At 73.3% G+C, this 57,671-nt stretch carries 43 protein-coding genes (2 of these 43 only partly in view); 19 read left to right on the plus strand and 24 right to left on the minus strand.

The window, feature by feature from the left end; genetic code table 11:
• Nucleotides 1-70, minus strand: the 5' end (the start) of a protein-coding gene (locus AC3EVP_RS13345) for a 2-hydroxyacid dehydrogenase (protein ID WP_435129630.1). Its footprint begins 947 nt before the window's first position; only the first 70 of its 1,017 coding nucleotides appear in the window; its start codon is at nucleotides 68-70; the stop codon falls past the left edge of the window.
• Nucleotides 71-119: 49 nt separating this feature from the next.
• Nucleotides 120-911: a DeoR/GlpR family DNA-binding transcription regulator gene (locus AC3EVP_RS13350; RefSeq protein WP_435129633.1), complete on the minus strand. Its 792-nt coding sequence runs from the start codon at nucleotides 909-911 to the stop codon at nucleotides 120-122.
• Nucleotides 912-1,240: 329 nt separating this feature from the next.
• On the opposite strand from AC3EVP_RS13350, the gene AC3EVP_RS13355 reads away from it, so the two are divergent.
• Genes AC3EVP_RS13355 through AC3EVP_RS13365 form a run of 3 tightly spaced genes read left to right on the plus strand, consistent with a single transcriptional unit; the run spans nucleotide 1,241 to nucleotide 4,750 of the window.
• Complete coding sequence (locus tag AC3EVP_RS13355; protein ID WP_435129636.1) at nucleotides 1,241-2,767, plus strand: FGGY-family carbohydrate kinase; 1,527 nt, start codon at nucleotides 1,241-1,243, stop codon at nucleotides 2,765-2,767.
• Entirely contained in the window at nucleotides 2,764-3,414 is a 651-nt protein-coding gene (locus tag AC3EVP_RS13360; RefSeq protein WP_435129639.1) for a histidine phosphatase family protein, read from the plus strand. The genes AC3EVP_RS13355 and AC3EVP_RS13360 overlap by 4 nt, the downstream gene beginning before the upstream one ends.
• Nucleotides 3,415-3,460: 46 nt before the next feature.
• Nucleotides 3,461-4,750 (plus strand): hypothetical protein, encoded by a 1,290-nt coding sequence (locus tag AC3EVP_RS13365; RefSeq protein ID WP_435129642.1) that lies wholly within the window; start codon nucleotides 3,461-3,463, stop codon nucleotides 4,748-4,750.
• A 40-nt stretch (nucleotides 4,751-4,790) separates the two neighbouring features.
• Here the strand turns inward: AC3EVP_RS13365 and dapD are convergent, their stop codons facing one another.
• On the minus strand, nucleotides 4,791-5,768 hold the full coding sequence (dapD, locus tag AC3EVP_RS13370; RefSeq protein WP_435129645.1) for a 2,3,4,5-tetrahydropyridine-2,6-dicarboxylate N-succinyltransferase: 978 nt from the start codon (nucleotides 5,766-5,768) through the stop codon (nucleotides 4,791-4,793).
• A gap of 421 nt (nucleotides 5,769-6,189) precedes the next feature.
• On the opposite strand from dapD, the gene AC3EVP_RS13375 reads away from it, so the two are divergent.
• On the plus strand, nucleotides 6,190-8,367 hold the full coding sequence (locus AC3EVP_RS13375) for an alpha-L-rhamnosidase-related protein (protein ID WP_435129648.1): 2,178 nt from the start codon (nucleotides 6,190-6,192) through the stop codon (nucleotides 8,365-8,367).
• A 21-nt stretch (nucleotides 8,368-8,388) separates the two neighbouring features.
• On the opposite strand, the gene AC3EVP_RS13380 is transcribed toward AC3EVP_RS13375, so the two are convergent.
• Nucleotides 8,389-9,288 (minus strand): LysR family transcriptional regulator, encoded by a 900-nt coding sequence (locus tag AC3EVP_RS13380; RefSeq protein ID WP_435129651.1) that lies wholly within the window; start codon nucleotides 9,286-9,288, stop codon nucleotides 8,389-8,391.
• Between the two features lie 116 nt (nucleotides 9,289-9,404).
• Between AC3EVP_RS13380 and AC3EVP_RS13385 the strand changes: the two genes are divergently transcribed.
• On the plus strand, nucleotides 9,405-10,682 hold the full coding sequence (locus AC3EVP_RS13385) for an MFS transporter (protein WP_435129654.1): 1,278 nt from the start codon (nucleotides 9,405-9,407) through the stop codon (nucleotides 10,680-10,682).
• Nucleotides 10,683-10,760: 78 nt separating this feature from the next.
• Here AC3EVP_RS13385 and AC3EVP_RS13390 read toward each other — a convergent pair whose 3' ends face one another.
• On the minus strand, nucleotides 10,761-12,635 hold the full coding sequence (locus AC3EVP_RS13390) for a DUF2264 domain-containing protein (RefSeq protein ID WP_435129657.1): 1,875 nt from the start codon (nucleotides 12,633-12,635) through the stop codon (nucleotides 10,761-10,763).
• A gap of 138 nt (nucleotides 12,636-12,773) precedes the next feature.
• Nucleotides 12,774-14,783 carry a protein kinase domain-containing protein gene (locus tag AC3EVP_RS13395; protein WP_435129660.1) on the minus strand — a complete coding sequence of 670 codons (2,010 nt, stop codon included), beginning with the start codon at nucleotides 14,781-14,783 and terminating at the stop codon, nucleotides 12,774-12,776.
• Nucleotides 14,784-15,130: 347 nt separating this feature from the next.
• On the opposite strand from AC3EVP_RS13395, the gene AC3EVP_RS13400 reads away from it, so the two are divergent.
• The 3 genes from AC3EVP_RS13400 to AC3EVP_RS13410 all read left to right on the plus strand — a co-directional run bounded on the left by AC3EVP_RS13400 (nucleotide 15,131) and on the right by AC3EVP_RS13410 (nucleotide 22,707).
• A complete protein-coding gene (locus AC3EVP_RS13400) occupies nucleotides 15,131-16,822 on the plus strand; it encodes an MFS transporter (protein ID WP_435129663.1) in 1,692 nt (563 codons plus the stop codon).
• Between the two features lie 211 nt (nucleotides 16,823-17,033).
• Complete coding sequence (locus AC3EVP_RS13405) at nucleotides 17,034-18,068, plus strand: hypothetical protein (RefSeq protein WP_488179799.1); 1,035 nt, start codon at nucleotides 17,034-17,036, stop codon at nucleotides 18,066-18,068.
• A gap of 460 nt (nucleotides 18,069-18,528) precedes the next feature.
• Nucleotides 18,529-22,707: a carboxypeptidase regulatory-like domain-containing protein gene (locus AC3EVP_RS13410; protein ID WP_435129669.1), complete on the plus strand. Its 4,179-nt coding sequence runs from the start codon at nucleotides 18,529-18,531 to the stop codon at nucleotides 22,705-22,707.
• Between the two features lie 121 nt (nucleotides 22,708-22,828).
• Here AC3EVP_RS13410 and AC3EVP_RS13415 read toward each other — a convergent pair whose 3' ends face one another.
• The 11 genes from AC3EVP_RS13415 to AC3EVP_RS13465 all read right to left on the minus strand — a co-directional run bounded on the left by AC3EVP_RS13415 (nucleotide 22,829) and on the right by AC3EVP_RS13465 (nucleotide 33,944).
• Nucleotides 22,829-24,151 carry a ricin-type beta-trefoil lectin domain protein gene (locus AC3EVP_RS13415; RefSeq protein ID WP_335973430.1) on the minus strand — a complete coding sequence of 441 codons (1,323 nt, stop codon included), beginning with the start codon at nucleotides 24,149-24,151 and terminating at the stop codon, nucleotides 22,829-22,831.
• Nucleotides 24,152-24,289: 138 nt separating this feature from the next.
• The gene (locus AC3EVP_RS13420) at nucleotides 24,290-25,963 is read right to left on the minus strand and encodes an MGH1-like glycoside hydrolase domain-containing protein (protein WP_435129673.1); all 1,674 of its coding nucleotides are present in this window, start codon (nucleotides 25,961-25,963) and stop codon (nucleotides 24,290-24,292) included.
• A 188-nt stretch (nucleotides 25,964-26,151) separates the two neighbouring features.
• Nucleotides 26,152-26,883 (minus strand): DUF4232 domain-containing protein, encoded by a 732-nt coding sequence (locus AC3EVP_RS13425; RefSeq protein ID WP_435129676.1) that lies wholly within the window; start codon nucleotides 26,881-26,883, stop codon nucleotides 26,152-26,154.
• A 288-nt stretch (nucleotides 26,884-27,171) separates the two neighbouring features.
• Nucleotides 27,172-27,531, minus strand: a complete 360-nt coding sequence (locus AC3EVP_RS13430; RefSeq protein WP_335973444.1) for a metal-sulfur cluster assembly factor — start codon at nucleotides 27,529-27,531, stop codon at nucleotides 27,172-27,174.
• Complete coding sequence (gene sufU / locus AC3EVP_RS13435) at nucleotides 27,528-27,983, minus strand: Fe-S cluster assembly sulfur transfer protein SufU (protein ID WP_335973447.1); 456 nt, start codon at nucleotides 27,981-27,983, stop codon at nucleotides 27,528-27,530. Before sufU ends, AC3EVP_RS13430 begins: the two co-directional genes overlap by 4 nt.
• A 13-nt stretch (nucleotides 27,984-27,996) precedes the next feature.
• Nucleotides 27,997-29,247, minus strand: a complete 1,251-nt coding sequence (locus AC3EVP_RS13440; RefSeq protein ID WP_435129808.1) for a cysteine desulfurase — start codon at nucleotides 29,245-29,247, stop codon at nucleotides 27,997-27,999.
• Between the two features lie 23 nt (nucleotides 29,248-29,270).
• Nucleotides 29,271-30,035, minus strand: coding sequence for a Fe-S cluster assembly ATPase SufC (gene sufC / locus AC3EVP_RS13445; protein ID WP_335973450.1), 765 nt, complete (start codon nucleotides 30,033-30,035; stop codon nucleotides 29,271-29,273).
• Between the two features lie 7 nt (nucleotides 30,036-30,042).
• Nucleotides 30,043-30,360, minus strand: a complete 318-nt coding sequence (locus AC3EVP_RS13450) for a non-heme iron oxygenase ferredoxin subunit (protein ID WP_335974141.1) — start codon at nucleotides 30,358-30,360, stop codon at nucleotides 30,043-30,045.
• A gap of 8 nt (nucleotides 30,361-30,368) precedes the next feature.
• On the minus strand, nucleotides 30,369-31,550 hold the full coding sequence (gene sufD, locus AC3EVP_RS13455) for a Fe-S cluster assembly protein SufD (RefSeq protein ID WP_335973453.1): 1,182 nt from the start codon (nucleotides 31,548-31,550) through the stop codon (nucleotides 30,369-30,371).
• Between the two features lie 64 nt (nucleotides 31,551-31,614).
• Nucleotides 31,615-33,036 carry a Fe-S cluster assembly protein SufB gene (gene sufB / locus AC3EVP_RS13460; protein ID WP_335973457.1) on the minus strand — a complete coding sequence of 474 codons (1,422 nt, stop codon included), beginning with the start codon at nucleotides 33,034-33,036 and terminating at the stop codon, nucleotides 31,615-31,617.
• Entirely contained in the window at nucleotides 33,033-33,944 is a 912-nt protein-coding gene (locus tag AC3EVP_RS13465; protein ID WP_435129682.1) for a helix-turn-helix transcriptional regulator, read from the minus strand. The genes sufB and AC3EVP_RS13465 overlap by 4 nt, the downstream gene beginning before the upstream one ends.
• Before the next feature lie 157 nt (nucleotides 33,945-34,101).
• On the opposite strand from AC3EVP_RS13465, the gene AC3EVP_RS13470 reads away from it, so the two are divergent.
• From AC3EVP_RS13470 to AC3EVP_RS13485, 4 genes are all read left to right on the plus strand, one after another.
• Complete coding sequence (locus AC3EVP_RS13470) at nucleotides 34,102-35,028, plus strand: ABC transporter ATP-binding protein (RefSeq protein WP_335973465.1); 927 nt, start codon at nucleotides 34,102-34,104, stop codon at nucleotides 35,026-35,028.
• Nucleotides 35,029-35,041: 13 nt separating this feature from the next.
• Nucleotides 35,042-35,839, plus strand: a complete 798-nt coding sequence (locus AC3EVP_RS13475; RefSeq protein WP_335973467.1) for an ABC transporter permease — start codon at nucleotides 35,042-35,044, stop codon at nucleotides 35,837-35,839.
• Between the two features lie 40 nt (nucleotides 35,840-35,879).
• Nucleotides 35,880-37,592: an MFS transporter gene (locus tag AC3EVP_RS13480; RefSeq protein WP_435129687.1), complete on the plus strand. Its 1,713-nt coding sequence runs from the start codon at nucleotides 35,880-35,882 to the stop codon at nucleotides 37,590-37,592.
• Between the two features lie 98 nt (nucleotides 37,593-37,690).
• Nucleotides 37,691-38,476: a hypothetical protein gene (locus tag AC3EVP_RS13485; protein WP_435129690.1), complete on the plus strand. Its 786-nt coding sequence runs from the start codon at nucleotides 37,691-37,693 to the stop codon at nucleotides 38,474-38,476.
• Here the strand turns inward: AC3EVP_RS13485 and AC3EVP_RS13490 are convergent.
• Nucleotides 38,473-39,453 (minus strand): NADP-dependent oxidoreductase, encoded by a 981-nt coding sequence (locus tag AC3EVP_RS13490; RefSeq protein WP_435129693.1) that lies wholly within the window; start codon nucleotides 39,451-39,453, stop codon nucleotides 38,473-38,475. The two genes, AC3EVP_RS13485 and AC3EVP_RS13490, sit on opposite strands and share 4 nt — an antisense overlap.
• 108 nt (nucleotides 39,454-39,561) lie before the next feature.
• Here AC3EVP_RS13490 and AC3EVP_RS13495 point away from each other — a divergent pair, with 108 nt between their 5' ends.
• Nucleotides 39,562-40,143, plus strand: a complete 582-nt coding sequence (locus AC3EVP_RS13495; protein WP_435129696.1) for a TetR/AcrR family transcriptional regulator — start codon at nucleotides 39,562-39,564, stop codon at nucleotides 40,141-40,143.
• 97 nt (nucleotides 40,144-40,240) lie between these two features.
• Here the strand turns inward: AC3EVP_RS13495 and AC3EVP_RS13500 are convergent, their stop codons facing one another.
• Complete coding sequence (locus AC3EVP_RS13500; RefSeq protein WP_435129699.1) at nucleotides 40,241-41,545, minus strand: glycosyl hydrolase family 28-related protein; 1,305 nt, start codon at nucleotides 41,543-41,545, stop codon at nucleotides 40,241-40,243.
• Nucleotides 41,546-41,619: 74 nt separating this feature from the next.
• Here AC3EVP_RS13500 and AC3EVP_RS13505 point away from each other — a divergent pair, with 74 nt between their 5' ends.
• Nucleotides 41,620-42,693 carry a COX15/CtaA family protein gene (locus AC3EVP_RS13505; protein ID WP_435129702.1) on the plus strand — a complete coding sequence of 358 codons (1,074 nt, stop codon included), beginning with the start codon at nucleotides 41,620-41,622 and terminating at the stop codon, nucleotides 42,691-42,693.
• A gap of 95 nt (nucleotides 42,694-42,788) precedes the next feature.
• Here AC3EVP_RS13505 and AC3EVP_RS13510 read toward each other — a convergent pair whose 3' ends face one another.
• The 4 genes from AC3EVP_RS13510 to AC3EVP_RS13525 all read right to left on the minus strand — a co-directional run bounded on the left by AC3EVP_RS13510 (nucleotide 42,789) and on the right by AC3EVP_RS13525 (nucleotide 49,141).
• Nucleotides 42,789-43,856 carry an amidohydrolase gene (locus tag AC3EVP_RS13510; protein ID WP_435129811.1) on the minus strand — a complete coding sequence of 356 codons (1,068 nt, stop codon included), beginning with the start codon at nucleotides 43,854-43,856 and terminating at the stop codon, nucleotides 42,789-42,791.
• Between the two features lie 212 nt (nucleotides 43,857-44,068).
• Nucleotides 44,069-44,404, minus strand: a complete 336-nt coding sequence (locus AC3EVP_RS13515) for a hypothetical protein (protein ID WP_335973489.1) — start codon at nucleotides 44,402-44,404, stop codon at nucleotides 44,069-44,071.
• A 158-nt stretch (nucleotides 44,405-44,562) separates the two neighbouring features.
• Nucleotides 44,563-47,691: a GH92 family glycosyl hydrolase gene (locus AC3EVP_RS13520; RefSeq protein WP_435129705.1), complete on the minus strand. Its 3,129-nt coding sequence runs from the start codon at nucleotides 47,689-47,691 to the stop codon at nucleotides 44,563-44,565.
• Between the two features lie 490 nt (nucleotides 47,692-48,181).
• Complete coding sequence (locus tag AC3EVP_RS13525; RefSeq protein WP_335973494.1) at nucleotides 48,182-49,141, minus strand: heme o synthase; 960 nt, start codon at nucleotides 49,139-49,141, stop codon at nucleotides 48,182-48,184.
• A gap of 316 nt (nucleotides 49,142-49,457) precedes the next feature.
• On the opposite strand from AC3EVP_RS13525, the gene tkt reads away from it, so the two are divergent.
• The 5 genes from tkt to pgl are packed head-to-tail and all read left to right on the plus strand — an operon-like array spanning nucleotide 49,458 to nucleotide 56,091.
• Nucleotides 49,458-51,545 (plus strand): transketolase, encoded by a 2,088-nt coding sequence (gene tkt / locus AC3EVP_RS13530; RefSeq protein ID WP_335973498.1) that lies wholly within the window; start codon nucleotides 49,458-49,460, stop codon nucleotides 51,543-51,545.
• Nucleotides 51,546-51,580: 35 nt separating this feature from the next.
• Nucleotides 51,581-52,699 (plus strand): transaldolase, encoded by a 1,119-nt coding sequence (tal, locus tag AC3EVP_RS13535; protein WP_435129710.1) that lies wholly within the window; start codon nucleotides 51,581-51,583, stop codon nucleotides 52,697-52,699.
• A gap of 1 nt (nucleotide 52,700) precedes the next feature.
• A complete protein-coding gene (gene zwf, locus AC3EVP_RS13540; RefSeq protein WP_335973504.1) occupies nucleotides 52,701-54,242 on the plus strand; it encodes a glucose-6-phosphate dehydrogenase in 1,542 nt (513 codons plus the stop codon).
• On the plus strand, nucleotides 54,239-55,312 hold the full coding sequence (opcA, locus tag AC3EVP_RS13545; protein WP_435129713.1) for a glucose-6-phosphate dehydrogenase assembly protein OpcA: 1,074 nt from the start codon (nucleotides 54,239-54,241) through the stop codon (nucleotides 55,310-55,312). Before zwf ends, opcA begins: the two co-directional genes overlap by 4 nt.
• A gap of 38 nt (nucleotides 55,313-55,350) precedes the next feature.
• The gene (pgl, locus tag AC3EVP_RS13550; protein WP_435129814.1) at nucleotides 55,351-56,091 is read left to right on the plus strand and encodes a 6-phosphogluconolactonase; all 741 of its coding nucleotides are present in this window, start codon (nucleotides 55,351-55,353) and stop codon (nucleotides 56,089-56,091) included.
• Nucleotides 56,092-56,158: 67 nt separating this feature from the next.
• On the opposite strand, the gene pgi is transcribed toward pgl, so the two are convergent.
• Nucleotides 56,159-57,671 carry the 3' portion of a glucose-6-phosphate isomerase gene (gene pgi, locus AC3EVP_RS13555; protein WP_435129716.1) on the minus strand. Its footprint extends 146 nt past the window's final position, so only the last 1,513 of its 1,659 coding nucleotides appear in the window; its start codon lies off the right edge, out of view; its stop codon occupies nucleotides 56,159-56,161.

Consider the following 57,671-nt stretch of genomic DNA (forward strand, 5'->3'; position numbering starts at 1 on the left):
TCTCGGACGCCAGTTCCCGGGCGAACAGGTCGGGTGCGACGAAGTGGTCGCCCGCTGCGAGGATTCTCATGGCCGAGGTCTCCTTCATCGGTCGGTCGCGTGCTCGGGCCGGGGCGCTCTCACGTCCCGGTCGGAGCGGTCTCGTAGGGGACGCCGCTCTCGTCGAGGGAGCGCAGGACGTCGGGCGGGGTGCGGTCGTCGACGACGACGAGGTCGAAGGTGCTCAGCGGGGCCAGCCGGTGCAGCGCGGTGCGCCCCAGCTTGGAGTGGTCGATCATCAGGACGCTGCGGTCGGCGGCGCCGAGCATCGCCCGCTTGACCGCCACGATGCGCTGTTCCTGGTGGTAGGCGTAGGAGCCGTAGACCGACGAGGTGGACACGAAGCACAGGTCGACGCGGAGCGCCTCGACGGCCTCGACGCAGGGCACGCCGAGGAAGGAGTCGTGCAGCCTGTCGTAGTCGCCGCCCAGCGCCATCAGGTGCAGCCCGCGCTCGTCGGAGAGCAGGTTGAGCGCTTCGAGGAAGTTGGTGACCACGGTGAGCGGTTCCATGCCGGGCAGCAGCCGGGCCAGTTCCAGGGCGGTGGTGGAGTCGTCGATCATCACGGACATGCCGGGTTCGATCAGGGTGGCCGCCTTCGCGGCGACGGCCTCCTTCTCGGCGCGCATGGTCTTCTTGCGGAACGCCACGTTGCTCTCGAACACGCCGGAGGGCTGGACGGTGACGCCGCCGCGGAACTTGCGCAGGATGCCCTCGCGTTCCAGCTCGTCGATGTCGCGGTAGATCGTCATCAGGCTGACCCCGAACCGCTCGGCCAGGTCGGACGCGGAGACCGAGCCCTCGGCCAGCACGTGGTCCGACAGCTCGCGGCGGCGCTGCGACGGCCCCCGGCGGTTCTTGTCCTGTGGCATCCCTGCGGTTCCCGTTCCGATCCGGCGACCGACGACGGCGGTCCGCCGCGGTCGGTGCGCGCGGCGGCCTGCCCATAACAGTCTGCACTGTGGATATAACATTCAATCCTGAGGTAGCGTTCGGCAGTGTTCACCACACGCGGCGGCCCGGTCAAGGCGTCGGGCGGCCCGCGCCTCCGCCTCTGGGCAGGTGGGAGGCCGGATATCGGCGCTCGCGGGCCCGTTTGGACCGGCACCGGCCCGGCTGTGGTCGCGGTGTGAAAAGCCTCCCCGCGCCACCGGGCGGCGAACGGACGGCGAGCGGACGACGAACGAGAGGACCCGAGCCCGTGACGGACACGCCCGGCCAGGACCTGTGGGTGGGGATCGACCTCGGGACGCAGGGCGTACGCGCCCTGGTGGTCACGGGCGGCGGCCAGGTGCTCGGCCGCGGCTCCGCGCCGCTGACCGGCCACCGCGACGGCCACCGGCACGAGCAGCGCCCCTCCGACTGGTGGCAGGGCGTCACCTCCGCGGTGGCCGGGGCGCTGCGTACGGTGGCGCCCGCGCGGGTGCGCGGCCTGGCGGTCTGCGCCACCTCCGGGACGGTCCTGCTCACCGACCCGCACGGCGAGCCGCTGACCCCGGCGCTGATGTACGACGACGGGCGGGCGTCGGCCGAGGCGCGTTTCGCGCAGGAGACCGGCGCCGAGGTGTGGGACGCGCTCGGCTACCGCATCCAGCCGAGTTGGGGGCTGGCGAAGCTGCTGTGGCTGGCCGGGCACCAAGACCGCGGCGGCGCGGCCGCCTTGCGCGGGGCCCGGGTCTGCCACCAGGCGGACTTCGTCACCAGCCGGCTGGTCGGGCACCCGGTGGCGGCCGATTCCAGCCACGCCCTGAAGACCGGCTACGACCTGCGCCGCCGGGAGTGGCCGCACGCCCTGCACGAACAACTGGGCCTGGCCGAGCTGGAGTTCCCGCCGGTGGTGGCGCCCGGCAGTGTGCTCGGCACCGTGTGCGCGCAGGCCGCGGCCGCCACGGGCCTGACCGAGGGCACCCCGGTCGTGGCGGGCATGACGGACGGCTGCGCGGCCCAACTCGGCTCCGGCGCCTGGGACGTCGGGCAGTGGAACAGCGTGCTCGGCACCACGCTGGTGCTCAAGGGCGTCACCGCGCAGCCACTCACCGACCCGGCCGGCGTGCTCTACAACCACCGTGCCGCGGACGGCAACTGGCTGCCCGGCGGGGCCTCCAGCGTCGGCGCGGGCGCGCTGGCCCGGGCGTTCCCCGGCGCCGACCTGGCCCGGCTGGACCGGGCGGCCGCCGCCCACGAACCGGCGAGCGTGCTGTCCTACCCGCTCGTCTCGCGCGGCGAGCGCTTCCCCTTCCTCGCACCCGACGCCGAGCCCTTCACCCTGGGCACCCCGTCCGGCGACGCCGACCTGCACGCCTCGCTGCTCCAGGGCGTGGCGTACGTGGAGCGGCTGTGCCTGGCGTACGTGCGGCAGCTCGGCGCGCGGATCGAGGGGCCGGTCGCCTTCACCGGGGGCGCCACCGGCAGCGCCTACTGGAACCAGTTGCGGGCCGACGTGCTGGGCCGCCAGGCCGCGGTGCCCGAACACGCCGACTCCGCGCTGGGGATGGCGGTGCTGGCCGCCCACGGCGCCGGGCCGGACGGCGCGTCGGGGTCGGCGGGCGCGTCGGGGCCGGACGGCTGGTCGCGGCTGCGGCCGATGGTGAAGGTGCGGACGGTCCTCGATCCGCGGCCCGAGGCGAGCCGGCGGTTCGACGAGCCGTTCCGGGCGCTGCTGGACGCATGGGAGCACCGCGGCTGGCTCCCCGCGCAGACGGCCGCCTACGCACGGGAGCACGGATGACCGCCACCCCTCCGCCCGCGGACCCCGCGGCCCCCGCGGCCACGCTCTTCCTGGTCCGGCACGGCGAGACCGTCTGGCACGAGGAGAACCGCTACACCGGCATCAGCGACATCGCGCTGACCGCGCGCGGGCTGGACCAGGCCGAAGCGCTCGGCGCCTGGGCCGGCGGCGCCGGGCTCGACGCCATCGTCACCTCCCCGCTGTCCCGGGCCCGGCGCACGGCCGAACCCGCGGCGCGCGCCACCGGGCTCGTCCCCGCCGTCGAACCCGGCCTGGCCGAGGCCGACTTCGGGATCGCCGAGGGCCGCACCATGGCCGAACTGCGCGCCGCGCACCCCGAGGCGGCCGCCGCCTTCACCGCCGACCCGGCCGCGCACCCGTTCCCCGGCAGCGAGGACCCGCTCGCCGCCGCGGCCCGCGGCGCGGCGGCGCTGCGCCGGGTCGCGGCCGCCCACGGGGGCCGGCGCGTGCTCGTCGTCGCCCACAACACCCTGTTCCGGCTGGTCCTGTGCCAGTTGCTCGGCATCCCCGCGCAGCACTACCGCCGGGTCTTCCCCGCACTGCGCAACTGCGCCACCACCGAACTGCGGCTGTCCGCCACGACGGCGTCGCTCCTGACGCTCAACGTCCCCACCTGGCATCCATAAGGGCATCCGGTTGCGCGCCTTCGAGCGCGGGCGAGAGGGTGTGGGGGTGACTGAACCGGGGGGCCGGAACGAGGAGTTGACGCGCGCCTTCATGGCCGCGGAGGGCACCCGCCAGATCCTGGCGGTGCTGGTGCCGGTACGGATCGCGGCGGACCCGCCCTGGCCGAAGGGCCCGCTGCCGGTGGCCCACCCCGACGCGGCAGCCGAAGAGGCCGCGCGCCGCGGCCTGTTCACCGCCTCCGCCGGACGCGCCCTGTACGACCGGCGCTGGCACACCCGGCCGGACCCCGCCCCGCAGCAGGGGCCGATGCGGTTGGACGGGATGGAGCTGCTGCGCACCCCGACCAGCCGCTCACCCCGACAGGGCCTGGCCGTCCTGCACTTCACGGTCGCCGGGGCGCCGCTGCTGCCACTGCTGCGGGCCGTCAGCCGGCGCCGGCAGCCCATCGACCCGGACCCGCTGTCGGGCCCGTTCGCGCCCGCGGCGCTGCTCGCGGGCGCCGCCGACACCGCGACGCCGGCGGGGCCGTTCGCCCTCTCCCGCCCGTACACCGTCGCGTTCCTCACGCCCCCGGACCACCTGACCCGGGTGATGCGCGCCGGCGACACCGCCGATGTGCCGCTCGACGCCGACCTGCTGCTGCGCGCGCTGGCGTCGCGGGGCAGCCCGTCGGACCTGCCGCCGGCCCCGGAGGCGCTGGCCCGGATACGGTCGCAGGTGAGCCGGATCTCGGCGGACTGGAGCGCGCTGGTGCTCCGCCAGGGCGCCGCGTTCCTCGGGCACCGCCGCGACACCGGCCCCGGTGACTTCTACGACCGCGCCCTCGCCAACGCGCGCGGCACCTACCTCGACGCGCTGCTGCTGGGCACCGCGCAGCGCGACCACATCGACGAGCTGACCGACGACCTGTCCTCGGTCTTCGGCGCCACCGGTCTGGCCCGCCGCTCCGCCGACCTCGAACGCCGGATCGCGGTCTTCCGCAGCACCTACTGGCGCCAGCACCTCAGCGCCCACGGCCCGGCCAACAACCTGCTGCTGGACTTCCACGCCCGGCACCAGCTGCCCGCCCGCTTCGAGCAGATCCTCACCGAGGCGGCCGACTACGCGCGGCTGGCGCAGAACCAGGAGAGCCAGCAGATCGCCGGCGCCCTGGGGGTGCTGACCATCCTCGGCCTGCCCCTCTCCACGGCCCTGTCCGTCCTCCAGGTGCTCGGCGACACCAGCGCCACCGACCTCACGATCGCCCTGGCCGCCTCCCTGGCGGCCACCGCCGCCGCCCTCACCACCCGCTACGGCCGCCTGGTCCTGTCCTCCCTGCGCGGCGGCCCCCGCTGAGAGGGCCCGCGGACCAGGCGGGCGTAGGTCGGGCGGCGGGTCAGTTGTGGGCGTGCAGGGCCGCGTTCAAGCCGCCCCAGGAGCCGGTGCGCTGGAGGACCTCGACCTTGCCGGTGGTGGAGTTGCGGCGGAAGAGGAGGTTGTCGGCGCCGGACAGCTCGACCGCCTTGACGATCTCGCCGTCGGGGAGGGTGACCCGGGTGCCGGCGGTGACGTAGAGGCCCGCCTCCACCACGCAGTCGTCGCCCAGCGCGATGCCGAGCCCGGACTCCGCGCCGAGCAGGCAGCGCTCGCCGACCGAGACGCGCTGGGTGCCGCCGCCGGACAGGGTGCCCATGATCGACGCGCCGCCGCCGATGTCGGAGCCGTCGCCGATCACGACGCCCTGCGAGATGCGGCCCTCGACCATGGAGGTGCCCAGCGTCCCGGCGTTGAAGTTGCAGAAGCCCTCGTGCATGACGGTGGTGCCCGAAGCGAGGTGCGCGCCGAGCCGGACCCGCCCGGCGTCCGCGATGCGCACGCCCGCGGGCGCCACGTAGTCGGTCATCCGCGGGAACTTGTCCACGCCGAACACCGACAGGTGCGTGCCCTCCGCGCGCGCCGCGAGCCGGGTCTGCTCCAGATGCGCCACCGGCACCGGCCCGAGCGAGGTCCAGGCGACGTTGGCGAGCAGCCCGAAGACGCCCTCGAGGTTCAGCTCGTTCGGCCGGACCAGGCAGTGGCTGAGCAGGTGCAGCCGGAGGTAGACGTCATGGGTGTCCAGCGGCTTGTCGTCGAGCGAGCCGATCACCGTACGGACCGCGACGACCCGCACGCCCCGGCGCGGGTCGGGGCCCAGGGCCTTCGGCGCGGCCGTGCCCAGCAGCTCGGCGGCGCGCTCCTCGCTCAGGTGCTCGGTGCCCGAGGGCCCGGGCTGCCCGGCCAGTTCCGGAGCGGGGTACCAGGTGTCAAGGACGGTGCCGTCGTCGGCGACGGTGGCGAGGCCGGCGGCCGCGGCACCAGGGCGGATGTCAGTCATGCCCCTCAAGCTAGCCGGTCCCCGCGGGGCGGGGCGAACCCGCTCGCGGCGACGGACCGAGCGGTTCGGGAACCGGCCGGCCGCCGGGGGCGGAACCCATAACGTTTCAGGCCCGCCTCCCCGTCCTCCCATCAGGCCCGGCCCGGGCACGAGGGCGCGGACGCGCACCGGCCGTACCGGCCCACGCCGAAGCCGACCGGAAGCCGACCGTGAACAGCCGTTCCGCCCGCATACGACCGGTACCTTCGCCGCGCCCCGGCCGAAAACCGGTCCCCGCACGACGGTTGCCGCACCGGTGAGCCGTGGATAGCGTGTCCACCGGTCAGAGCTGAAACATTTCAATCCCCGCTGCGCCGAAGGCGGTTGCCGAGCGTGTCCGAGACCGCCGGCGCCACGCCGGCGCTTCGACAAGGAGCGAGCCATGTCGCACAGCACGGAACCGGGTCCAGGGCCGAAGCGGCGGAACGTCCTTCGGGCGGGGGCCGCCTCGGTGGTCGCCGCGGCGGCGCTGCGCGGGATACCGGCCCCGGCCGCGGCGCCCGCCCCGGCCGCCGCGCCGGCTCCCGAGGGCACCGCGCCCCTCGCGGCGGCATCCGGCGCGCGCCCCGCCCCGAGCGGGCGGTGGGACGCCTTCAACCTCTCCCCCGCCGGCCGCACCCTCATCCCCGTCGCCGTGTACGCCACCACGGGCAGCGTCAGCGGCGCCGGCGGTCTGCTGCGCAAGCGCGGTGCCGCCGCCCGGCTGCGCGGCGCGGGCGCGTCGGTCACCCTCGACTTCGGCAAGGAGGTCGGCGGCTACGTCACCCTCGCCGTGGGCGCCGGCACCGACGCGGGCCAGCAACTCGGCCTGACCTACAGCGAGTTGTCGACGTACGTCAGTACCGCGTCGAGCGACGGCTCCAACGGCGGCAGCAACGACGAGCCCCCGGTGGTCTATCCGGCCGCGCCGTCCGGCCGGATCAGCACCGCGACCGACATGCCCGTCGCCGGCACCGACGCGACCGACCCGGCGAGCCAGCTGCGCGGCGGCTTCCGCTACCTGACGGTCGTCAACCAGTCCGGCGGCACCGTCGAACTCACCGGCGTCCAGGTGGAGATCACCTTCGCGCCCAATGCGGCGGACCTGCGCGCCTACCCCAACTACTTCTCCTGCGACGACGACCTGCTGACCCGCGTGTGGTACGCGGGCGCCTACACGGTGCAGACCAACATCGTGGCCAACGACCAGGGCCGGGTCTGGGGACCGCCCGCCGTCGGCTGGAACAACGGCGCGCGGATCGGCGAGGCCGGGCAGACCGTGCTCGTGGACGGCGCCAAGCGCGACCGCACCGTGTGGCCCGGCGACCTCGGCATCTCGGTGCTCACCGACTACGTCTCCCTCGGCGACATGCGCACGGTCCGCGACTCCCTCCAGACGCTCTACAACCACCAGGCCGACAGCGGCGCCCTCCCCTACGCGGGCCCGGCCGTCGACTTCATCGGCAACTCCGACGCCTACCACCTGTGGACGCTGATCGGCACCGCCGCCTACCTCCAGTACACCGGTGACACCGCGTGGACCACCGGGATCTACCCCCGGTACAAGGCCGCGCTGGACTACATCACCGGCAAGATCGACAGCGACGGGCTGCTGGACGTCACGGCCGCCGCCGACTGGGCGCGCACCGACTCCGACGGCAAGAACATCGAGGCCAACGCCATCATGTACCGGGCGCTGGCCACCGCCGGTCCGCTCGCCCGCGCCGCGGGCGACACCGCGACCGCCGAGGACAGCGCCGCCCGCGCCGCCGCGCTCAAGTCCGCGGTGGAGGCGGCCGGTTACTGGGACGGCGGCGCCGGGCTCTACCGCGACAAGCCGGGCTCCGCCCTCCACCCGCAGGACGGGAACGCGCTGGCGGTGTGGTTCGGCCTGGTGCCGGACGCGGACCGGGCGGCCGCGGTGAGCACCGCGCTCGGCGCGCGCTGGACGCCGGTCGGGGCGCTCAGCCCGGAGAAGAGCGCCGAGGCGGTCCACCCGTTCCCCGGCGGCATGGAGGTGCACGCGCACTTCGCGGCGGGCCGCGCCGCCACCGCGCTGGACCTGATCCGCCGCGAGTGGGGCTACATGCTCGACGCGCCCCAGGGCACGGCCAGTACGTTCTGGGAGGGCTACCGCACCGACGGCAGCTCGGACTACTCCGGCTCCTACATGAGCGCCGCGCACGGCTGGTCGACCGGCCCGACCTCGGCGCTGACGTTCTGGCTGCTGGGCATCGCGCCCGCCGCGGACGGTTCGGCCGCCGGCTACCGGATCGCCCCGCACCCGGGCGGACTCGGCCGCGCGGAAGGGCAGTTGACCACCCCTGCCGGGGTGATCGCGGTGTCCTGGCACGACCGCGGCCACGGCGTCTTCGACCTCACCGTCTCCGCCCCGCGCCGCGCGGTCGCGGAGGTCGCCGTCCCCGTACCGGCCACCGGCGGGTACACCGTCAGGGTCGACGGCGCCACCGCGTGGGCCGACGGCCGGGCGCACGCCCACGCCGCCCGGGCGGAGGACGGCCGGGTCGTCCTCACCGGACTGCCCGCCGGCACCCGCGAGATCACCGTCCGCCCCGCCTGACCTCCTGCCGCGGCGCGCCCGTCACGGCGCGCCTTGCGGTCGGACGAAGTCGCGGGTCAGCGCGATCATCGCCCGGGCGGCGCCGCTGGGCGCCCGGTCGGTGGGGACGGCCAGCGACAGCGGCCAGCGCAGGTCCACCCCGGTGACGGTGAGCCGCGCCAGGCCCTCAGCGCGGCCGAGCACGAACCGCGGCAGGAAGGCGATGCCCAGGCCCTGGCGGACGTACGCCGCGCCGGTCGCGATGTCGGGGATCTCGATGGCGACCGTGCGCGGCACCGCGGCGGCGGTGAAGGCGGCGTCGGTGACGCTGCGGGTGCCGAAGCCGAGCGGCGAGTCGATGAAGTCCAGGCCGGCCAGTTCGGTGACGGCCACGCTGCCGCGGCCGGCCAGCGGGTGGTCGGCCGGCACCACCAGGTCCAGCACCGAGGAGGCCAGCCCGGTCAGTTCCACGTCGGCCGGGCGCGCGCCCGGCAGCGCCACGAAGGCCAGGTCGAGACGCCGCTCCCGCAGGGCGTCGACCAGCCCCCTCGACCCGGAGGTGGCGGCGCTGATCTGCAACAGCACCCCGGGGTGCCGGCGGTGGTACTCACCCAGCAGCGTCGGGAGGTCGATGAGCTCCACCGAGGTCATGGTGCCCAGCCGCAGGGTGCCGCGCAGCCCGCCGTGCACCTCGGCCACCGCGTCGGCGGCGTCGCGGGCGGAGTCCAGCACCACCCGGGCCCGGGGCAGCAGGGCCGCCCCGGCGTCGGTGAGCAGCACCCGCTTGGAGTTGCGGTCCAAAAGCTGCGCGCCCAGCTCGCGCTCCAGCGTCTTGATCGACGCCGAGACCGCGGACTGCACCACGTGCAGGCGCGCCGCCGCCCGCGTGTAGTTGCCCTCCTCGACGACCGCCACGAAGTACTCCAGCTGCCGCAGATCCATGGGCGCAACCATCTCTTCATTTGATCGTCGGTGTCAATAACTTTCGTTTGACGTGATGATCGGTGCGGACGGAATCTGGGGGTGCTTCCTTCCCCATCCAGAACGGACGCGCCGCCATGACCTCGCCGCTCCTCGGACGCACCCCGCGCACCGCCCTCGCGCCCGCCGACCCCGTCCTCCCTGCGGCCACCCACCGCCGCCGCCACGGCGCCGGGTTCTGGCTGATCGCGTTCGCGTTCCTCACCGGGATGGCGTTCTCCGCCCTGCCCACCCCGCTCTACCCCCTGTACGCGGCCCGCGACGGGTTCTCGACCTTCACAGTGACGGTCGTCTACGGCACGTTCGCCGTGGGCGTCGTGATCAGCCTGGTGCTGGCCGGGCACCTCTCGGACCGGGTCGGCCGCAAGAAGATCCTGCTGCCCGCGCTGGGCCTGGAGACCGCGGCCGCGCTGCTGTTCCTGTCCGGCTCGTCGCTGCCGCTGCTGCTGGCCGGGCGGCTGGTCACCGGGCTCGGTGTCGGCATGCTCACCGCCACGGCCACCGCGCACCTGCACGACCTGCACACCGCGCACCGCCCGGGCGCGTCGGGCCAGCGCTTCGAACTGGTCTCGACGGCCGCCAACATCGGCGGTCTCGGGGTCGGCCCGCTGGTGGGCGGCATCCTGGCGCAGTACGTGGGCGCGCCGCTGCGGGTGCCCTTCCTGGTCTTCGCCGTCCTCCTCGCGCTCAGCGCGGTCGGCGTCGCCCTCACCCCGGAGACCGTCGAGGCACAGCCGGTCCGTCCCGCCTACCGGCCGCAGCGGATCAGCGCCGACCACGGCGACCGGCCCTCCTACATCGCCGCGGCCGCCGCCGGGTTCGCCTCCTTCGCGGTCTTCGGCCTGTTCACCTCCATCGCGGCCAGCTTCGTCGCGGGCACGCTGCACCACCCCTCCCGGCTGCTGGCCGGGGCGATCGTGTTCGCCGTGTTCGGTGCCGCGGCCGTCGCGCAGACCCTCGCCGGTCCGCTGAGCACCGCCGCCAAGCGCCGCCTCGGCCTGGCCGCCGAGGCCGTCGGCCTAGTGGTGCTGCTGACCGGGATGCGCACCGCGAGCCTGCCGGGCTTCCTGGCCGGCGGCATCCTGTCCGGCATCGGCGCCGGTGTGCTCTTCAAGGCCGCGGTCGGGGCCGTCGCCGCCGCGGCCGCACCCGCCGAGCGCAGCGAGGCCCTGGCCGGGCTGTTCCTCATCTCCTACGTCGGGCTCAGCGTGCCCGCCCTCGGCGTCGGTGTCGCGACCCTCGACGTCAGCACCACCACGGCGATGACCTGGTTCACCGCGGTCCTGCTGCTCATGCTCGCCGCGGTGGCGCTGCTCGGCCGCCGCGCAGCGACCGGCGCCCCCGCCCGGCGGTGACACCCCCCGCGGGCGGGCCTTCCGGCGCCGCCCGCGTTCGGCGGTGTCCAGGGAACCGGGGCCGGTCGGTGGGTCGGTTCAGTGGGCCGGGTCCGGCGGGGTGTCCCAGGAAGCGGCGTCGGCGGGGGACGCGCCGAGCACCGCGCAGCGCAGCCAGTGCTCGCCCGGTGCCAGCCGGACGGTGAGGGTGGGCAGCGCGGTACGCCGGGCCAGCAGGTTGGTGCCGGGGAGCACATTCAGGACCTCACCCGTACGGGCGGCGCCGTTGCCGATGTCGCGCAGTCCGCTGAGGTCGCCGGCCGCGGAGACCGCGAGCGCGCTGCCCGGCGCGCCCTCGGACCGGGCCGGGCCGCCGTCGCGGTCGACGGCGAAGCCGCCCTCTGCGGTCAGCAGCGGCCGGGCGGTGCGGATGCGGTGGGTCCGCAGGTGCCAGGGCGCCGCCGCGGTCAGCCAGGTGGTGATCTCGACGTCGGGCCAGGGGTGCCAGGTGCTGCGCACGGTGCCGTCGGGCGTGGTGTGCGGGTCCTCGCTCACCTCGCGGACCCGGAAGTGCACGGGCTCCTCCTGCGGGCCGTCGTCGCTGACCGCGAGCACCGAGTCGTACGCGCCGTGCAGCAGGCCGCTCTCCCCGGCGGGGACGCTGAAGCCGAAGCGGGTGGAGTAGGCGAACTTGGCGTACTTCGCGACGCCGGCCCGTGCCCACCTGCCGTGCTGGAGCCCGCTGAGCGCGGTCACGTCGCCGCCGGAGCGCATCAGGACGACCCCGGCGTGCGGCTGCACGGACACGGTGCGGCCGGCCGGCTCCGGTACGGCGGAGGGCAGTTCGGCGACGGGTGCTTCGGGGTCGGGTGCTTCGGGGTCGGGCGTTTCCGTGGCGGGCCGTGCGGCCGGGTGCGGCTCCTCCTCCGCGGCCCAGAACGCGTGCCCGGCCGGCAGTGCCAGCGGCAGGAACGCCTTCATCGCCCAGTACGGCGACCCGGGCCCGTTGTACTGCTCGGCCATCAGCGGCTGCGGGTAGCCGTACCCGATCGACAGCACCCCGTCGGGCGCGATCTGCTCGTGCCGGGCCCGCCACCACCGCAGGTGCCGCAGCAGCAGGCCCCGTACCTCGCCGTAGGGCAGCGCGTCCACCCCGGCGTAGGGCAGCGCGCCCCAGAACGCGCCCTGCGCGAAGCGGTAGGTGAGGCTGCGGCCGAAGGGCAGCGCGGCGCCGTCGTCGGCGAACCAGTGCCGGAAGTCCGCGGCGAAGAGGGCCGCGCGCTCCCGGAAGCGCTCGGCCCTGGCCGGGTCCTCCGCCCCGGCGAGCGCCGCGTAGACCAGGCCGTAGAAGTGCATGGCCCAGGGGACGTAGTAGTCGCGCTGGGGGGTGTCGCCGTCGGCGTACCAGCCGTCGCCGAGGTCGTACGACTCCAGGGTGTCCAGCCGGGTGCGGCGCGCGTCGCGGTCGTGGGCGAAGCCGACCCGGTCCAGGCCGAGGCCGACCATGACCGGGAAGAAGTTCCAGTTGTTCGGCGGGGTGGAGCGGTGCAGGGAGGCGGCCAGCCAGCGGCCGACCCGGTCGCGTGCCTTGCCGTCGAGCGGGTCCCAGAAGCGCTCGGGGGCCAGCGCGAGGGCGAAGCCGATCGCGGCGGTCTCCACCTGGCGCTGGTCGAAGTGGCCGATGTCGCCCCAGTACTCGGGGTGTTCGGGGTCCGTGCCGGCGGCCAGCCCGCTGGCCCACAGCTCCCAGTGCGCGAAGTCGCCGCCGCCCGCGGCCAGCGGGGCCAGCCCCCACAGCGGCCGGGCGTACCCCTCCAGGTCCGCGGCCGCGTCGTCGTGGTGCGTGAGGTTGAGCCCCGGCCTGATCCGCGCCCCGTGCGGGCTCGCGTACGGCACGAGCGCCGCGGCCATCTCCCCGACGTACGCCTGAAGGTCCGCGCGAGCCCGCGCGCCGCCGCCGATCCCGGTGTTCATCGGGTCATGCCTCCCCGGAGAGTGAAGTTGCGATAATTTTCGCAACTGCGGTCGGCGCGCGTCAACGCCCGCGGCAGGCGGCCGCAGCGAGCGGGAGAGGGAACGGGCCGGTGGGAGGCCGGAGTTGCGCCGGGGCGCCTATCCTGCGTACTTCCACAGCTGCGCGGAGTTCCCGGCGTTGCACCCCGCCACCTTCGCCGAGCTGGCGGTGTCCAGCTCCACGCACTGGGAGTAGGTGGTGCTCTCCAGCGTGCTGCCGCCGGACACGGTGCTGCCGATCCGCCACACCTGGCCGGACTTCGAGCCGCACGTGTCCATGTTGGTCCAGCCGCTCTGCATGAAGGCGGTGAGGCAGGCGCCGCTGCCCTTGTTGACCACCTCGAAGGTGCTGCCCGAGACGGGCTTGAAGGTCCACTCGGCGTAGGCGTTCGACGAGGAGCAGGCGCCGCTCTTCGCGTAGGTGCTGGGGGCGCCGCTGCTGGTGTCCTGGACGAGGCAGGTGCCGTCGGACGCCTCCTTGACGCGGTACGTGCCCGCCGAGCCGATCTTGGTGCCCCCGCTCCCCCCGCTGGAGCCACCGGACGAGCCTCCGGAGGACGAACCGCCGGACGAGCCTCCGGACGACGAGCCGCCCGACGAGGACGAACCGCCGGAGGACGAACCGCCGTTGGAACCCCCGGAGGACGAACCGCCGCTCCCGCCCGACGAGCCGGACCCCGACCCCGATCCCCCCTTCGTGCCGCCCGAGCCCGACGCCTTGCCCTTGCCGGAGGAGTGCGTCGAGGGCGACCCGGACGGCGAGCGGCGGGGCGTCGTGGACGACGGCGAGGCGGAGGCGGACGTGGAGCCGGAGGTCAGGACGACCGAGGGCGGGTCGGACGACTTCCCGTCGGTGCTGGAGAAGACGTGCGGCAGCAGGCTGACGGCCGTCATGCCGCCCGCCGCAAGGACGATGGGCACCGCCAGCAGCAGCGTGCGCGAACGCCGCTTTTCCGGCGCGGACTTGGCTGCCGCCTCCGGGGAACGGCTGCCGACCGGCGCGACTTCGGCGGCAGGCGGTTCCCCGGCCGCGCCGCCCGCTCCGGCGGCGGCCACCGCACCGGCCGCACCCGCCGCGGCCCCCGCGTTCTCCGCACGCTCCGCGCTCTCCGCACCCGCGGACTTCAGGTCCACCGTGGCGGCGGTCAGTTCGTCGGGCGCGGGCACGTCCGCGGCGAACGCGGCCCGCCGCTCCAGCAGTTCGGCGATGGCCGCCGGCCAGGCCGGACCGGCGTCCTCCGGGCCCCGAGCGCAGCGCTCCAGCAGGTCCGCCGCGGACGGCCGGGTGGCCGGGGACTTGTCGAGGCAGTCGGCGACGATGCCGGCCAGGTCCGGATCGACCTCGCGCAGCGCGTCGAAGTCCGGTTCGTTGTGCACGATGCGGTAGAGCACCTCGAGGCCGGAGCCCCTGCCGAACGGCGTCTCGCCGGTGCCCGCGAAGTACAGCAGGCTGCCCAGCGCGAACACGTCCGCCGCGCCGGTCAACCCGCCCTTGCCCGCCGCCTGTTCAGGGGACATGTACTCGGGGGTGCCGATCACCATCCCGGTCCGCGTCAGCCGGCTCTGGTCGGCCGCGCGCGCGATACCGAAGTCGATCAGGAACAGCCCGTCGGCCGTGACCATCACGTTCGACGGCTTCACGTCCCGGTGCAGCATGTCCAGCGCGTGCAACGTCTTGAGCCGGGCGGCCAGTTCACGCAGCAGGTACCACAACGCCTCCCGGGGCAGCGGCCCTTCGTGCAGCCGTACCGCCTCCGTCAGCGTCAGGCCGGGGATGTAGGCGGTGGCGAACCACGGCGGGTTCTCGGTGCGCCCGGTCTCCAGCAGCGGCACGCTCACGCCCTCGGGCAGCCGCGCCAGGTTGTCCAGTTCGTGCCGGAAGTGCCGCAGGAAGTCCGCGTCCTGGGCCAGCACCGGCAGCACCCGCTTCACCGCGGCGTACCGCCCCTCCGCCACCCCCAGGTACACCCGGCCCATCCCGCCCACACCGAGCAGGCCCACCAGCGGGTACGGCCCGATCCGCCGCGGGTCCTCCGACGTCAGCGGAGCCGCACCGCTCCCGCCGAGATCCACGCCGCGCGGCTCACCCGTCCCCCCTTGCGCACCCATGCGCGCACGGTATCCGAGTCCGCCCGGCCCCCGCCATCAGCGCACCGCCGCCCACCGGGCTTGTGACGACACCCGCACAAACCCCGCACCGTCCCCGCCGCCACCGGCAACCTTCGCCTGCCACCGCGCACCCCCTAGGCATACCGACCGGTCGGTACTACCCTCACCGCAACCTCGGCCGCGACCCGCGACCCGCGACCCGCGGTCCATGCCGTGCCGTCCGCGACGCGCGACGCCCCGTGCGCCCTGCGCCACGCCCCGACATGCCCCGCCCCGCCCTGACGCACCGCCCGCACCGCCCGCCCCGCCCGCGCGTGCCCCGGTTCCAGCACCCCAGGAGGAGACGTATGTCCGCCACCCCGACCTCGTTCGACGCCGGCAGACCCGGCGCGCCGGGCGCGCCCGGCGCGCTCGCCCGGCTCTACCGGCGCGACCTGCCCGGCTACCCGCCCACGGCCCGCCGGCTCGGCTGCCTGGCGATCGTGGTGCTCACCACGGTCGTGCTCTACTACATGCTCTACGTGCAGTACGCCGTGGCCACCTCGATCATCACGCACTTCGGGATGACCTACCGCTACTTCGTGTGGGTCTCGGTGGTCGGCAACGCCGTCGGCGCGTTCGCGTCGCTGCTCGCCGGGCTCGCCGACCGCTGGGGCCGGGCGAACATGGTGGTCTACGGGCTGCTGGCCGCCTCGGCGCTGGTGTTCTTCGGGCTGCCGCACGCGGGCGGCAAGACCGCCTACCTGCTGCTCTTCGCGCTGGTCAGCCTGGTCGAGGGCGTCGTCCTGGTGGCCACGCCCGCGCTGATCAGGGACTTCTCCCCGCAGTTGGGGCGGGCGACGGCGATGGGGTCCTGGACGATGGGCCCGGTGGTCGGCAGCCTCGTGGTCACCATGGTCACCAGCCACACGCTGGACAGCTCGAGTTGGCAGGACGAGCTGCGCTACTCGGCGATCGCGGGCTTCGCGGTGTTCGCGGTCGCGCTGGTGGCCCTGCGCGAACTGGCCCCCGCCGTCCGGGACCAGGTGATGGTCAGCCTGCGGGACCGCGCGCTGGTGGAGGCGCGCGCGAAGGGCGTCGCACCGGCGGCCCGGCGCGGCGAGTGGCGGCGCGTGCTGCGGCCGGACGTCGCGGGCTCGGCGCTGGCCATCGCGCTGTTCCTGCTGCTGTACTACGCGGCCGTCGGCAACTTCGTGGTCTACTTCGCGACCACCTTCGGCTACGGCGAGCAGCGCGCCAACGCGCTGGCGAACTGGTACTGGGCGGCGAACGCGATCGCGCTGGTCGCCGTCGGGCTGCTGTCGGACCGGCTGCGGGTCCGCAAGCCGTTCATGGTGGCCGGCGCGCTCGGGTCGATCGTGTGCACCGCGCTCTTCGCCACCCGCGCCACCCACCCGGACACCGGATACTCCACCTTCGCCTGGCTGTTCGTGGGCATCGGCGTGTTCAGCGGCATCGCGTACGGGCCGTGGATGGCGGGCTTCACCGAGACCGTCGAGAAGCGCGACCCGGCGGCGACCGCGGCCGGCCTCGCGGTGTGGGGCTGGACGGTCCGGGTCGTGGTGGCGGTCTCCACGGCCTTCATCCCGGTGCTGGTCACGTCGGTGACGCCGCTGGTCGAGCACGGCCCGCAGGTCAGCGCGGCCTCCCGGTCCGCCGCGCCCGCGCTGGCGATCGTGCAGCGGCACCCGCGGCTCTTCGCCGAACTCGGCAGGTACCCCGCGGGCAAGGCGCCCGCGGCGCTGACCGCCCAAGCCGTCCAGGAGGTCGGACCGGCGGATCTGGCCGTGGTGGCGCGGGCGAAACCGCAGCTCGCGGTGCTCGACGCCTACGGCGCCCGGGTGAAGAAGGCGTCCGCCGACGGCCCCGGTCAGTGGCGCGACTGGTGGTGGATCTGCGTCGGCGGGCAGGTGCTGTTCCTGCCGTTCGTGTTCGTGATGACCGGGCGGTGGCGCCCGAAGCGGGCCCGCGAGGACGCCGAGGCGCACGAGCGGGCCGTGGCCCGGGAGTTGGCGGCGCTGGCGGCGGAACGGAGCTGAGTCGGCGGCCGCGGTGGGCCCGCACGCCCGCCGCGGCCCGGCGCCGGTCCGGCCCTGCGGACACCGTCCGCCGCCGCGGACACCGTCCGTCACCGGTGAACGGCCTTGCGTACGCGGCCTGGTGGGCCCCGCCGCAGGCTCGGGCGCGGCGGCCCGTTCCGATCGGCGGAACCGGGCGTTCCGCCGGTGAACGGGGCTACAGTTGATGATCATGGCCGAACGTCCGTTTGAAGCAATCGGATTGAGCGCGCCCGCGGACCGGGTCTATCCGCTGCTGGTGGCGACCAGGGGGATGGCGGTCGCCGAACTGGCCCGGCAGGCCGGGCTGTCGGCGGAGGCCGCGCGGGCCGCGTGCGGGGAGCTGGCGGTCCGCGGGCTGGCCCGGCTGGACCCGGACGGCCGCTGGTACCCGCGGCCGCCGCACGAGGGGCTGCTGCCGCTGCTGACCCGCGCGCAGGAGCAACTGCTGCGCGGCCGGGAGCTGTTCGACCGACTCACGGTGGAGTACCAGCAGGTGCACGAGGGCCACCACCGGGTGGAGGAGGCGGTCCAGGCCGTGCAGGGCGCCGAGGCGGTCCGCACCCGGCTGGACGCCGTACTGCGCGGCGCCCGGGCGGAGTTGCTGGTCTTCGCACCCGGCGGCGCGCAGCCGCCCGAGGTGGAGCCGCACGGGCGGCCGGGCCCAGCGGCGGGCCCGGCGGCGGGCCGGGCGCACTGGGCCGGCGGGGCGGGCTTCTTCCGCGCGGTCGGCTCCGGCGTCCCCGCCGTGCGGCGCCAGGTCGTCGTGGAGCGCGCGGTCGTGGCGCGGCAGCCGGACGGCGCGCCGGACGCGCTCGACGGGCTGCCGCCGGACGCGGAGGTCCGCGCCGCCGACCGGCTGCCGGTCCCGATGTGCCTCGCCGACCGCTCGGTGGCGCTGGTGCCGCTCGGGGCGGGCGCCGCGCCCGCCGAGCCGGTGATGCTGGTGGTCGGCGCGAGCGGGCTGCTCGACGCGCTGGTGGCGCTCTTCGAGGGCGTCTGGTCCGGTGCGGTGCCGCTCGCTCGGCCCGGCTCCGAGGGCGGCGGTCTCCAGCAGCGCATCCTCGCGATGCTCGTCATGGGCAGCACCGACGCGGCGATGGCCCGCTCGCTGGGCGTGGCGATCCGCACGGTGCAGCGGCGGATCGCGGCGATGCAGCGCGCCGCGGGCGTCGACAACCGCATCCAACTGGTCTGGCACGCGGCCCGCAACGGCTGGCTGGACTGAGCCGCGGCACCCGCCGGCACCGTAAGCGGAACCCGCGCTCCCGCGCTCGCGCCGCCCCCGCGCCCCGATCCGGCCGGAACTCGCCCGCGCATCCCGCCGCCGCCACGCGCCCCCGTGCGCCCCGCCCCCGGCCCGGCACACCGCCCCCGCCGGGCGCGAAGCGGAACCACCCAGCTCACCGCGCCGCCCCGCCCGCCCGACCTCCGTGAACTCCCCGCGTCAAGAGGCCGGTCGGTGTGAGTAACGTGATGATCCACCATGGTTGGGGTGAGGGTGCCGTGTGGGCCCGGTGCGCCGGATGGCGTGAATGCGACGCTCCGACGCATGGCAACGATGTCAGGTATCCGTCAACGCGTAAAGGATTCATAAGGGGTCGGTGAGGCACAGGTATACGCCAGCGGTCCGATCGGGCCGCAGCCGGGCAGGTCCCGGCACCAGGTCACGCCCAAGGAGATCCACCTTGCGCATACCGTCCCTCAGACGCGGCGCCCTCGCCGCGCTCACCACTGCCGCGCTCGCCGCGCTGGGGCTCCAAGTGCCCCTGGCGGCAACGGCATCGGCCGCGCCGACGGCCACCAAGTCCCACACCGACGTGGTCCACTCGTGCGGCACCGCGAAGCCCGGCGCGTTCTCCTGCTTCGCGCTGCGGCGCACCGACGTCTCCGCCAAGAAGGGCGTCCAGCCCTTCGCCACCACCCCGGCCGGCTTCGGCCCGGGCGACCTGCAAAGCGCCTACGCCCTGCCCGCCGACGGCGGCGCGGGCCAGACCGTCGCGATCGTCGACGCGTACGACGACCCGAACGCCGCGGCCGACTTGGCCGTCTACCGCGACCAGTTCGGGCTGCCGGCGTGCACCGTGGACAGCGGCTGCTTCACCAAGGTCAGCCAGCGCGGCAACACCGACGACCTGCCCTCCCCCGACTCGGGCTGGGCCGGCGAGATCTCCCTCGACATCGACATGGTCTCCGCTGTCGCGCCGAACGCCCACATCCTGCTCGTCGAGGCGGACTCGGCGAACTTCGAGGACCTGGGCGCCGCGGTGGACGAGGCGGTCGCCCTCGGCGCGAAGTACGTCTCCAACTCCTACGGCACCGGCTACGACTCCTCACCGGGCAGCGGTGAGGACCCGTCCGAGCTGACGTCGATGGACCCGTACTACAACCACCCGGGCGTGGCGGTCGTGGCCTCCTCCGGCGACGGCGACTACGGGGTGAGCTACCCCGCCGCCTCGCAGTACGTCACCTCCGTCGGCGGCACCGCGCTGGCCAAGGACACCGGCACCACCCGCGGCTGGTCCGAGTCGGTGTGGCACAACGCCTACGGCGGCCCGGGCTCGGGCTGCTCGGTCTACGAGCCCAAGCCCGCCTTCCAGACCGACACCGCGTGCGCCAACCGCACGGTCGCCGACGTCTCCGCGGTCGCCGACCCGGAGACCGGCGTCTCGGTCTACCAGACCTACGGCGGCGGCGGCTGGTCGGTGTACGGCGGCACCAGCGCGTCGTCCCCGATCATCGCGGGCGTCTACGCGTCGGCCGGTACCCCCGCGGCCGACACATACCCCAACGCCTACCCCTACGCCCAGACCGGCGCGCTCAACGACGTGACCAGCGGCAACAACGGCAGCTGCTCCCCGGCCGCGCTGTGCACCGCCGGCGCCGGCTACGACGGCCCGACCGGGCTCGGCACGCCCAACGGCCTGGATGCCTTCCGCAGCGGCCCGCACGGCGTGATCACCGGCAAGGTCACCGACCACGCCACCGGCGACCCGATCTCCGGCGCCACCGTCAAGGCCGGTGACCACAGCGCCACTTCCGGCGCGGACGGCACCTACAAGCTCGACATCCCGCCGGGCTCCTACGACCTGACGGCCGCCGCCTACGGCTACTCGACCGGCTCGGCGAGCAGCGTGCAGCTCGACGACGGGGGCACCGTCACCCAGTCCTTCGCGCTGGACGCGGTGCCGCAGCAGACCGTCTCCGGCAAGGTCACCGACGGCTCCGGCCACGGCTGGCCGCTCTACGCGAAGATCACCGCGGCCGGGGTGCCCGGCGGCCCGGTCTTCACCGACCCGACCACCGGCGACTTCTCGCTGACGCTGCCGCAGAACAGCAGCTACACCCTGCACATCACCGCGGACTACCCCGGCTACAAGGCCGTGGACAAGACGGTCACGGTGGGCACCTCCGACCTGACCGCGAACGTGTCGGTGCCGGTCGACCCCTCCTCCACCGACGCGCCGGGCTACTCCGTCTCGCTGAGCGGCTCGACCGAGCCCTTCACCTCGACCGACGGCCCGCCGGACGGCTGGACCGTCACCAAGGCCGACGGCACCGTGGGCGGCTGGTCGTTCGCCAACGAGGGCGGCCGCACCAACGCCACCGGCGGTGACGGCAACTTCGCCATCGTCGACAGCGACCACCTCGGCCAGGCCAACAGCCAGGACACCTCGCTGGTCTCGCCGCCCCAGGACTTCAGCACGGCCACCGGCCCGCTGCTGGCCTTCGACACCGACTACAAGTCGTACAGCAACTCCGTGGCCGACGTGGACGTCACCACCGACGGCGGCAGCACCTGGTCCAACGTGTGGCACAAGACCACCACCGCCGCCAACGGCCACATCGAGGTGTCCCTGGCCGACTACGCCGGCAAGAGCGGTGTCCAGGTGCGCTTCCACTACACCGGCAGCTGGGCCTACTGGTGGGAGCTGGACAACGTCTTCATCGGCCAGCGCAGCTACGACCCGGTGGCCGGCGGCATCGTGGTCGGCAACGTCACCGACGCCAACACCGGCAGCGGTGTCAACGGCGCCACCGTCACCAGCGGCGACGCCCCCGACGACCACACCACCACCGTGGCCACGCCGGACGACCCGAACGTCGGCGACGGCTTCTACTGGCTGTTCTCGCACAAGACCGGCAAGCACCCGCTGACGGCGGCCGCCTCGCACTACACCTCGGCCACCGCCACCGCCAACGTCCCCTCCAACGGCACGGTGGACCGCGATCTGACCCTCAAGGCCGGGCAGTTGAGCGTCACCCCGGCCTCGATCGCCAAGACCGCGGCGTGGGGCGCGAGCGCCACGCAGAAGGTCACCGTGAAGAACACCGGCAGCGCGCCGGCCACCGTCACGCTGGGCGAGACCCCGGGCGGCGCCACCGTGCAGGCCGCGGGCGCCCCGCTCAACCTGATCAAGGGCGACTACTCGCCGCTGGCGCTCGCGAAGCACTCCGGCTCCGCGGCCAAGCCCGGTGCGGACAAGGCCGGTTCGGGCAAGACGACCGACTCCGCCAAGGCGACCGCGGCGCAGGGTGCGGCCGGCGACGCCTGGCAGCCGGTCCCCGACCTCCCGGTGGCCACCGGCGACAACACCGTCGACGCCTGGCAGGGCACCGTCTACTCGGCGTTCGGCTTCACCGGCGCCGCCGACACCAGCGACCTGTACGCCTACAGCGCGGACAGCGGCGCGTGGACGAAGCTGGCCCCGGCCGCCGACACCCGCGAGTCGCCCGCGCACGGCATCATCGACGGCAAGCTCTACGCCGCCGGCGGCTGGGGCCCCACCGGCGACCCGGACACCAAGCTGGAGATCTACGACATCGCCTCCAACACCTGGTCCACCGGCGCCAACTCGCCCAAGCCGTACGCCGGTTCGGGCACGGCGGTGCTCGACGGCAAGCTGTACTCGGTCGGCGGCTGCACCGCCACCGCCTGCGGCGAGAGCGACGTGACCGTGTACGACCCGTCCAGCGACTCCTGGTCGACGGCCGCGTCCTACCCGATTCCGGTGTCCTGGGAGTCCTGCGGCGGCATCGCGGGCAAGCTGTACTGCTCCGGCGGCACCACCGACGCCGGCAGCATCAGCTCCGCCTACGTCTACGACCCGGCGACGGACTCCTGGTCGCCGATCGCCGACCAGCCCACCGACGCGTGGGGCTCCTCCTACGCGGCGGCCAACGGCCTGCTGCTGGTCGAGGGCGGCGCCGTCAACGACAGCGCGGCACTGACCAACCAGACCTGGGCGTACGACCCGAGCGCGGACTCCTGGACCGCGCTGCCCAACGCCAACTCCTCGCTCTACCGCGGCGGCGGCTCGGCCGGCTTCTACGCCGTCGGCGGCCTGGTCGGCAGCACCCCCGACGGCACCGCCGAGGTGCTGCCCGGGTACGACCAGACCGGCTCCTCGGACGTCACCTGGCTGTCGGAGAGCACCGACACCCTGACGGTGGCGCCGGGCGCGAGCGCGAACCTCACCGTCACGCTCGACGCGTCGGCACCGGAGATCACCCAACCCGGCGTCTACACCGCCTCGTTGAGCCTCACCACCGACACCCCCTACCGGCTCGCGCCGATCGGTGTCGCCTTCACCGTCAAGCCCCCGGCCACCTGGGGGAAGATCGCCGGCACCGTCACCGCCTCCGGCGGCGGCCCGCTGGCCGGGGCGACCGTCCAGATCGACACCTGGGCGACGCACTACACCCTGAAGACCGCCAAGGACGGGACGTACGCGCTCTGGCTCGACGTGCGCAACAACCCGCTCCAGCTGATCGTGGCCAAGGACGGCTACCAGCCGACCGTGACCACCGTGAAGATCAAGAAGGGCGCCACCACGACGGCGGACTTCGCGCTGCTGAAGGACTGAGCAGACCGCCGCTGATTCGGTAGAAGGCCGGGGGCGGGTGCCGCGAGTTCTCGCGGTACCCGCCCCCGGCCCCTTTCGTCGGCGGTGCACCGACATGAGTTGACGGAATGTCAGATCGACGTCAGCTCGGCAGGGTCCAGCTCTGCGCGGCCGTGCCGTTGCAGTCCCAGATCTGCAACTGGGTGCCGTCGGCCGTCGTGGCGTTCGGGTCGTCCAGGCAGCGCCCGGACTCCGGGTTGACCAGCGAGCCGTTCGCGCCGGGCAGCCAGCGCTGCGCGCCGGTGCCGTTGCACTGCCACAGCTGCACCAGTGTGCCGGCGGCGGTGCCGCTGCCGCTCACGTCCAGGCAGCCGCCGAGCGCGCGCAGCGTGCCGCCCGCGCCGGGCACGGCCGTCCACTTCTGCGCGCCGGTGCCGTTGCAGCCCCACAGCTGCACATGCGTGCCGTTGGCCGTACCGGAGTTGGCGACGTCCAGGCACTTGCCCGCGATGCCGGCGTCGACCGGGCCGGTGACGGTCTGGCCGGCGGCGGCGAGCGCGGACTCCACCAGCGCGGCCGCCCCGTTCATCCCGGCCTCGTTCGGGTGGTACTGCGAACGGCCGGCCGCGGGTGTGTACGTCTCCACCCACGGCACGGAGGCGCACGCGTCGTGGCCGTGGCTGGCGGCGGCCAGGTCCACCAGCGTGGCGCCGGTCGCCGAGGCGGCGGTCGCCGTCGCGGCGGCGAGCCGGGTCGCGATGCTGCGCTCGTAGGCGGCCTGGTCGGAGGTGAGCGGCACCCCGGTGCACACCCCGGAGTCCGGCAGGATGGTGAAGTAGTTGACGAAGAGCACCTTCGCCTGCGGCGCGGTGGCGTGGATGGCGGTGACCACGTTCTCCAGCCGCCCGGCCAGCACCCCGAAGGTCGAGTCGATGGACGCCTGGTCGACGCTGCCGCAGTTCGAACCGCCGCTGGTCTGGCAGGAGTAGGCGTCGATGCTGCCCAGGTAGTCCACGTCGTTGCCGCCGATGGTGACGGTGACGAGCTTGGTGGCGCTGGTGACCGCGTCGACCTGCGGCGGCTGCCCGGCCTGGTCGGTGGTGAGCACGTTCGCCGTGGTCGCCCCGCTGCACGAGACGTCGGTGAGGTTCGCGCCGATGTCCCGCGCCACCACGCTCGCGTAGTTGTTCTGCGACCGGGCGCAGGCCGACGCGCCGGTGCTGGTCTGGGTCGGCGGGATGCCCGGCCCCGCGGCGAACGAGCTGCCCATCGACACGTAGTCCAGTCCCGCGGTGCCCGCCGCCGCGGCCACCGCCCGGCCCGCCGACGGCGTCGCCGACGTGCCGGCGAACGCGGCGGGCGCGAGGAACACCGCCGTCGCCGCCAGGGCCGCGGCGATACCGGCGGGCATCCACACCCGCCGGTACCCGGCCGCCGCCCTTCCGTTCTCCTGAGAAGTTCCCATGCCACCTCCAACCGTGGGGAGCCGCGGTGCCGCGGCTCCGAGGACCTGCACGCTTGCGCGCTGTGCTGTGTGCGGCTGAACTCGCCGCGCACCGGGGCACGTCGGGCACCCGGTGCGCGGGAGAAGGGTGGGCGGCCGTCAGCCGCCGAGGGTGATCTCCACCGTGTGGTGCCCGGTGGCGCCGGCCGGCAGCAGCGGCGCGGCGCGGCGGCCGTCCACCGTGCAGGCGCGCACCCGGGCGCCGGCGCCCTTGAGCACCACGTCCACGGTCGCCGCGCGGTACGGCAGCCCGCGCAGCGTGGCCGGTCCCCAGCCGGCCGGCAGCGTCGGCGAAAGGCGCAGGCCCTGCTCGGTGCAGTCCACCCCGAACAGCCCGGCGAGGATCATCCGCAGGTAGCCGGTCGCCGACCACGCCTGGTCCGGCTGCGAGGTGAAGTGGCTCTGGGTGCCGTCCCCGCCGGTCTGCCAACCGCCGTCCACGGCACCGGAGTTCGAGTCGTACAGCTCGTAGAAGCTGTTGCCGCTGCCCTGCACGAGGGCGGCCAGTTCCCGCACGGCCCGGGCGAAGAGGTCCACCTGCCCGGCGACGGCGGCGGCGTGCCCGAACATCGAGTGGACCATCGGCCAGACGGTGACGTTGTGGCGGCCGGGTTTGGCATCGCTGAAGCGGTCGAAGTGCGGCCACACGTTCACGATGCCGTGCGGCTGCCAGTGCGCACCGGCCACCACCTGCGCCGCCCTGGCGGCGTCGGCCACCCCCAGCAGCACCGCGAACGCCAGGCCCGCGCCCTCCTGGGAGGTGTCCAGCCGGCCCGACAGCGCGTCCCCGCCGTGCACGAAGTACCCGTACGTGCCCGCGTCCGCGCGCCACAGGTGCGTGTCGATCGCGGCCCGTACGGCCCCTGCGGCAGCCCGGTGCGCGGCGGCCTCGGAGGGGTGCCCGAGCGCCTGCGCCATGTCGCCGGCCGCGCGGTGGGCGCCGTAGTAGAGGCAGTTGGTGGACAGGCACATCAACTCGTCGGTGTGCGGGTAGTCCAGCACGAACGAGGAGTCGACGCCGGCGGTCCACGGCGGGGCCGGGTAGCCGGCGATGCCGTCGTTCATGAACGACGGGCCCCGGTAGAGGCCGAGGGCGGTGTCGAAGTTCTTCGCCCGGCGGATCGCGAGCGTGCCTGCGGCCGTGCGGTAGGCGTCGGCGAGGAACTCCCGGTCGCCGGTGACCAGGTAGTGGTGCCAGGCGCCGAGCACCCAGACCACCTGGTCCCACCACTGGTTGTCCTGCTGCACCACCAGGCCGTCGTCGCCGCGGTCCACCACGGCCCACAGCGTGTTGCGGCCGATCACCGGCGCGAGCAGGCTCGTCGCGTTCCAGGCGTTGACCGCCGCGTCGCGCGTCCACCGCTGCGGCGAGGGGTAGCCGCCGCCGGCCCGCACGAACGACCCGCTGGGATAGGTCACCAGCCCGGCGGCGTCATAGGTGGCCGGGTCGGCGTAGGCGGTGTTGATGCCGAACAGGTCGGTCAGCGCCGACTCGTAGGCGGTGCCCAGCAGTTGCTGGGTCGCGGTGTCGCCGAAGGCCACCTCCGGCAGGGTGTACCCGATCCGCCCGCCGCCGCTGCCGGCCGAAGTGCCGCTGCGCGCCGGGGAGTCGGCGTGTGCCTGCACGGTGCCGAGGCCGCCGAGGCCGGCCGCGGCGAGCGCGCCCGCCACCACCCCGGTGCCGGCCGTGCCCAGAACGCCGCGTCTGGTGGGGTGCGCCGCCTCGGGCGGCGCTCCGCGTCCCGGTTCCCGCGCCCACGTACCCGACTCCATGGCGTCCACTCCTCTCGCCTCCGGGTGCGCGGCAGCGGCGCCCGGTCGGCGTGCCGGAACGTGACCAGTGTTGGCAACGTTGTCAAAGTGTCACCGTGGAAGCTAGCAGCCCGCGTTGACACCCGCCAAGGGGTCCGGCAGCACCGCTGCGCACCCAGGGCCCGGCGGCCGGGCCCCGGCCGCGCCGGCTACTTGTTGCTGTGCACCGGCCCGACCCGCAGGTTCTGGACCGAGGAGCCGACGCACTCCTGCTTGTTCCAGGGCAGGTCCAGCGACGCCTTCTGGTTGGGCGGGTAGACCCGCAGGGCCGGCACAGAGGTCAGGTCGCACTGGGCGGCGGAGTAGCCCGCCTGGCCGTTGACGGTGACGACGTCGGCGTAGGCGTGCGCGTTCGGGATCAGGGTGACCCGGGTGGCGGGGGTGTCGGCGGTGCGCTGGGCGGCCTTGCCGAGCTGGGTGCCACCGGACTTCACGAAGGACACCCCGGGGTAGCCGGACAGGGTGCAGGGCGAGGAGCCGGTGTTCTGGAAGACGATCTGGAAACCGGTGCTGCCGGCGCCGTTGGAGAAGTTCGCGGTGGTCGCCTTGAGCTGGCTGGTGGCGCAGCCGGCCACGGTGGTGCCGGCCGACGCGGTGGCGCCGCCCGTACCGCTGCCGCCGCTCGACCCGCTCGACCCGCTCGTGCCGCCGCTGCCGCTCGTGCCGGTGCCGCCGCCGGTGGTGGCCGGGTTCGCGGTGCCGTCCGCCGAGTCGTCGTTGGGCACGGTGGCCGTCCCGGACGGCGCCGAGGCGGTGGCGGAGGACGAGGCCGAGGAGGAGTCGGACGCGTTGCTGTCGTCGGGCCCGCAGGCCGCGAGCGCGAGGCCGGCGGTGGCGAGCATGACGACGAGGGTTCCGGTCCTGACGGTCCTGGTGCGCATGGCCCTTGCCCTTTCCTGTGCGGTCACTGAGGCTCGTGTGTGCCTCTGTGCTGATCGTGTACCCACAGATTCGCCATGTCAGCAGCCGTCCGGGTCCTGTTACCCCGCAGGGACACAACGGGTCACCCGCCGCGACATTCCTCCGACGAACGCCACGCATACCGTCCGACCGGGCACCACCGGCAGCACCCGGCAGCCTCGGCACCGGCAACGCCATCGGCAACGGGCGGCCACCGCGTCCGTACGCGGTGGCCGCCCGTCGTGGCAGCCGGGGACCCAGCGGGTCCGTCAGACGTTGAAGCCCAGCGCGCGCAGCTGCTCGCGGCCGTCGTCGGTGATCTTGTCCGGGCCCCACGGCGGCATCCAGACCCAGTTGATCTTCAGTTCGCGGACGATGCCCTCGGTCGCGGTGGTCGCCTGCTCCTCGATGACGTCGGTCAGCGGGCAGGCCGCCGAGGTGAGCGTCATGTCGAGCGTGGCGACGTTGGTGTCGTCGATGTGGATGCCGTAGATCAGGCCGAGGTTGACCACGTCGATCCCCAGTTCGGGGTCGACGACGTCGTAGAGCGCCTCGCGCACCTCCTCCTCGGAGGCCGGGGTGGTGCTCAGGCCGTTGGGCACCGCGGGGGACACAGCGTTGTCGGTCATGCGGGCTTCCCTTCAGCCAGCGCTTGGGCGGTGGCGTCCTTCCATGCCATCCAGCTCAGCAGGGCGCACTTCACGCGCGCCGGGTACTTGGAGACGCCGGCGAACGCGACCGCGTCCTCCAGCACCTCCTCCATCGCGTCGTCCGGCTCGATCCGGCCGCGGGACTGCATCAGCTCCAGGAAGGTCTCCTGGATCTTCTGCGCCTCGGTGATCTCCTTGCCGACCAGCAGTTCGTTGAGCACCGAGGCACTGGCCTGGCTGATCGAGCAGCCCTGCCCCTCGTACGAGATGTCCCCGATCACGGAGCCGTCCAGCCGCACCCGCAAGGTGACCTCGTCCCCGCAGGTGGGGTTGACGTGGTGCACCTCCGCCTGGCCGTCGCGCAGGCCGCGGCCGTGCGGGTGCTTGTAGTGGTCCAGGATCACGTCCTGGTACATCGAGTCGAGTTTCACAGCAGCACCGCCATCAGCCGAAGAAGTTCCGGACCTGCTCCAAGCCCTCGACCAGGGCGTCGACCTCGGCCGGGGTGGAGTACAGATAGAACGACGCCCGGGTGGTCGCAGGAATTCCGTACCGCAGGCACACCGGGCGGGCGCAGTGGTGGCCGACCCGGACCGCGATGCCCTGCTCGTCCAGAACCTGGCCGACGTCGTGCGGGTGGATGTCGCCGAGCGTGAAGGAGATCGAGGCGCCGCGGTCCTCGCCCGTGGTCGGGCCGATGATCCGCAGGTCCGGCACCTCCCGCAGCCGGGCGAGCGCGTACTCGGTGATCGCGTGCTCGTGGGCGGCGACGTTCTCCATGCCGAGGGCGTTGAGGTAGTCCACCGCCGCGCCCAGGCCCACCGCCTGCGCGATCGGCGGAGTGCCGGCCTCGAACTTGTGCGGCGCGGGCGCGTAGGTGGAGGAGTGCATCGAGACGGTCTCGATCATCTCGCCGCCGCCGAGGAAGGGCGGCAGGTCCTCCAGCAGCTCCTGGCGGCCCCACAGCACGCCGATGCCGGTCGGGCCGAGCATCTTGTGGCCGGTGAAGGCGACGAAGTCCGCGCCGAGCGCCTGGACGTCCAGCGGCATGTGCGGGGCGGCCTGCGAGGCGTCGATCAGGACCAGCGCGCCGACCTGCTGGGCGCGGCGGACGATCGCCTCGACCGGGTTCACGGTGCCGAGGATGTTGGAGACCAGCACGAAGGAGACGATCTTCGTCTTCTCGGTGATGACCTGCTCGATGTCCGACAGGTCCAGCCGGCCGTCGTCGGTGAGGCCGAACCACTTCAGCTTCGCGCCGGTGCGCTGCGACAGCAGCTGCCACGGCACGATGTTGGAGTGGTGCTCCATCTCCGTGATGACGATCTCGGTGTCGCTGTCCACGCGGTAGGGCTCGTCGGCCCAGCCGAGCATGTTCGCCACGAGGTTCAGCGACTCCGAGGCGTTCTTGGTGAAGATCACCTCGTCGCGGCTGGGTGCGTTGACGAAGGCGGCGATCTTGTCGCGGGCACCCTCGTACAGCGCGGTGGCCTCCTCGGCGAGCACGTGGACGCCGCGGTGCACGTTGGCGTTGGACTGCTCGTAGTAGGCGCTGAGGGCGTCCAGCACCTGGCGGGGCTTCTGCGAGGTGGCCGCGTTGTCGAGGTAGACCAGGCGGCGGCCGTCGTGGACCTGGCGGTCCAGGATCGGGAAGTCCTTGCGGATCGCCTCGGTGTCGAGGAGGCCGGCCGGCACCCTGCCGATCGACGAGGGGGAAGTCACGCGGCAGCGCCACCCTTCACGTAGGACTCGTAGCCCTCTTCCTCCAGCTTGTCGGCGAGCTCGGCGCCACCGGACTCCACGATCCGGCCGGCCGAGAAGACGTGCACGAAGTCGGGCTTGATGTAGCGCAGGATGCGCGTGTAGTGCGTGATCAGCAGGGTGCCGACCTCGCCCTGCTCGCGGACCCGGTTGACGCCTTCGGAGACGATCCGCAGGGCGTCCACGTCGAGGCCGGAGTCGGTCTCGTCGAGGATCGCGACCTTGGGCTTGAGCAGTTCGAGCTGGAGGATCTCGTGGCGCTTCTTCTCACCGCCGGAGAAGCCCTCGTTGACGTTGCGCTCGGCGAAGGAGGGGTCCATGTGCAGGTGCTCCATGGTCTCCTTCACCTCCTTGACCCAGGTGCGGAGCTTGGGGGCCTCGCCGCGGATGGCGGTGGCGGAGGTGCGCAGGAAGTTGGAGACCGAGACCCCGGGGATCTCGACCGGGTACTGCATGGCGAGGAAGACGCCGGCCCGGGCCCGCTCGTCGACGGTCATCGCCAGCACGTCCTCGCCGTCGAGGGTGACGCTGCCGCCGGTGACGGTGTACTTGGGGTGCCCGGCCAGGGAGTAGGCCAGGGTGGACTTGCCGGAGCCGTTGGGGCCCATGATGGCGTGGGTCTCGCCCTGTTTCACCGTGAGGTCGACGCCCTTGAGGATCTCCTTGGTGGCGTTGTCGGCTTCGACGGTGACGTGCAGGTCGCGGATTTCAAGCGTGGCCATGGGTGACTCAGGACTCCTGGGTGACGGAGACGAGCACGTCGTCCCCAACGATCTTGACGGGGTATACGGGAACGGGCCGGGTGGCGGGCAGCCCGGAGGGCTTGCCGGTACGCAGGTCGAAGCTGGAGCCGTGCAGCCAGCACTCGATCTGGCAGTCCTCGACCTCGCCCTCGGAGAGCGAGACGTTGGCGTGCGAGCAGATGTCGTTGATCGCGAACACCTCGCCCTCGGTGCGGACCACCGAGACGGGCACGCCGTCGATCTCGACGCGGTGCGGGGTGTCGTCGGTCAGCTCGCTGAGCGCGCAGGCGCGGGTGAAGGGCACGGTGTTGGTCATCCGACCGCCGCCTCCAGTTCCGCGTCGATCTTCGCCATCAGCCGCTCCTCCAGGTCGGGCAGCCCGATCTGCTGGACCAGCTCGCCGAAGAAGCCGCGCACCACCAGGCGGCGGGCGTCCTCGGTGTGGATGCCGCGGCTCATCAGGTAGAAGAGCTGCTCGTCGTCGAACCGGCCGGTCGCGGAGGCGTGTCCGGCGCCGACGATCTCGCCGGTCTCGATCTCCAGGTTCGGCACGGAGTCGACCCGGGCGCCGTCGGTGAGGACGAGGTTGCGGTTGAGCTCGTAGGTGTCGGTGCCCTCGGCCGCGGCCCGGATCAGCACGTCGCCGATCCACACCGCGTGCGCGTCCTGGCCCTGGAGCGCGCCCTTGTACGCCACGTTCGACCGGCAGTGCGGCGTGTCGTGGTCGATGAACAGGCGGTGCTCCTGGTGCTGGCCGCGGTCGGTGAAGTACAGCCCGAACAGGTCTGCCTCACCGCCGGTGGCGCCGTAGACCACCCGCGGGTGCAGCCGGACCAGGTCCCCGCCGAAGGTGACGACGACGGACTTGAAGGCGGCGTCGCGGCCGATCAGCGCGGTGTGCTGGGCGGCGTGCACCGCGGTGTCGGCCCAGTCCTGCACGGACACCACGGTGAGCTTGGCGCCGTCGCCGACCAGGAACTCGACGTTCGCCGCGAGCGTGGCGTCGCCGGTGTGGTCCAGCACCACCACCGCCTCGGCGAACGCGCCGACCTCCACGACCTGGTGGCCGTAGGAGACGCCGCCCTCGCCGTGCACGGCGATCCGGACCGGCTCGGTGAGCACGGTGTCCTTGGGGACGCTGACCACCGACGCCTTCTCGAAGGCGCTGAACGCCTGGGCAGCGACCCGGTCGACGGGCTTGCCGGCCTTGCCGATCCGCGGGTCGGTGCGGTCCACGGTCTCCACGGTGACGCCCTCGGGCGCGGTCACCTCGACGCGCAGCGAGCCGGTCGCCTCCGCGGTGCCGTCGTGCAGGCCGCGCAGCCGGGCCAGCGGCGTGAAGCGCCATTCCTCCTCGCGCCCGGTCGGCACGGGGAAGTCGGCCACGTCGTACGACGGGGCGGCGCTGACCCGGGCGTCGGCGGGCTGCTCGGTCGGCTGCCCCACCGTGATGGCACCGTCCGTGGTGCTGCCCGCAGGGGTGTTCTCGGCCATAGCTGTACTGCTGCTCCTCGTTGGATGTGCTTCGATCGGGTGCGGTGGTGCCGGGGCGGCCCGGTCAGCCGACCGCGCCCTCCATCTGCAGCTCGATCAGCCGGTTGAGCTCCAGGGCGTACTCCATCGGCAGCTCCTTGGCGATTGGCTCGACGAAGCCGCGCACGATCATCGCCATCGCCTCGAACTCGGTCATACCGCGGCTCATCAGGTAGAAGAGCTGGTCGTCGGAGACCTTGGAGACGGTCGCCTCGTGGCCCATCGACACGTCGTCCTCGCGCACGTCCACGTACGGGTACGTGTCGGAGCGGGAGACCGTGTCGACCAGCAGGGCGTCGCACAGCACGTTGGACTTCGCGCCGGTGGAGCCCTCGCCGATCTCGATCAGGCCGCGGTAGGAGGTGCGGCCGCCGCCGCGCGCCACCGACTTGGAGACGATGTTGGACGAGGTGTTCGGCGCCATGTGCACCATCTTGGCGCCGGCGTCCTGGTGCTGCCCTTCGCCGGCGAAGGCGATGGAGAGCGTCTCGCCCTTGGCGTGCTCGCCCATCAGGTAGACCGCGGGGTACTTCATGGTCACCTTGGAGCCGATGTTGCCGTCGATCCACTCCATGGTGGCGCCCTCGTAGGCGACGGCGCGCTTGGTGACCAGGTTGTAGACGTTGTTCGACCAGTTCTGGATGGTCGTGTAGCGGCAGCGGCCGCCCTTCTTGACGATGATCTCGACCACCGCGGAGTGCAGCGAGTCCGACTTGTAGATCGGCGCGGTGCAGCCCTCGACGTAGTGGACGTAGGCGTCCTCGTCGACGATGATCAGGGTCCGCTCGAACTGGCCCATGTTCTCGGTGTTGATCCGGAAGTACGCCTGGAGCGGGATCTCCACGTGCACGCCCTTCGGCACGTAGATGAAGGAGCCGCCGGACCACACCGCGGTGTTCAGCGAGGCGAACTTGTTGTCGCCGGCCGGGATGACGGTGCCGAAGTACTCCTGGAACAGCTCCGGGTGCTCCTTGAGCGCGGTGTCGGTGTCCAGGAAGATGACGCCCTGCTCCTCCAGGTCCTCGCGGATCTGGTGGTAGACGACCTCGGACTCGTACTGCGCGGCGACGCCGGCGACCAGGCGCTGCTTCTCCGCCTCGGGGATGCCGAGCTTGTCGTAGGTGTTCTTGATGTCCTCGGGCAGGTCCTCCCAGGACTCCGCCTGCTTCTCGGTGGACCGCACGAAGTACTTGATGTTGTCGAAGTCGATGCCCGTGAGGTCGCTGCCCCAGGTCGGCATGGGCTTCTTGCCGAACAGCCGCAGCCCCTTGAGCCGCATCTTCAGCATCCACTCCGGCTCGGACTTCTTCGCGGAGATGTCGCGGACGACCTCCTCCGAGAGGCCGCGCTTGGCGGCGGCGCCGGCGGTGTCGTTGTCCGCCCAGCCGTACTCGTAGGTGCCGATGCCTTCGAGCTCCGGGTGAGTGGTCTCCGTGGGAGCAGTCATGCGGGGTTCCTCCCGGACGTGCTGACTGGTGCGTGGTCGGTGCATGCAGGTGCTGCGGATGGTGCGGGTGATGCGGGTGCCGCTGGTCGTGCGGGTGGTGCGGGCGCCGGTGGCGCCGTTGGTGCGGGTGCTTCCGGTGTCTGCGCCGCCGGCTCGTCGGCGGGGGCGGCGGACCGCCCCTGCTGGGCCTGCGGGATGAACGTGGTGCACACCCCGTCGCCGTGCGCGATGGTGGCGAGCCGCTGGACGTGCGTCCCGAGCAGGCGGGAGAAGACCTCGGCCTCCGCCTCGCAGAGCTGCGGGAACTGCTCGGCGGCATGGGCCACCGGGCAGTGGTGCTGGCACAGCTGCTCTCCCCCGACGCTCCGCCCGGGGGTGCCCCCGGCCGGGCCGGGCGCGCTCCGCGCCGTTGCAGCGTACCCGTCCGCGGTCAGTGCGCGGGCCAGGGCCTGCGCCCGCTCGCCGGGCGCGGCGGCGTCGAGCAGCTTGCGGTACCGCTCGGCCTGGGCGGCGACGCGGGCCCGCGCGAACGCGGTGACCGCGGCCTCGCCCTGCTCGCCGCCGCCCGCGGACTGGGCGATCCAGCCCAGCGCGTCCGCGGCGAGCTGGTCGTAGGCCTGGTCGAAGGCGTCCCGGCCGCAGTCGGTGAGCGCGAAGACCTTCGCGGGGCGGCCGCGGCCGCGGCTGCCGTACACCCGCTGCTCGCGGGCCTCCACGATGTTCTCCGCGACGAGCGCGTCGAGGTGGCGGCGTACCGCCGCCTGGGTCAGGCCCAGCCGCTCGGCGAGGTCCGCGGCGGTGGAGGGCCCGTGGCCCAGGATGGAGCGGGCGACGCGGTTGCGGGTGCGCCGCTCACCGGTCGTCGGCTCCTCCGCCGCCCTGCGGGCAGCACCGCCTACGTTTTTCACAACGCCATTGTTGCTTAATTCGCCGGGCCCGGGCAAGCTCACCCCCGCGCACCCACGGTGGGCTACGTCACTTAGGGTGACCTCACTTCCGGGCCGCCCCCGGCCGGATTCCGCCCTGCCGCCCACCCCGCTCCCCGCCCTCCCTAGACTCGTGGCCATGCGAAACGAGCCCGCGGTCGAGGTGACCGGTCTGGTCAAGCGGTACGGCGCCAAGACCGCGGTCGACGGCCTCGACCTGACCGTCCCGCGCGGCTCGGTGACCGCGGTGCTCGGCCCCAACGGCGCCGGCAAGACCACCACCGTCGAGGTCTGCGAGGGCTACCGCCGCCCCGACGGCGGCACCGCCCGCGTCCTCGGCCTGGACCCGGTCACCCAGGGCGCCGCACTGCGCCCGCGGATCGGCGTGATGCTCCAGTCCGGCGGCGTCTACCCCGGCGCCCACGCCGAGGAGATGCTGCGGCACGCCGCGGCCCTGCACGCCGACCCGGTGGACCCGGCCCTGCTCATCGAACGCCTCGGCCTGGACACCTGCGGACGCACCGCCTACCGCCGGCTGTCCGGCGGCCAGCAGCAGCGCCTGGCCCTGGCCATGGCCGTCGTCGGCCGCCCCGAACTCGTCTTCCTCGACGAGCCCACCGCGGGCCTGGACCCCCAGGCCCGCCACGCCACCTGGGACCTGGTCCGCGAGCTGCGCGCCGACGGCGTCAGCGTGGTCCTCACCACCCACTTCATGGACGAGGCCGAGCAGCTCGCCGACCAGGTCGCGATCATCGACGCCGGCCGCACCATCGCCGCCGGCACCCCCGAGGAGCTGTGCCGCGGGGGCGCCGAGAACACCCTGCGCTTCTCCGGCCGCCCCGCCCTCAACCTCGTCTCGCTCCTCAACGCCCTGCCCCCCGACACCCGCGCCGCCGAGCTGTCCCCCGGCTCCTACCGGATCGAGGGCGGCATCGACCCGCAACTGCTGGCCACCGTCGCCTCCTGGTGCGCCCAGCACGGCGTCATGCCCGACCACCTCGCGGTCGAGCGGCGCACCCTGGAGGACGTCTTCTTGGAACTGACCGGCAGGGAACTGCGGGCATGAGGGAGCTGCGGCCATGAGCGTCACCACCGACACCCCGCACGCTACCGGGGCGGGCGCGTTCGCGCCGGCGCCCGGGGCGGCGCCGCTGGGGCGGATGATCCGGGCGCAGGCGCTGCTGGAGACGAAGATGCTGCTGCGCAACGGGGAGCAGTTGCTGCTGACCGTGGTGATCCCCGCGCTGCTGCTGGTGCTGTTCAGCTCGGTGGACATCGTGGACACCGGCCCGGGCAGGTCGGTGGACTTCCTCGCCCCGGGGGTGCTGGCGCTGGCGGTGCTGTCGACGGCGTTCACCGGGCAGGCGATCGCGACCGGCTTCGAGCGGCGGTACGGCGTGCTGAAGCGGCTGGGCGCCTCGCCGCTGCCGCGGTGGGCGCTCATGACGGCGAAGACCTGCTCGGTGCTGGTCACCGAGGCGCTCCAGGTGGTGCTGCTGGTGGTGATCGCCTTCGCGCTGGGCTGGTCCCCGCACGGCGATCCCGCGGCGGTGCTGCTGCTCCTGCTGCTGGGTACGGCCGCGTTCTCCGGGCTGGGGCTGCTCATGGCCGGCACGCTCAAGGCGGAGGCGACCCTGGCCGCCGCGAACCTGGTGTTCCTGCTGCTGCTGGTCGGCGGCGGGGTGATCGTGCCGATGGACAAGTTCTCCGGGCCGGTGCGGGACGTGCTGGAGCTGCTGCCGATCTCGGCGCTGTCGGACGGCCTGCGCGAGGTGCTCCGGCACGGCGCCGGGGTGCCCTGGTCCGACCTGGGCATCCTCGCGGTCTGGTCGGTGCTGGGCCTGGCGGCGGCGGGGCGCTGGTTCCGCTGGGAGTGAGCGGGCGCGCCATGGCGTGCCGGGGAGAGAGGGGCACGGCATGACGGAGCGGGCGGAACCACCCGGCGGCGGCGCGGGCGATGAGGGCGAAGGCGCGGGCAGGGACGCGGATTCCTCGGCGTGGGCGCCGTTGCGCCTGCCGACCTACCGCACCTTGTGGTGCGCCCAGCTGGGCTCGAACGTCGGCACCTGGATGCAGACCGTCGGCGCGCAGTGGATGCTCGTCCACCAGCCGAACGCCCCGACGCTGACCTCGCTGGTGCAGGCGGCCTCGCTGCTGCCGGTGCTGTTCCTGTCGCTTCCCGCGGGTGTCCTCGCCGACGTGCTGGACCGCCGACGGCTGCTGATCGCCCTGTCCGTGGCGATGGCGGCCGTGAGCACCGCGCTCGCGGTCCTCACCGCGGCCGGGCTGACCACGCCCACCGTGCTGATCGCCCTGGTGTTCCTGATGGGGTGCGGCAGCGCGTTGAGCGGCCCGGGCTGGCAGGCGATCCAGCCCGAACTGGTGCCGCGCGCGCAGATCCCGGCCGCGGCGGCACTGGGCAGCCTCAACGTCAACCTCGCGCGCGCGGTCGGCCCGGCCCTGGCCGGTGTGCTGGTCGCCGCGACCGGCACGGACGTCGTGTTCGGCATCAATGCCGCCTCGTTCCTGGGGGTGGTGGCCGCGCTGGCGGTCTGGCACCGCGCGACGGCTCCCGCCGGGGGCGCCCCGGAGCGGATGCGCCCGGCGCTGTCCGCGGGCACCCGCTACGTCCGCAACGCGCCCGGTGTGCGGCGCGTGCTGCTGCGGGCCGCCCTGTTCGTGCTGCCGGCCTCCGCGCTGTGGGGCCTGCTGCCGGTGGTGTCCTCGCAGCGGCTGCACCAGGGCGCGGGCGGGTACGGGCTGCTGCTGGGTGCGCTGGGCGTGGGCGCGATCGCGGGGGCGGTGACCGTCAAGCGGGTTCGTGCGGCGCTGGACCGCAATGTGCTGCTCGCGCTGAGCAGTGCCGCGTTCGCGGCGGGCAGTGCCGTGGCGGCGCTGGTCACGCAGCCGGCCGTGGTGGCGCTGGTGCTGGTCATGACGGGCGCCGGGTGGCTGTACGCGTTGTCCACGCTCAACACGACACTCCAACTCGCCCTGCCGTCCTGGGTACGGGCCCGGGGGCTCGCGGTCTATCTGATGGTCTTCATGGGCGGCCAGGGCGTCGGCTCCCTGGTGTGGGGTCTGGTCGCGAACGCGACGAGCACCCGCGCCGCGCTGCTGGCCGCCACCGCGCTCCTGCTGCTGACCGCGGCCTCGCTGGCGGTGTGGCCGATGCACGCCCGCACCGGCACCTTCGACCGGGATGTCGTCGCGCCCTGGCCGGAGCCGATGCTCGCGTTCGACCGCACCGCCGACGACGCGGCCGACGGCCCTGTGCTGGTCGAGGTCACCTACGAGGTCCCGGTCGAGCGCCTGCCGGAGTTCCGTGCGGCCATGGCCGCCCTCGCCGTCTCCCGCCGCCGCACCGGCGCCTCGCACTGGTCGCTGTACCGGGACGCCGAGCAGCCCACCACCTGGGTGGAGGCGTTCCAGGTCCCCTCCTGGCAGGAGCACCTGCGCCAGCACGAGTCCCGCCTGACCGCGTACGACGCCGAACTGGCGGCCCGCGCCGGCGCGCTGTCCACCACCGGGCCCAGGGTCCGCCACCTGATCGCCCCAGTTGGCCGGGCCGGGGGCGCGGGCCCGCACCAGGCCGGCCGCGGCGGTCGACACGAGGGCGGACCCCCATGACGACGACCGTTGCGATCACGTATTGATCGCTTCCGGTCGGCTTAAGCAGGCCCTACCGGTCGGATAGGGTCGCGATCGCCGAGGAAGAGGGGGGCGACGTGGTCAAGCCGGAAGCGTACGGGAGAGCCGCTGCCGCGGCCGGGCTGGGGGAAGTAGTCGCCGTGCACCCGCGGTACCGGCCGGTGACGCTGGCGATGCAGGCGTGGTTCGGCGGTGCGGCGCTGGGCATCGGCATGGGCGCCGGTGTGGCGGCCGGCACGTGGTGGCCCCTGGCAGTGGCCGTCGCCGCGGCGATCGCGGCGGGGATCGCGTACGGGCGCCTGGCGCCGGTACAGGGCCTGCAAGCAGTGCTGGTGTGCCAGGGCGGCCTGCTCCTCGCCGGCCAGGTCGGGCCCGACCGCGCCGTGTCGTGGGACGACGTCCGGGCCACCGAGTACACCCCGGAGGGCTACCGGGACGAGCGGCTGGGCGCAGCCCAGACCCGGACCACCCGTACGTACGAGCGCGGCCTGATCTGGGTGGAGGGGGCCGCCGTGCCGATCACGCTGCTCCAGGTGCGGCGGATGGCCCGGCTGATCGAGGAGATCGACCACCGGCTCGTGCCGGCCCTCCAGGTCGATCTGGAGGAGGCGCTGCACGCCGAGGGGAGCGTACGGCTGGACCGGGGACAACTCGCCATCACCCGAACCGGGCTGGTCCACGCCCCCGCGCACGGGCAGGGCGGAGAGTATGCGTGGCCGCAGGTGCGGTCGGTGAAGGCGTCCGGCCACGGCGAACTGGAGATCAAGGTGACGGGCCGGCCGCCCATCAGGCTCCGGCTGCTCAACGCCCGGGCGGTCGTGGAGTTCATCGACGAGCTCCGCTCGGCCCCTGGCGGCAGCTAGGGCCTGGTGTCCTGCCCCGTGAGGTCGATGACGACCTTGCCGTGGACGTGGCGGGCGGCCTGGAGTTCGACCGCGGCGCGGATCTGCTCGACCGGGAAGGTGGCCGCGAGGGGCACCCGGAGCTCGCCGGAGGCGACCAGGCGGGCGATCTCCTCCAGGGCGCCCGGGGCGGCGTCGGCCCCGTTCGCGGGGGTGATGCCGTCGACCTGCGCGGCGATGGTGGTGATGCGCGCGTCGGGAACGCCCAGTTCGCGCGCCGCCTGCACGACCTCGGTCCCGTAGAGGTCGACGGCTGCGGTGATGCCGCCGGGCGCCATGGCGCGCAGCCGGTCGGCCAGGCCCTCGCCGTAGGCGACCGGCTCGGCGCCAAGGCCGCGCAGGGCGTCAGCCGACGCCGCCGACCCCGTACCGATCACCCGTGCGCCCGCGCGGCGGGCGAGTTGGACGGCGAACACGCCGACCCCGCCGCCCGCGCCGCCGACGAGCAGCGTGTCGTCCGGGCCGGGCTCGACGACGGCGAGGGCCGCGGCGGCCGTGCAGCCCGCGATGGTGAGGGTGGCGGCGGTACGGTCGTCGACGCCGTCGGGGGTGCGGTGCGCGTCGCCGCCCACCGCGATGGCCCCCGCCGCGTCCACCACGATGTGGTCGGCGATCGCGCGGGACATGGCACCGCCGAACACCCGGTCGCCGACGGCGAACCCGCGTACGCCCTCGCCGACCTGGTCCACCACCCCGGCGTAGTCGGTGCCGAACCCGCACGGCAGGCTCAGGCCGAACCGGGCGGCGGTGTCCGCGTCGGAGGTCATGAACCAGTCCATCGGGTTCAGTCCGGCCGCGGTGACGCGCACCCGCAGCTGCCCCGGGCCCGCCTGCGGCGCGGGCACCTCGCGGAGGGTCAGCCGCTCGGGGCCGCCGAACGACTCCAGCCGGACCGCCCTGCTCGCGGTCGCCGGTGAGGGGGTGCTCGGTTGTTCCATGCTCAGGGGTCTCCTTCGACTGTGACGGCGCGCGGGGACACAGGTAAACGGACTACGATCCGTTTACCTTCCATCGCACCGTAGCACACAACCGGAGCGTGATCCGTTTTGCCGACACCGCCAGAGACCCGCGAGCCCCGCGCGGACGCGGCCCGCAACCGCGCCCAGCTCCTCGACGTGGCCACCCGCGTCTTCGCCTCCGCCGACACCGACGCCGAACCGTCGATGCGCGCGATCGCCCGCGAGGCCGGGGTCGGCATCGCCACGCTCTACCGGCACTTCCCCACCCGCGAGTCCCTCGTCGACGCGGTCTACCGCGACCAGGTCGCCCGGCTCACCGACGGCGCCCGCGAACTCCTCGCCACCCTCACCCCACCCGAGGCGCTGCGCCGCTGGATGGACCTGTTCGGGGAGTGGATCGCGACCAAGAACGGCATGCTCGACACGCTGCTCGCCATGATCGAGTCCGGCGAGATCTCCCACGCCCGCACCCGCACCGAACTGCTCGCGGCCATCGACGAGATCCTCGACGCGGGCCGCGCCACCGGCGACCTGCGCACCGACGTCACCGCCGAGGACATCGCCGCCGCCCTCATCGGCATCTTCACCGTGGCCCATCCCCCGACCCACCCCACCCGAGCAGCCCGCCTCCTCGACATCCTCACCCACGGCCTCCGCCCCACCCCCTGACGGACCGAACCAACCCGCGCCGCTCCGTGTCCGCAGGCCGCTCCCGCGTCATGCTGTCCGGACAGGACGAGGACGGGAGGCACGCCGGTCGGATCGCTCAGGGCGCGGATGACGGGAGGCAGTTCGCGAAGGTGGCGAAGTCGCGGGGCTGGGCGGCGGGGAGGGTGAGGAAGGCGGCCGGGGGGTGGGAGGCGAGGCGGCACATGTCGTAGCGGACGCAGGGGGGCGGGGTGGCGGGCGGGGTGGTGCGGTACTGGTGGGTGCCGACGAGCTGGCAGGAGTCGTAGCGGACGAGCGGCCCGGCGTCGGTGAGGGTGTAGCGGTGGGCGCGCAGGGCATCGGAGAAGGACCGGTACGCGTGCGCGGTGTCGTCGCAGTCGTTGAAGTGCACGGTGCCGCGGTTCCAGGCGCAGTCGATGACGACCACCGCGTCGTCGCGCAGCTCGAAGCGGATGTCCTCGGCGTGGAAGCGCTGCACCCCGTCGAAGTGGGCGGGGCGCGGGAAGCGGAAGAAGGCGCTCTCGTAGCCGTAGTCGGGGTGCGGGGTGGGGCGGCGGCCGGTGACGATGTAGCTGCCGGAGCGGCAGGTCACGGAGCCGCCGTAGGGGAACTCCAGGAAGTTGCCCCACTCGTAGGTGACGTTCATGTCGGTGAACCAGTAGTTGAGGAACTGGTCCTGCTGCTTCACGTCGGTCGAGTGCAGCGACATCCCGGCGTACAGGAACGCCTTGCGGTAGGCGCCGCCGACCCGGCACGCCTCCCACCGCATCTCGGAGTTGGTGTTGCTCCCGTCGAGCGCGACGCCGTACTCCCACTCCCCCATCCACTCGCACTGCGAGAAGCGGTAGTTGGCCGCGCCGCCGGTGGAGTAGGAGTAGAAGAAGGAGGCGCCCGGGGTGCCGGAGGTGAAGCGCAGGCCCTCGAACGAGATGTTCTGCCAGGTGTCGTTGTTGCGGCACAGGTAGCTGCCGCCGTCGGGCCCTTCGACGGTCGGGGGCGCGAAGACGATCTCGCTGATCCGCAGCCCGGCGCCCACGTAGCGCAGCCCGTTCCTGCGGTGGGAGGGCGAGTCGGCGGCGAGCAGCGCGCCGGGCCGGGTGACCCGGTACCGGCCGGGCGGCACCAGGATCACGGTGCGGCCGGTCCCGCCGGCGGCCCGCTTCTCGGCGTACGCGTAGGCCGCCTCGAACGCGGCGCTGTCGTCGGTGGTGCCGTCGCCCTTGGCGCCGAAGTCGGCCACCACGTCGGCGTACCCGGGGTGCTCCCGGGAGGCCGCCCCGGCCGCGGGCGCGTCCCACGCCCCGCTCGCCCAGGCCGCCGTGCCGGTCCCGGCCAGTGCCGCCGCCGCGCCCCCGTACAGCAGCCGCCTGCGGTTGACGGTGTCACGGTGCTCCCCGGCCATCCGGGCCCCCTCCCCCATCGGTCCCACCCACGATGCTAGGGGTACAAGGCCCGGCTTGCGGGGCTTTTCCCGGGATGTACGGCCCACCCCGCACCCCTCGTGAATCCGTGCACAAAGGGTGCGCCTACCATGGCTGCGTGCCGAAGCTGCCCGACATCGTGCGAAACCCGCTCGCCTTCATCGCCGCCCGGTGGACGCCCCGCCCCGCACTGGTGCGCCGCGCCGTGCTCGCGGCGCTGGTGATGTCCGTGGTGATCGTGATCACCGGTGGCGCGGTCCGGGTCACGGCCTCCGGCCTGGGCTGCCCGACCTGGCCGACGTGCAGCGGCGACAGCCTGCTCGGCACCCGCGAGATGGGCGTCCACCACGCCATCGAGATCAGCAACCGCATGCTGACGTACGTGCTGTGCGCCACCGTCGGCTGGGCGATCATCGCGATCCGCGCGCAGGCACCGCTGCGGCGCGGCCCGTACCGGCTGGCGTGGGCCCAGTTCTGGGTGGTCGTCTTCAACGCCGTGTGGGGCGGGCTGACGGTGCTCACCAAGCTCAACCCGTACGTCGTCTCCTTGCACTTCCTGCTGTCCGCGGCCCTGATCACCGTGGCGGCGCTCACCTGGCTGCGCATGCGCGAGGGCGACGCCTCGCCCCGCCCGCTGGTCGGCAAGCCGGTACGGCAGCTCGGGCAGCTGCTCACCGCCGCCTCTGCGGTCCTCATCGTGGTCGGCACCCTGGTCAGCGGGGCCGGCCCGCACCCCGGGGAGTCCAGCGGCGCGTACAAGGTGCGGCGGATCGACGTGGACTGGAAGACGATCGCGCAGCTGCACGCGGACTTCGCGTGGGTGGTGGTCGGCCTGACCGTCGCCCTGTGGTTCGTGCTGCGCGCCGTCGACGCGCCGGTCGGCCCGCAGCACCGCGTCCGCGACCTGTTCCTGGTGCTGATGGGGCAGGGCGTCATCGGCTACGTCCAGTACTTCACGCACCTGCCGGCGGCCCTGGTGGACCTGCACATGTTCGGGGCGTGCCTGGTGTGGATCGCGGTCCTGCGGGTGCTGCTCTCCTTCCGCGAACGCCCCTTCGCCGAGCCCGGCGAGACGGTGCCCGCGGCCGCGCAGGCGCCGAAGTCGGCGGCGTCCGGCATCTCGGCGTGACCGGGGGCGGCAGTTCGGCGTGACCGCGCCCGGCATCGCGGCGTGACCGCACCCGGCAAATTCGGCCTGACCGGGGCGCCCCGCCCGGCGGCCCCTCACCCGAACGGGAACAGCCGCCGCGCGTTGCCCGCCGTCACCAGGGACGCCACATGGCAGCCGTCCGCGGCCGACCACTCCCCCGAGGCGACCCGCACCGCCACCGCCCGCCCCAGCTCCGCCAGGAACCCCTTCGCCGCCGTCACGGCCAGCTCCGGCAGCCCGCCCGCGCCGCTCGCGTAGAGCACCTTGCCGAAGGGGGTCCGCCCGAGCACCGCGGCCGGGTCCCGGCCGATGCCCACGTAGACGTGCGGGAGTTCGGCCGCGAGATCGGCGGCCGCCGCCTCATGGGGCCCGCCCGGCAGCAGGACGACCTCGGTACCCAGCCCCGCGGTGGCCCGCAGGAACTGCCCGGCGGCCGACGGCCCGCGCCCGCCGGCTCCGTACCGCAGCAGCAGCGGCAGCCCGGTCGCCACGGCGTGCCACCGGATGTGCCGCAGCAGCACCGGGTGGTCGGGCCGGGCCCCCACCGTACGGGCGGACAGCCACGCCACCGCCGCCTGCCGCACCTCCGCCGGCCCGGGCGGCCCTGCGTCCGCGCCGCCCGCGTCGGACCCGGAGGGACCGGCGGGCCCGTCCCCGCAGCAGGAGAAGCCCGCCGCGCCGACCGCGGCGCCGTGCACCGCCTCCGCGAGGTTCGCCAGGAACGCGCCTACCGTGCCGGAGGTGTCCGCGACCTGCTGGGCGAGCGGTTCGAGCCGCACCGTCTCCCGTACGGGCACGCCCGCGGCCGCCGCGAGGTCCTTCGGCGAGGTCAGCTCCGCGCACTCCCCGGTGTCCAGGACGTACGCCGCGATCCCGGCGCCGCGCAGCAGCCGCCGCGTCGCCTCGTAGGCGCCCAACTCGCGGCGCCGGGCGAGGTAGCGGGCCGGCGGACAGTGGGCCTCCAGCCCCAGCAGGGGCGGGCACCAGCGGCGCAGCGCGAAACCGGTGGGGCTGTCGAAGAGCGTGGTGCCCGGGGCGGCGGCACCCGGCAGCCGCGCCTCGAAGGAGCCGAGGCCCAGATCGCCCGGGTACACCCCGTGGCAGTGCGCGTCCACCAGGTGTGCCTGCGCCGCGCCGGCCATCGCCCGCACCCCGTCCCGTCCGACGTCCACGGCCCCGACCAGGCCCCGGCCCCCGCACGCGCCGCCACCGGGGCGGCCCGCACAGGGCCTAACGACCTGGGGGGTGATAGGGAGCGGACCCGTCGGACGGGCAGACCACGGGCCCGGAGCGCCGCCGGACGGCGGAACACCCTGGGACAACCCGGCTCAGGGCCGTACGGGCAGGGGCGCCGTCAGCCGCCCGCGCGCCCGCCGAGCTGGATGCCTGCCATCCGGGACCACTCGTACGGCCCTGTCCGCACCTTCGCGGCCAGCTCCCCGTCGAACGCCTCGTGGACGGTCGCCCCCGACGCGTCCACGGCCCGCCGCGCCAGCTCGTACTCCGGCGCGACCAGGTCGCCCCACGCGCCGTCCTCGCCCACCAGCACGATGCGGGCACCGCGCTCGCCGAGGTACGCGACCTGCGCCTGTGTGCCGCCGTGGGCCCGCCCGAACGCCTGGATCTCCCTGGTCAGCCGCCGCACGCGCCGCTCGGCCCGGGGGTCGTTGTCCACCTTGCTCTCAGCCATGCCCCCACCCTACTTACCGGTAACCCGGGTGCGGAAGGAGCCGGAAGGAGCGAGGCCCGGCGGGGATCGGCCAAGGGGTCCGATCCCCGCCGGGCGGAACGGCCGGGCGAAGGTTCCGCCGAACCATCGACCGTCCGGGGTCTGTCAGGCGCGCCGACTCAGCCCAGGCCCACCGAGAACACGTGCAGGTTCCCGTTGACCGGCAGCGTCACGCTCGCCACCTGCTTGCCGTCCGGCACCGCGAACGGCGTGGTGGCGAAGACGTACGCGGGCGCGCCGTCGCCACCGGACTGGTTGCGGTGGTCGGTGGTGGCCACCACGGTGTTCCCCAGCACCGGCGTCGAGCCGCCGCCGGGCTTGACCCAGTCGCCGAAGGACAGGTCGGCCTGCGCCGTGCTGCCGTCGGTGAACGTCACCTGGGCGGTGGCCTGCTGGTCCCCGTTGGTCGCCGAGCCCACGAACAGCAGGCTGGTGGCGTCCTTGGCGCTGTCCCCGAGCCGGATGGTCTGGCCGTCGGCAACCGCGTTGTCCGGGCGCCCCACCGGCGCGTCGGGCCACACGAACGACGTCCCCGCCACCTGCACCCGGGCGCCGCCCTCCAGACCGGCCGCGGCCAGCGCCTCACGGGAGTAGCTGCTGCCGCTGCCGTCGAGGTCCCCGGCGGCGTGGTCGCTGTCCGGCGTGGTGCCCACGTTGTCGTAGTCCGCGGCCAGGCTGTCCTTCGCCGCCACCAGCACGATCGCGCTGAGCTGCACCGGATCGGCCCCGGCGCCCTTGCCGCGTACGGTCAGCGGCACCTCGTAGTAGCCGTCCGCGGTGCCCGCGGCCGCCGTGACCGCCAGTTTCACGGTGCCGGTGCCGGTCTTCCGGTCCAGCGCGACGGAGGTGGCGGCGGGGGTGACGCTCAGGCCCTTGGGCGGCGAGGCGCTGACCGAAAGGGTGCCCTGGTGTCCGGCCAGCCGCTGCACGTGGACGGTCAGGTCCGCGGCGGACCCGCCGGCCGCCACCACCGACTGGTTCGGGGTCGCGGTGGCGAGGAAGTCGCGCTCGCCGGTGCGGTAGGAGGGCGAGGCGTCGCCCGACGAGGCGGCCCAGTGCGTGTCGGGGGTGGTGGACAGGGTGAAGTCCAGCCGCCCGCCGCTGAAGACCACTGACGACGGCAGGTAGGTGCGCTCCCAGGAGTGCCCGTCGAGCGTGAGGTTACGGACGTAAGGCGCGTCGTCCGCCGCCTGGGGCGCGCGGATGTCCAGGTCCTTGGCCTTGCCCGGCAGGTCCAGCACCACGCGCTGGAACATCGGGCTGTGCACGGTGAGGTCGGCCGTGCCCGGTGTCGCGGGGTACAGGCCGAGCGCCGCCCACACGTACCAGGAGGACTGCGCCCCCAGGTCGTCGTTGCCGGGCTCGCCGTCGGGCGTCGGGCTGAAGAGCGTGGTGGCGATCTCCCGCACCGTCTTCTGCGTCTTCCACGGCTGGCCGACCTGGTTGTAGACCCACGGCACACCGAAGTCGATCTCGTTGCCGGCCCACATGTAGGGCGCGTTGGGGCCCACGTTGAGCTGGGAGAAGAAGGTGTCGAGGCGGTCGGCGGCCGCGCTCTGGCCGCCCATCGAGGCGATCAGGCCCGCCATGTCCTGCGGGACCAGCCAGTTGTACTGGGCGGCGTTGCCCTCGTCGTAGCCCTCTTGGCCGAACTGGCCGTCCGAGGGGGTCTGGAAGCCGGTCTCGTCCGGGAAGCGGCCGTCTTCGCCGCGCGGTTCGAGGTAGCCGCTCGCCGGGTCGAGGATGTTCTGCCAGTTCTGGCCGCGCCGGGTGAAGGTCTTCGCCACGGTGTTCTGCCCGGCGGCCTTGGCGAGTTGCGCGATCGAGAAGTCGTCGATCGCCCACTCCAGGGTCTCCGAGGCGCCGACGTGCCCGTGATCGCCCTTGGCGGCGTCGTCGTTGGGCGCGTAGCCGCGCGCGACGTACTCCTGGACGCCGGGCCGCTCCTGGTAGGCGCCCGGGGTGGAGTCCACCGTGGTCGCGCCCTTGACCAGGTACTTCAGCGCCGTCTTCAGGTCGAAGTCGCGCGCCCCGTACGCGTACAGGTTCGCGATCAGCGGCACCGAGTTGTCGCCGGTCATCTGGCCGGTGTACGCGTTCGCCAGCGGCCAGCGCGGCCACCAGCCGCCCTGCTCCGCGTCGTTGACCAGCGACTGGGCCATGTCACTGGCCTGCTGCGGGAAGAGCATCGCCTGCAGGGGCGCCAGCGAGCGGTAGGTGTCCCAGTCGGAGAAGTTCGTGTACTGGGCGTGGCCCTTGGCCAGGGTGCGCACCTTGCCGTCGAAGCCGATGTAGCGGCCGTCGGCGTCGTTGAAGGTGTTCGGGTGCATCAGCGAGTGGTAGAGCGCGGTGTAGAAGGTCTTCAGCTCGTCGGTGTCCTTGCCCGCGACCCGCACCTTGCCCAGCATCTGCGACCACGCGTCTCGGGTCTGCCGGTGCAGCGCGTCCAGGTCCCAGCCGGGCACCTCCGCGGCCATGTTGGCCTCCGCGCCGGCCACCGACACGTACGACATCGAGACCTTGGCCCGCACCGTGCGGCTGCCGCCGTCGCCGAAGGTCAGGTAGGCACCGGCACCGGCGGCGCTGGCCGAGTCGCCGCCCGCGGTCACCGTCTTGCCGTCCCAGGTGCCGTGCGCGGTGAAGGGCTGGTCGAAGGTGATCGCGTAGTAGACGGTGTACTCGTTGCCCTTGCCGCAGAAGTCGCCGGTGGTCGCCGAACCGGTGACCTCGCGGTCGCCGACCACCTGCACGTCCGCGCTCTTGTCGCCGTTGAGGCTGCCGCCTGCCTTGACCAGCAGCTGCGCGGCTGCGGAGCCCGCGGGGAAGGTGAAGGCCGCCAGGCCGGTCCGGGTCGACGCGGTCAGCTCGGCGCGCACGCCCGACGCGTCGAGGTTCACCGCGTAGTAGCCGGGCTCGGCCGTCTCGCCGGTGTGCGTGAAGTGCTCCGTGAGGTTCCACGGCGCGCTGCCGACGCTGCCGGTGATCGGCAGGATCGGCACGTCGCCGAAGGCCCGGCAGCCGACGGAGGCGTGGTCCAGGCTGAAGCCGCGGATCTGGTCGTCGTGGTACTGGTAGCCGGCGTACGAGCCGGAGGTGTCCGGCGAGAACTGCATCATCCCGAACGGCGTGGACGGCCCGGGGAAGTCGTTGATCTCGCCGACGGTGGAACCGCCGCGTCCGGTGCCGATGAGCGGGTCCACATAGCTCGCCGGATCGGACACCAGCGTGGACGCCGAGGCGGATGACAACGTTGTCTGATTGTTGGACAACGTTGTCACATTCGCCGAAGCCGTACCTGCGGCCACGAGCGTCGCCACCGCAGCGAGTGCTGCCGCGAACGTGCCACGCAGCATGCGCGGTCTTCTCACACGTACCTCCCCAAAGGGCTCCCCGATGAGACCAGCACATCTTGGGGGCTGGCGACGCGCAAAGCAACAGTCCTGCCGGGACCGGCAGGTGAAGCCTCGTCAGCGTCCTGGGATGCCGCCGCGCGGGGGCGCCGGTGGGGGCGGCGCCCGCCGGCGCGATCCGTGGACGGTCGCCGAGGGCCCGCTCACCGGGGTGGCGCACCGCGAACGCCGTCGCGGCGTCCCCCAGGAGCTCTTCGGGTCCCTCGGCCCACCCCGGGCCGGGCGCCCGGCACCGGGACCTCGGCTGCGGGGCACGGGGAGGCCCCCGCCGGGACCGGGCCAAAGCTCCGGGGGCCTACCGGCCGGGCGGGGATCTGCCAGAGGCGGGCTAGTGGAGGAAGGGGTCGATGGCGACGGCGACGAAGAGCAGCGTGGCGTAGGTGATGGACCAGTGGAAGAGCCGCATCTCCTTGAGCTTCGCGCCCATGACGCCGGCCTTGGCGCGGGCGTGCAGGCCGTGCGCCTCCTTCAGCCAGAACGCGCCGAGCAGGCCCGCGACCACCGGGTAGAACCAGGAGGTGTCGCCCAGCGGCCACCACAGGGTGAGCGAGGTGAGCACCATGACCCAGCTGTAGAGGACGATCTGCCGGGCGACCACCTGGTTGCCCGCGACGACCGGCAGCATCGGCACGCCGACCCGCGCGTAGTCGTCCTTGACCTTCATCGACAGCGGCCAGTAGTGCGGCGGGGTCCAGAAGAACAGGACCAGGAAGAGCACGAAGGGCGCCCAGCCGAGTTCGTTGCGCACGGCCGACCATCCGATGAACACCTGGAGGCAGCCCGCGACACCCCCCCACACGATGTTCTGCGCGGTACGGCGCTTGAGCCACAGCGTGTAGACGAAGACGTAGTACAGGATCGCGGCCAGCGACAGCGCCGCCGAGAGCGGGTTGACCAGCAGCGCGAACCACGCGGTGGACACCGCCGACAGCGCGACGCCGAAGACCAGCGCCTCGCGCGGCGAGACCATCCCCGTCACCAGCGGGCGCTGTTCGGTGCGGTGCATCAGCGCGTCGATGTCGCGGTCGATGTACATGTTCAGCGCGTTGGCGCCGCCCGCGGACAGGTAGCCGCCGACCACGGTCGCCACCACCCGCCACAGGCTGGGCACTCCGCCGGCTGCCAGGAACATCACCGGAACGGTCGTGATGAGCAGCAGTTCGATGATGCGCGGCTTGGTCAGCTCCACGAACGCCATGACCCGGGCGCGCGGCGGCCGGTGCCCGGAGTTCGCCGGTCCCGGGTCCGTCCCGATGACCCCGGCGGGTCGGGAATCGACGGCTGTCACGAACACCCCACGAGAGATGAGACCAGCAGGTCCCGGCTGCCTGCCGGCCGCGATGCGGCGGCGGACCACGGTCCCTGCGCGTACCACGCCACTCTAGACGTAGGGAACACCCGGCTTTCCGCCGGGGGTGCCCGCGCGGCCGGGCGTGTCCCGCGCGCTCCGGCCCCGCCCGGCCGCCACCGGGAACGGAGTTGTCCACAGAAGCAGCAGCGTGGTCGAAGGCTCGTACGGCTGCGGCGGTAGGCTCGACAACGTCGGGTAGGCACCAGTCACCGGCGCTTTTCAACTTTTGTGTGGAGAGGAGCCCTGACCCAGGGTGAGCAAGCAGCCGACGACCACAGACCTCGAGTGGACCGATCTGGACGAGCGGGCCGTGGACACCGCCCGCGTCCTGGCCATGGATGCCGTGCAGAAGGTCGGGAACGGCCATCCGGGCACGGCGATGAGCCTGGCCCCCGCGGCCTACCTGCTGTTCCAGAAGATCATGCGGCACGACCCGGCGAACGCGGACTGGACCGGCCGCGACCGCTTCGTGCTGTCCGCGGGCCACTCCAGCATGACCCTCTACACGCAGCTCTACCTCGCCGGTTACGGCCTGGAGCTGGCCGACCTGGAGGCCCTGCGCACCTGGGGCTCCAAGACCCCCGGCCACCCGGAGTACGGCCACACCCGCGGGGTGGAGACCACCACCGGCCCGCTCGGCCAGGGCGTGGCCAACGCGGTGGGCATGGCCATGGCCGCGCGGTACGAGCGGGGGCTGTTCGACCCGGACGCCGCGCCGGGCACCTCCCCCTTCGACCACACCGTCTGGGCGATCGCCGGCGACGGCTGCCTCCAGGAGGGCATCTCCGCCGAGGCGTCCTCGATGGCCGGCCACCAGAAGCTCGGCAACCTGGTGCTGCTGTGGGACGACAACCACATCTCCATCGAGGGCGACACTGAGACGGCCGTCTCCGAGGACACCGTCAAGCGGTACGAGGCGTACGGCTGGCACGTCCAGCGCGTGGCCCCGAAGGAGAACGGCGACCTCGACGTGCACGCGCTGCACGCCGCGCTGGTCGCGGCCAAGGCCGAGACGGAGCGGCCGTCGTTCGTCGCGGTCCGCTCGATCATCGGCTGGCCCGCGCCGAACAAGCAGAACACCGGCGCCGCGCACGGCTCGGCCCTCGGCGAGGACGAGGTGCGCGCCACCAAGGAGGTGCTGGGCTTTGACCCGGAGCAGCACTTCGAGGTGTCCGACGCGGTGATCACGCACACCCGCGCGGTCGGCGACCGCGGCCGGGACGCGCGGGCGCAGTGGGAGAAGTCGTTCGCCGCCTGGCGCACCGCGAACCCGCAGCGCGCCGAGCTGTTCGACCGCGTCGCCGCGGCCGAGCTGCCGGCGGGCTGGCAGGACCGGCTGCCGGAGTTCGAGGTCGGCGCCTCGCTGGCCACGCGTGCCGCCTCCGGCAAGGTCCTGGAGGCGCTGGGCGAGGTCATCCCCGAGCTGTGGGGCGGTTCCGCGGACCTCGCGGGGTCGAACAACACCACCATCGACAAGAACTCGTCGTTCCTCCCGGCCGGCAACCCGCTGCCGGGCGCCGACCCGTACGGCCGGACCGTGCACTTCGGTATCCGCGAGCACTCCATGGCCGCGGAGATGAACGGCATCACGCTGCACGGCAACACCCGTGTCTACGGCGGCACGTTCCTCGTCTTCTCCGACTACATGCGCAACGCGGTGCGGCTGTCCGCGCTGATGCACCTGCCGGTGACGTACGTATGGACGCACGACTCGATCGGTGTCGGCGAGGACGGCCCGACGCACCAGCCGGTCGAGCACCTGGCCTCGCTGCGCGCCATCCCGGGGCTGAACGTGGTGCGCCCCGCTGATGCCAACGAGACGGCGATCGCCTGGCGCGAGATCCAGCAGCGCTGGACGAAGGAGATCGGCAAGGGCGCCCCGCACGGCCTGGCGCTGACCCGGCAGGGCGTGCCGACCTACCCGGTGCACGAGGACACCGCCCGGGGCGGTTACGTGATGTTCGAGGCCGAGGGCGGCCCGGCGCAGGTGATCCTGATCGGCACCGGCTCCGAGGTGCAGCTCGCGGTGGGCGCGCGCGAGGAGCTCCAGGCCGCGGGCATCCCGACCCGGGTGGTCTCGATGCCGTGCGTGGAGTGGTTCGAGGAGCAGGACGAGGCGTACCGCGAGAGCGTGCTGCCGTCCTCGGTGAAGGCGCGGGTCGCGGTCGAGGCCGGGATCGCCCTCACCTGGTACCGGTACGTCGGGGACGCCGGCCGGATCGTCAGCATCGAGCACTACGGCGCCTCGGCCGACGGAAAGCTGCTCTTCCGCGAGTTCGGTTTCACCGCCGAGGCCGTCGCCGCCGCGGCCCGGGAATCTCTGGCCGCCGCAGACCGCTGACGCTGGTACACAACATTTCAGGAGATGCAGATCCCATGACAGACGCACTGAAGCGCCTCTCCGACGAAGGCGTCGCGATCTGGTTGGACGACCTGTCGCGCAAGCGCATCACGTCCGGCAACCTGGCCGAACTCATCGACCAGCAGCATGTGGTGGGTGTGACCACCAACCCGTCGATCTTCCAGAAGGCCATCTCCCAGGGCGACGGGTACGACGGACAGCTCAGGGACCTCGCCGTGCGCCGGCTGACCGTCGAGGAGGCGCTGCGGATGATCACCACCGCGGACGTCCGCGACGCGGCCGACATCCTGCGCCCGGTCTACGAGTCCAGCGACCACCAGGACGGCCGGGTCTCCATCGAGGTCGACCCGCGGCTGGCGCACAACACGGAGGCCACGGTCGCCGAGGCCAAGCAGCTGGCGTGGCTGGTGGACCGCCCGAACACGCTGATCAAGATCCCCGCGACCAAGGCGGGCCTGCCCGCGATCGCCCAGGTCATCGGCAAGGGCATCAGCGTCAACGTCACGCTGATCTTCTCGCTGGAGCGGTACCGCGCGGTGATGGACGCGTACCTGACCGGCCTGGAGACGGCCAAGGCGGCCGGCCTGGACCTGTCCGAGATCCACTCGGTCGCGTCGTTCTTCGTCTCCCGGGTGGACACCGAGATCGACAAGCGCCTGGAGAAGATCGGTTCGGACCAGGCGAAGGCGCTCAAGGGCAAGGCGGCCGTCGCCAACGCCCGGCTGGCCTACCAGGCGTACGAAGAGGTCTTCGGCTCCGACCGCTGGGCGGCGCTGGAGCAGGCGGGTGCGAACAAGCAGCGCCCGCTGTGGGCCTCCACCGGCGTGAAGGACCCGGCCTACCCCGACACCCTGTACGTCACGGAGCTGGTCGCGCCGAACACGGTGAACACCATGCCGGAGGCGACGCTCCAGGCGACCGCCGACCACGGCGAGGTCACCGGCGACACGGTGCGCGCCCACTACGCGCAGGCCCAGGCCGACATCGACGCGCTGGCCTCGGTCGGCGTGTCGTACGACGACGTGGTGCAGGTGCTGGAGGACGAGGGCGTGGAGAAGTTCGAGGCGGCCTGGAACGAACTGCTGGACTCCACCAAGGCCGAACTCGAGCGCCTCGCCCCTTCGGAGGCGTGAGGTGGCAACCGACGAGACGCAGACGGCCGGCAACCCGCTGCGCGACCCGCTGGACCGGCGGCTGCCGCGCATCGCGGGCCCGTCCGGCCTGGTGATCTTCGGGGTCACCGGCGACCTGTCCCGCAAGAAGCTGATGCCGGCGGTGTACGACCTGGCCAACCGCGGCCTGCTGCCGCCGGGCTTCGCTCTGGTCGGCTTCGCCCGCCGCCAGTGGGAGAACGAGGACTTCGCCCAGGAGGTGCACGACGCGGTCAAGGAGCACGCGCGCACCCCCTTCCGGGAGGAGGTCTGGCAGCAGCTCGCCGAGGGCTGCCGGTTCGTGCAGGGCGACTTCGACGACGACAAGGCGTTCGAGCAGCTCAAGTCCACCATCGAGGACCTGGACAAGGCGCGCGGCACCGGCGGCAACTTCGCCTTCTACCTGTCCGTGCCGCCGAAGTTCTTCCCGAACGTGGTGCAGCAGCTGAAGAAGCACGGCCTGTCGCAGGGCAGCGGCGACTCCTGGCGGCGCGCCGTCATCGAGAAGCCGTTCGGCCACGACCTGGCCAGCGCCCAGCAGCTCAACCAGATCGTGCACGACGTCTTCCCGCCCAACGAGGTCTTCCGGATCGACCACTACCTGGGCAAGGAGACCGTCCAGAACATCCTGGCGCTGCGCTTCGCCAACACGATGTACGAGCCGATCTGGAACCGGTCGTACGTCGACCACGTGCAGATCACCATGGCCGAGGACATCGGCATCGGCGGCCGCGCGGGGTACTACGACGGCATCGGCGCGGCGCGGGACGTCATCCAGAACCACCTGCTCCAGCTGCTGGCGCTGACCGCGATGGAGGAGCCCGGCTCCTTCCACCCGAAGGCGCTGACCGCGGAGAAGCTGAAGGTGCTCGGCGCGGTCGTGCTCCCGGACGACCTCGGCAAGTACACCGTGCGCGGCCAGTACGCGCACGCCTGGCAGGGCGGCGAGGAGGTGCTCGGGTACCTGGAGGAGGACGGCATCGACCCCAAGTCCAAGACCGACACCTATGCCGCGGTGAAGCTGGAGATCAACAACCGCCGCTGGGCGGGTGTGCCGTTCTACCTGCGCACCGGCAAGCGGCTCGGCCGCCGGGTCACCGAGATCGCGGTGGTCTTCAAGCGGGCCCCGTACCTGCCGTTCGAGTCCGGCGCCACCGAGGAGCTGGGCGAGAACGCGCTGGTCATCCGGGTGCAGCCGGACGAGGGTGTGACCGTGCGGTTCGGCTCGAAGGTGCCGGGCACCTCCACCGAGGTGCGGGACGTCACGATGGACTTCGCCTACGGCGAGTCGTTCACCGAGTCCAGCCCGGAGGCGTACGAGCGGCTCATCCTGGACGTGCTGCTCGGTGACGCGAACCTCTTCCCGCGGCACCAGGAAGTCGAGCTGTCCTGGACCATCCTCGACCCGATCGAGCAGCACTGGGACAAGCACGGCAAGCCGGCGCAGTACGCGTCCGGCACCTGGGGCCCGACCGAGGCGGACGAGATGCTCGCACAAGACGGCAGGAGCTGGCGCAGGCCATGAGAATCGATCTGACGGACACCACGTCCTCGAAGATCAACGCCGGGTTGATCGAGGCCCGGCGGGCGATCGGCACCCCCGCGGTCGGCATGGTGCTGACCCTGGTCATCGTCACCGACGAGGGCAGCGCCTATGACGCGCTGAAGGCCGCGCACGAGGCGTCCAAGGAGCACCCCTCCCGGATACTGGTCGTCATCAAGCGTCCGGGCCGCTCCCCGCGGGACCGGGCGCTGGCCCGGCTGGACGCGGAGGTCGTGGTCGGCGACGAGGCGGGCACCGGCGAGACCGTGGTGCTGCGCATGCACGGCGAGCTGGCCAACCACGCCGAGTCGGTGGTCCTGCCGCTGCTGCTGCCGGACGCCCCGGCGGTGTGCTGGTGGCCGGACAAGTCCCCGGAGAACGCCGCGGAGGACCCGCTGGGCCGGCTGGCGGCGCGCCGGATCACCGACTCGGCCGCGGCCGAGGACCCGGTCGGTTCGCTGGCGCTGCGGGCGAAGACGTACGTGCCCGGTGACACCGACCTGGCGTGGACCCGGATCACCCCGTGGCGTTCCATGCTGGCCGCCGCGCTCGACCAGAAGCACGGGAAGATCAGCAGTGCCGCGGTGGAGGGCGAGGCGTACAACCCCAGTGCCGAGCTGCTGGCCCTGTGGCTGGCGGACCGACTCGGGGTGCCGGTGGAGCGGAAGGTCACCAACGGTCCGGGGCTGACCGCGGTGCGGCTGGTCACCTCCGACGGCGACATCTGCCTGGACCGTCCCGAGGGCGGGCTGGCCGAGCTGGCGGTGCCGGGTCAGCCCGACCGCCATGTGGCGCTCAAGCGGCGGGAGACCGCGGAGCTGATCGCCGAGGAGCTGCGCCGGCTGGACCCGGACGACATATACCGCGCCACCGTCAAGTTCGGCGTGCAGCACCTGCTGAACTCCGACGGTTCCGACGGCGCGGTCGCGGCGAACGGCTCCTCCCGGTCCGGCGGCCCCGCCGCGGACAAGCCGGTCGGCGCGGCCAAGGCCACCCCGGCCAAGAAGGCGGCGGCCGGGTCCGGCTCGGGCAAGGCGGCGGCGCAGAAGTGAGCACGCCGCAGGTGGTCGTCCACCGGGACAAGGAGCTGATGGCGCGGGCCGCCGCGGCCAGGCTGATCACGAAGATCGTGGACGCCCAGGCCGCCCGCGGCTCCGCCTCGGTGGTGCTCACCGGTGGGCGCAACGGAAACGGGCTGCTGGCCGCCCTCGCCGACTCCCCGGCGCGGGACGCCGTGGACTGGGCGCGGCTGGACCTGTGGTGGGGCGACGAGCGGTTCCTCCCCGAGGGGGACCCGGAGCGCAACTACACGCAGGCCCGTCAGGCGCTGCTGGACGCGGTGCCGCTCGACCCGGCGCGGGTGCACCCGATGGCGCCGTCCGACGGCGGCTACGAGTCCGACGTGGAGGCCGCCGCGGCGGCCTACGCGACGGAGCTGGCAGCCGCGGCCGGTCCGGAGGACCACACCCGGGTGCCGTCGTTCGACGTCCTCATGCTGGGCGTCGGCCCGGACACCCATGTGGCGTCGCTCTTCCCGGAGCACCCCGGCACCCGGGAGACCGTGCGCACCGTCATCGGGGTGCACGGCTCGCCCAAGCCGCCGCCGACCCGGATCTCGCTGACCTTCCCGGCGATCCGCTCGGCGCGGGAGGTGTGGCTGCTGGCCGCCGGTGAGGACAAGGCGGGTGCGGTCGCGCTCGCGCTGTCCGCGCCGGGCGAGATCCAGGCGCCCGCCTCGGGTGCCTACGGCCGGTCCCGCACGCTGTGGCTGCTGGACCGCGCGGCGGCCGCGAAGATCCCCGCGGAGCTGTATCCGGCGGCCTCGTCGTAGGGGCGCGGGGAGCAGGACGCGAAGGGCCCGGAACCGTTCGTCGGTTCCGGGCCCTTCGCGTGTGGGCTCAGCGGCCGCGCAGCTCGCGGTACTTCGCCACGAGCGCCTTCGTGGACGGGTCCAGGCCCGGCACGTCGGCGCCGTCGGTGAGTGCGGGCTCGACCCGCTTGGCGAGCACCTTGCCCAGCTCGACGCCCCACTGGTCGAAGGAGTCGATGTTCCACACCGCGCCCTGCACGAACACCTTGTGCTCGTAGAGCGCGATGAGCTGGCCGAGCACCGACGGGGTCAGCTCGGTGGCCAGGATGGTGCTGGTGGGGTGGTTGCCGCGGAACGTCTTGTGCGGCACCAGCTCCTCGGGCACCCCTTCGGCGCGCACCTCCTCGGGCGTCTTGCCGAACGCCAGCGCCTGCGTCTGCGCGAAGAAGTTCGCCATCAGCAGGTCGTGCTGCCCGGCGAGCGGGCCGAGTTCGGGCAGCGGCCGGGCGAAGCCGATGAAGTCGGCGGGCACCAGCTTGGTGCCCTGGTGCAGCAACTGGTAGTAGGCGTGCTGGCCGTTGGTGCCGGGCGTGCCCCACACCACCGGGCCGGTCTGCCAGTCCACCGGCTTGCCGTCGCGGTCCACGGACTTGCCGTTGGACTCCATGTCGAGCTGCTGGAGGTAGGCGGTGAAGCGGCTCAGGTAGTGGCTGTAGGGCAGCACCGCGTGCGACTGGGCGTCGTGGAACCCGCCGTACCAGACGCCGAGCAGGCCGAGCAGCAGCGGCACGTTGTGCTCGGGGGGCGCTGTCCTGAAGTGCTCGTCGACGAGGTGGAAGCCGGCCAGCATGCTGCGGAACGCCTCGGCGCCGATGGCGATCATCAGCGACAGGCCGATCGCGGAGTCGTAGGAGTAGCGGCCGCCGACCCAGTCCCAGAACTCGAACATGTTCTGCGTGTCGATGCCGAACTGGGCGACCTTCTCCGCGTTCGTGGACAGCGCCACGAAGTGCTTGGCCACCGCCTCCTCGCCGGCGCCGAGCTGTCCGAGCAGCCACTGCTTGGCGGAGGTGGCGTTGGTGATGGTCTCGATGGTGGTGAAGGTCTTGGAGGCGATGATGAACAGCGTCTCGGCCGCGTCCAGGTCGCGTACCGCCTCGTGCAGGTCGGCGCCGTCCACGTTGGAGACGAAACGGACCGTCAGGTCGCGGTCGGTGTAGGCGCGCAGCACCTCGTAGGCCATGGCGGGGCCGAGGTCGGAGCCGCCGATGCCGATGTTGACGATGTTCCTGATCCGCTTGCCGGTGTGGCCGGTCCACTCGCCGGAGCGGACCCGGTCGGAGAAGACCGTCATCTTGTAGAGCACGGCGTGCACGGCCGGCACCACGTTCTGCCCGTCGACCGCGATCGTCGCGGACTGCGGGGCGCGCAGCGCCGTGTGGAGCACCGCGCGGTTTTCGGTGACGTTGATCCGCTCACCGGCGAACATCGCGTCCCGCAGCTCGAACACCCCGGTGGCCGCGGCGAGTTCCCGCAGCAGCCGGAGCGTCTCGTCGGTGACGAGCTGCTTGGAGTAGTCCAGGTGGAGGTCGCCGACCTGG

This window comes from Actinacidiphila sp. bgisy144, assembly GCF_057708105.1.

Bases quoted from the DNA above. Each gene is read 5' to 3' on its own strand.
- AC3EVP_RS13350 (WP_435129633.1), bottom strand. From the start codon at position 911: ATGCCACAGGACAAGAACCGCCGGGGGCCGTCGCAGCGCCGCCGCGAG.
- AC3EVP_RS13480 (WP_435129687.1), top strand. From the start codon at position 35,880: ATGACGGAGCGGGCGGAACCACCCGGCGGCGGCGCGGGCGATGAGGGC.
- AC3EVP_RS13490 (WP_435129693.1), bottom strand. From the start codon at position 39,453: ATGGAACAACCGAGCACCCCCTCACCGGCGACCGCGAGCAGGGCGGTC.
- dapD (WP_435129645.1), bottom strand. From the start codon at position 5,768: ATGACTGACATCCGCCCTGGTGCCGCGGCCGCCGGCCTCGCCACCGTC.
- AC3EVP_RS13395 (WP_435129660.1), bottom strand. From the start codon at position 14,783: ATGGGTGCGCAAGGGGGGACGGGTGAGCCGCGCGGCGTGGATCTCGGC.
- AC3EVP_RS13390 (WP_435129657.1), bottom strand. From the start codon at position 12,635: ATGAACACCGGGATCGGCGGCGGCGCGCGGGCTCGCGCGGACCTTCAG.
- opcA (WP_435129713.1), top strand. From the start codon at position 54,239: ATGAGAATCGATCTGACGGACACCACGTCCTCGAAGATCAACGCCGGG.
- pgl (WP_435129814.1), top strand. From the start codon at position 55,351: ATGGCGCGGGCCGCCGCGGCCAGGCTGATCACGAAGATCGTGGACGCC.
- AC3EVP_RS13475 (WP_335973467.1), top strand. From the start codon at position 35,042: ATGAGCGTCACCACCGACACCCCGCACGCTACCGGGGCGGGCGCGTTC.
- AC3EVP_RS13510 (WP_435129811.1), bottom strand. From the start codon at position 43,856: ATGGCCGGCGCGGCGCAGGCACACCTGGTGGACGCGCACTGCCACGGG.
- AC3EVP_RS13500 (WP_435129699.1), bottom strand. From the start codon at position 41,545: ATGGCCGGGGAGCACCGTGACACCGTCAACCGCAGGCGGCTGCTGTAC.
- tal (WP_435129710.1), top strand. From the start codon at position 51,581: ATGACAGACGCACTGAAGCGCCTCTCCGACGAAGGCGTCGCGATCTGG.
- AC3EVP_RS13415 (WP_335973430.1), bottom strand. From the start codon at position 24,151: ATGGGAACTTCTCAGGAGAACGGAAGGGCGGCGGCCGGGTACCGGCGG.
- AC3EVP_RS13405 (WP_488179799.1), top strand. From the start codon at position 17,034: ATGGCCGAACGTCCGTTTGAAGCAATCGGATTGAGCGCGCCCGCGGAC.
- AC3EVP_RS13470 (WP_335973465.1), top strand. From the start codon at position 34,102: ATGCGAAACGAGCCCGCGGTCGAGGTGACCGGTCTGGTCAAGCGGTAC.
- AC3EVP_RS13380 (WP_435129651.1), bottom strand. From the start codon at position 9,288: ATGGATCTGCGGCAGCTGGAGTACTTCGTGGCGGTCGTCGAGGAGGGC.
- sufB (WP_335973457.1), bottom strand. From the start codon at position 33,036: ATGACTGCTCCCACGGAGACCACTCACCCGGAGCTCGAAGGCATCGGC.
- AC3EVP_RS13505 (WP_435129702.1), top strand. From the start codon at position 41,620: ATGTACGGCCCACCCCGCACCCCTCGTGAATCCGTGCACAAAGGGTGC.
- AC3EVP_RS13515 (WP_335973489.1), bottom strand. From the start codon at position 44,404: ATGGCTGAGAGCAAGGTGGACAACGACCCCCGGGCCGAGCGGCGCGTG.
- AC3EVP_RS13430 (WP_335973444.1), bottom strand. From the start codon at position 27,531: ATGACCGACAACGCTGTGTCCCCCGCGGTGCCCAACGGCCTGAGCACC.
- AC3EVP_RS13420 (WP_435129673.1), bottom strand. From the start codon at position 25,963: ATGGAGTCGGGTACGTGGGCGCGGGAACCGGGACGCGGAGCGCCGCCC.
- AC3EVP_RS13375 (WP_435129648.1), top strand. From the start codon at position 6,190: ATGTCGCACAGCACGGAACCGGGTCCAGGGCCGAAGCGGCGGAACGTC.
- sufC (WP_335973450.1), bottom strand. From the start codon at position 30,035: ATGGCCACGCTTGAAATCCGCGACCTGCACGTCACCGTCGAAGCCGAC.
- AC3EVP_RS13400 (WP_435129663.1), top strand. From the start codon at position 15,131: ATGTCCGCCACCCCGACCTCGTTCGACGCCGGCAGACCCGGCGCGCCG.
- AC3EVP_RS13385 (WP_435129654.1), top strand. From the start codon at position 9,405: ATGACCTCGCCGCTCCTCGGACGCACCCCGCGCACCGCCCTCGCGCCC.
- AC3EVP_RS13360 (WP_435129639.1), top strand. From the start codon at position 2,764: ATGACCGCCACCCCTCCGCCCGCGGACCCCGCGGCCCCCGCGGCCACG.
- AC3EVP_RS13425 (WP_435129676.1), bottom strand. From the start codon at position 26,883: ATGCGCACCAGGACCGTCAGGACCGGAACCCTCGTCGTCATGCTCGCC.
- sufD (WP_335973453.1), bottom strand. From the start codon at position 31,550: ATGGCCGAGAACACCCCTGCGGGCAGCACCACGGACGGTGCCATCACG.